The organism is Pseudomonas sp. NFPP04, from assembly GCF_900113815.1.
In the GTDB taxonomy this organism is placed as follows: domain Bacteria; phylum Pseudomonadota; class Gammaproteobacteria; order Pseudomonadales; family Pseudomonadaceae; genus Aquipseudomonas; species Aquipseudomonas extremorientalis.
Genome location: NZ_FOQS01000002.1, coordinates 690,923 through 747,642 on the forward strand (window position 1 = coordinate 690,923; position 56,720 = coordinate 747,642).

The 56,720-nt window shown below is 61.0% G+C and carries 52 protein-coding genes and 1 tRNA gene (1 of these 53 cut by a window edge); 23 read left to right on the top strand and 30 right to left on the bottom strand.

Features of this window, described 5'->3' with window-relative positions; all coding sequences use genetic code 11:
• The 5 genes from pqqF to BM017_RS07075 all read right to left on the bottom strand — a co-directional run.
• On the bottom strand, positions 1 to 1,020 hold the 5' portion of the coding sequence (gene pqqF, locus BM017_RS07055; protein WP_092242269.1) for a pyrroloquinoline quinone biosynthesis protein PqqF. 1,329 nt of this gene lie to the left of the window's left edge; the window shows 1,020 of its 2,349 coding nt (coding positions 1-1,020); the start codon lies at positions 1,018 to 1,020; its stop codon lies beyond the left edge, outside the window.
• Positions 1,021 to 1,068: 48 nt separating this feature from the next.
• Positions 1,069 to 1,863, bottom strand: coding sequence for a carbon-nitrogen hydrolase family protein (locus BM017_RS07060; RefSeq protein ID WP_092242271.1), 795 nt, complete (start codon positions 1,861 to 1,863; stop codon positions 1,069 to 1,071).
• Between the two features lie 10 nt (positions 1,864 to 1,873).
• The gene (locus BM017_RS07065) at positions 1,874 to 3,565 is read right to left on the bottom strand and encodes a flavin monoamine oxidase family protein (protein WP_092242276.1); all 1,692 of its coding nucleotides are present in this window, start codon (positions 3,563 to 3,565) and stop codon (positions 1,874 to 1,876) included.
• Positions 3,566 to 3,711: 146 nt separating this feature from the next.
• Entirely contained in the window at positions 3,712 to 4,158 is a 447-nt protein-coding gene (locus BM017_RS07070) for an Lrp/AsnC family transcriptional regulator (RefSeq protein WP_010206997.1), read from the bottom strand.
• Between the two features lie 37 nt (positions 4,159 to 4,195).
• Positions 4,196 to 5,065, bottom strand: a complete 870-nt coding sequence (locus BM017_RS07075) for a LysR family transcriptional regulator (protein WP_092242279.1) — start codon at positions 5,063 to 5,065, stop codon at positions 4,196 to 4,198.
• Positions 5,066 to 5,178: 113 nt separating this feature from the next.
• Between BM017_RS07075 and BM017_RS07080 the strand changes: the two genes are divergently transcribed.
• The gene (locus BM017_RS07080) at positions 5,179 to 5,604 is read left to right on the top strand and encodes a VOC family protein (protein WP_092242282.1); all 426 of its coding nucleotides are present in this window, start codon (positions 5,179 to 5,181) and stop codon (positions 5,602 to 5,604) included.
• 45 nt (positions 5,605 to 5,649) lie between these two features.
• On the opposite strand, the gene BM017_RS07085 is transcribed toward BM017_RS07080, so the two are convergent.
• The 5 genes from BM017_RS07085 to rpsU all read right to left on the bottom strand — a co-directional run bounded on the left by BM017_RS07085 (position 5,650) and on the right by rpsU (position 14,160).
• Positions 5,650 to 5,726 (bottom strand) — tRNA-Ile (locus BM017_RS07085).
• 16 nt (positions 5,727 to 5,742) lie between these two features.
• Entirely contained in the window at positions 5,743 to 9,486 is a 3,744-nt protein-coding gene (locus BM017_RS07090; protein ID WP_092242285.1) for an EAL domain-containing protein, read from the bottom strand.
• 121 nt (positions 9,487 to 9,607) lie between these two features.
• Positions 9,608 to 11,458: an RNA polymerase sigma factor RpoD gene (gene rpoD, locus BM017_RS07095; protein ID WP_071490246.1), complete on the bottom strand. Its 1,851-nt coding sequence runs from the start codon at positions 11,456 to 11,458 to the stop codon at positions 9,608 to 9,610.
• A 67-nt stretch (positions 11,459 to 11,525) separates the two neighbouring features.
• Entirely contained in the window at positions 11,526 to 13,499 is a 1,974-nt protein-coding gene (gene dnaG, locus BM017_RS07100; RefSeq protein WP_092242288.1) for a DNA primase, read from the bottom strand.
• Between the two features lie 445 nt (positions 13,500 to 13,944).
• The gene (rpsU, locus tag BM017_RS07105; RefSeq protein ID WP_002551877.1) at positions 13,945 to 14,160 is read right to left on the bottom strand and encodes a 30S ribosomal protein S21; all 216 of its coding nucleotides are present in this window, start codon (positions 14,158 to 14,160) and stop codon (positions 13,945 to 13,947) included.
• 202 nt (positions 14,161 to 14,362) lie between these two features.
• Between rpsU and tsaD the strand changes: the two genes are divergently transcribed.
• Complete coding sequence (gene tsaD, locus BM017_RS07110; protein WP_092242291.1) at positions 14,363 to 15,388, top strand: tRNA (adenosine(37)-N6)-threonylcarbamoyltransferase complex transferase subunit TsaD; 1,026 nt, start codon at positions 14,363 to 14,365, stop codon at positions 15,386 to 15,388.
• A gap of 24 nt (positions 15,389 to 15,412) precedes the next feature.
• Here tsaD and plsY read toward each other — a convergent pair whose 3' ends face one another.
• On the bottom strand, positions 15,413 to 15,982 hold the full coding sequence (plsY, locus tag BM017_RS07115) for a glycerol-3-phosphate 1-O-acyltransferase PlsY (RefSeq protein WP_092242293.1): 570 nt from the start codon (positions 15,980 to 15,982) through the stop codon (positions 15,413 to 15,415).
• Between the two features lie 74 nt (positions 15,983 to 16,056).
• Here plsY and folB point away from each other — a divergent pair, with 74 nt between their 5' ends.
• Complete coding sequence (gene folB, locus BM017_RS07120) at positions 16,057 to 16,410, top strand: dihydroneopterin aldolase (RefSeq protein WP_071490243.1); 354 nt, start codon at positions 16,057 to 16,059, stop codon at positions 16,408 to 16,410.
• Complete coding sequence (folK, locus tag BM017_RS07125; RefSeq protein ID WP_071490242.1) at positions 16,401 to 16,919, top strand: 2-amino-4-hydroxy-6-hydroxymethyldihydropteridine diphosphokinase; 519 nt, start codon at positions 16,401 to 16,403, stop codon at positions 16,917 to 16,919. The genes folB and folK overlap by 10 nt, the downstream gene beginning before the upstream one ends.
• 72 nt (positions 16,920 to 16,991) lie before the next feature.
• Here folK and BM017_RS07130 read toward each other — a convergent pair whose 3' ends face one another.
• The 11 genes from BM017_RS07130 to BM017_RS07180 all read right to left on the bottom strand — a co-directional run bounded on the left by BM017_RS07130 (position 16,992) and on the right by BM017_RS07180 (position 31,034).
• A complete protein-coding gene (locus BM017_RS07130; protein WP_092242295.1) occupies positions 16,992 to 18,224 on the bottom strand; it encodes a multifunctional CCA addition/repair protein in 1,233 nt (410 codons plus the stop codon).
• 63 nt (positions 18,225 to 18,287) lie between these two features.
• Positions 18,288 to 19,853: a SpoVR family protein gene (locus tag BM017_RS07135; RefSeq protein ID WP_092242300.1), complete on the bottom strand. Its 1,566-nt coding sequence runs from the start codon at positions 19,851 to 19,853 to the stop codon at positions 18,288 to 18,290.
• Positions 19,850 to 21,121, bottom strand: coding sequence for a YeaH/YhbH family protein (locus BM017_RS07140; protein ID WP_017138057.1), 1,272 nt, complete (start codon positions 21,119 to 21,121; stop codon positions 19,850 to 19,852). The genes BM017_RS07135 and BM017_RS07140 overlap by 4 nt, the downstream gene beginning before the upstream one ends.
• Before the next feature lie 113 nt (positions 21,122 to 21,234).
• Positions 21,235 to 23,157, bottom strand: a complete 1,923-nt coding sequence (locus BM017_RS07145) for a PrkA family serine protein kinase (RefSeq protein ID WP_071490239.1) — start codon at positions 23,155 to 23,157, stop codon at positions 21,235 to 21,237.
• Between the two features lie 285 nt (positions 23,158 to 23,442).
• Positions 23,443 to 23,772: a thiosulfate sulfurtransferase GlpE gene (gene glpE / locus BM017_RS07150; protein ID WP_092242303.1), complete on the bottom strand. Its 330-nt coding sequence runs from the start codon at positions 23,770 to 23,772 to the stop codon at positions 23,443 to 23,445.
• A gap of 9 nt (positions 23,773 to 23,781) precedes the next feature.
• The gene (locus tag BM017_RS07155) at positions 23,782 to 24,633 is read right to left on the bottom strand and encodes a symmetrical bis(5'-nucleosyl)-tetraphosphatase (RefSeq protein WP_092242306.1); all 852 of its coding nucleotides are present in this window, start codon (positions 24,631 to 24,633) and stop codon (positions 23,782 to 23,784) included.
• On the bottom strand, positions 24,633 to 25,013 hold the full coding sequence (gene apaG / locus BM017_RS07160; RefSeq protein ID WP_010206973.1) for a Co2+/Mg2+ efflux protein ApaG: 381 nt from the start codon (positions 25,011 to 25,013) through the stop codon (positions 24,633 to 24,635). Before apaG ends, BM017_RS07155 begins: the two co-directional genes overlap by 1 nt.
• Positions 25,014 to 25,113: 100 nt before the next feature.
• Complete coding sequence (rsmA, locus tag BM017_RS07165; RefSeq protein WP_071490236.1) at positions 25,114 to 25,926, bottom strand: 16S rRNA (adenine(1518)-N(6)/adenine(1519)-N(6))-dimethyltransferase RsmA; 813 nt, start codon at positions 25,924 to 25,926, stop codon at positions 25,114 to 25,116.
• A complete protein-coding gene (gene pdxA, locus BM017_RS07170; protein ID WP_092242309.1) occupies positions 25,923 to 26,912 on the bottom strand; it encodes a 4-hydroxythreonine-4-phosphate dehydrogenase PdxA in 990 nt (329 codons plus the stop codon). Before pdxA ends, rsmA begins: the two co-directional genes overlap by 4 nt.
• Positions 26,909 to 28,246, bottom strand: coding sequence for a peptidylprolyl isomerase (locus tag BM017_RS07175; RefSeq protein ID WP_092242312.1), 1,338 nt, complete (start codon positions 28,244 to 28,246; stop codon positions 26,909 to 26,911). Before BM017_RS07175 ends, pdxA begins: the two co-directional genes overlap by 4 nt.
• Positions 28,221 to 31,034: an LPS-assembly protein LptD gene (locus tag BM017_RS07180; protein WP_092242315.1), complete on the bottom strand. Its 2,814-nt coding sequence runs from the start codon at positions 31,032 to 31,034 to the stop codon at positions 28,221 to 28,223. Before BM017_RS07180 ends, BM017_RS07175 begins: the two co-directional genes overlap by 26 nt.
• Before the next feature lie 130 nt (positions 31,035 to 31,164).
• On the opposite strand from BM017_RS07180, the gene BM017_RS07185 reads away from it, so the two are divergent.
• From BM017_RS07185 to BM017_RS07195, 3 genes are read left to right on the top strand one after another with little or no spacing between them, the layout of a single operon-like run.
• A complete protein-coding gene (locus BM017_RS07185) occupies positions 31,165 to 32,190 on the top strand; it encodes an aminoglycoside phosphotransferase family protein (RefSeq protein WP_092242318.1) in 1,026 nt (341 codons plus the stop codon).
• Positions 32,187 to 32,861, top strand: a complete 675-nt coding sequence (gene murU, locus BM017_RS07190) for an N-acetylmuramate alpha-1-phosphate uridylyltransferase MurU (RefSeq protein ID WP_071490231.1) — start codon at positions 32,187 to 32,189, stop codon at positions 32,859 to 32,861. Before BM017_RS07185 ends, murU begins: the two co-directional genes overlap by 4 nt.
• Position 32,862: 1 nt before the next feature.
• Positions 32,863 to 33,630 (top strand): TerB family tellurite resistance protein, encoded by a 768-nt coding sequence (locus BM017_RS07195; protein ID WP_092242321.1) that lies wholly within the window; start codon positions 32,863 to 32,865, stop codon positions 33,628 to 33,630.
• Positions 33,631 to 33,633: 3 nt separating this feature from the next.
• On the opposite strand, the gene BM017_RS07200 is transcribed toward BM017_RS07195, so the two are convergent.
• Positions 33,634 to 34,608, bottom strand: a complete 975-nt coding sequence (locus BM017_RS07200) for an alpha/beta hydrolase family protein (protein ID WP_092242323.1) — start codon at positions 34,606 to 34,608, stop codon at positions 33,634 to 33,636.
• Positions 34,609 to 34,685: 77 nt separating this feature from the next.
• Here BM017_RS07200 and BM017_RS07205 point away from each other — a divergent pair, with 77 nt between their 5' ends.
• The 14 genes from BM017_RS07205 to BM017_RS07270 all read left to right on the top strand — a co-directional run bounded on the left by BM017_RS07205 (position 34,686) and on the right by BM017_RS07270 (position 49,678).
• The gene (locus BM017_RS07205; protein WP_092242326.1) at positions 34,686 to 36,680 is read left to right on the top strand and encodes a PAS domain-containing sensor histidine kinase; all 1,995 of its coding nucleotides are present in this window, start codon (positions 34,686 to 34,688) and stop codon (positions 36,678 to 36,680) included.
• 18 nt (positions 36,681 to 36,698) lie between these two features.
• A complete protein-coding gene (locus BM017_RS07210) occupies positions 36,699 to 37,328 on the top strand; it encodes a response regulator (protein WP_071490227.1) in 630 nt (209 codons plus the stop codon).
• Between the two features lie 225 nt (positions 37,329 to 37,553).
• Positions 37,554 to 38,666, top strand: coding sequence for an ABC transporter ATP-binding protein (locus BM017_RS07215; protein WP_058424775.1), 1,113 nt, complete (start codon positions 37,554 to 37,556; stop codon positions 38,664 to 38,666).
• 43 nt (positions 38,667 to 38,709) lie between these two features.
• Entirely contained in the window at positions 38,710 to 39,750 is a 1,041-nt protein-coding gene (locus tag BM017_RS07220; RefSeq protein WP_071490226.1) for an ABC transporter substrate-binding protein, read from the top strand.
• Positions 39,751 to 39,970: 220 nt separating this feature from the next.
• Positions 39,971 to 41,218, top strand: coding sequence for an ABC transporter permease (locus BM017_RS07225; RefSeq protein WP_071490225.1), 1,248 nt, complete (start codon positions 39,971 to 39,973; stop codon positions 41,216 to 41,218).
• A gap of 12 nt (positions 41,219 to 41,230) precedes the next feature.
• A complete protein-coding gene (locus BM017_RS07230) occupies positions 41,231 to 42,055 on the top strand; it encodes an ABC transporter permease (RefSeq protein ID WP_015886162.1) in 825 nt (274 codons plus the stop codon).
• Between the two features lie 155 nt (positions 42,056 to 42,210).
• The gene (locus BM017_RS07235; protein ID WP_092242329.1) at positions 42,211 to 43,359 is read left to right on the top strand and encodes an iron-containing alcohol dehydrogenase; all 1,149 of its coding nucleotides are present in this window, start codon (positions 42,211 to 42,213) and stop codon (positions 43,357 to 43,359) included.
• 84 nt (positions 43,360 to 43,443) lie between these two features.
• Positions 43,444 to 44,118, top strand: coding sequence for a ribulose-phosphate 3-epimerase (rpe, locus tag BM017_RS07240; RefSeq protein WP_071490223.1), 675 nt, complete (start codon positions 43,444 to 43,446; stop codon positions 44,116 to 44,118).
• Complete coding sequence (locus BM017_RS07245; RefSeq protein WP_071490222.1) at positions 44,115 to 44,933, top strand: phosphoglycolate phosphatase; 819 nt, start codon at positions 44,115 to 44,117, stop codon at positions 44,931 to 44,933. Before rpe ends, BM017_RS07245 begins: the two co-directional genes overlap by 4 nt.
• Before the next feature lie 70 nt (positions 44,934 to 45,003).
• Complete coding sequence (gene trpE / locus BM017_RS07250; protein ID WP_092242334.1) at positions 45,004 to 46,485, top strand: anthranilate synthase component I; 1,482 nt, start codon at positions 45,004 to 45,006, stop codon at positions 46,483 to 46,485.
• Positions 46,486 to 46,494: 9 nt separating this feature from the next.
• Positions 46,495 to 47,088: an aminodeoxychorismate/anthranilate synthase component II gene (locus tag BM017_RS07255; protein ID WP_092242337.1), complete on the top strand. Its 594-nt coding sequence runs from the start codon at positions 46,495 to 46,497 to the stop codon at positions 47,086 to 47,088.
• A 9-nt stretch (positions 47,089 to 47,097) separates the two neighbouring features.
• On the top strand, positions 47,098 to 48,147 hold the full coding sequence (trpD, locus tag BM017_RS07260; protein ID WP_071490219.1) for an anthranilate phosphoribosyltransferase: 1,050 nt from the start codon (positions 47,098 to 47,100) through the stop codon (positions 48,145 to 48,147).
• On the top strand, positions 48,144 to 48,980 hold the full coding sequence (gene trpC, locus BM017_RS07265; RefSeq protein ID WP_071490218.1) for an indole-3-glycerol phosphate synthase TrpC: 837 nt from the start codon (positions 48,144 to 48,146) through the stop codon (positions 48,978 to 48,980). Before trpD ends, trpC begins: the two co-directional genes overlap by 4 nt.
• Complete coding sequence (locus BM017_RS07270) at positions 48,980 to 49,678, top strand: lipoate--protein ligase family protein (protein WP_170856046.1); 699 nt, start codon at positions 48,980 to 48,982, stop codon at positions 49,676 to 49,678. The genes trpC and BM017_RS07270 overlap by 1 nt, the downstream gene beginning before the upstream one ends.
• Here the strand turns inward: BM017_RS07270 and crp are convergent.
• Positions 49,675 to 50,319 carry a cAMP-activated global transcriptional regulator CRP gene (gene crp, locus BM017_RS07275; RefSeq protein WP_071490216.1) on the bottom strand — a complete coding sequence of 215 codons (645 nt, stop codon included), beginning with the start codon at positions 50,317 to 50,319 and terminating at the stop codon, positions 49,675 to 49,677. The genes BM017_RS07270 and crp overlap by 4 nt on opposite strands.
• 247 nt (positions 50,320 to 50,566) lie before the next feature.
• Between crp and BM017_RS07280 the strand changes: the two genes are divergently transcribed.
• Positions 50,567 to 50,989, top strand: coding sequence for an OsmC family protein (locus BM017_RS07280; RefSeq protein WP_005792019.1), 423 nt, complete (start codon positions 50,567 to 50,569; stop codon positions 50,987 to 50,989).
• A gap of 55 nt (positions 50,990 to 51,044) precedes the next feature.
• Here BM017_RS07280 and coq7 read toward each other — a convergent pair whose 3' ends face one another.
• The 6 genes from coq7 to hemJ form a co-directional block, all read right to left on the bottom strand.
• Positions 51,045 to 51,692, bottom strand: a complete 648-nt coding sequence (gene coq7, locus BM017_RS07285) for a 2-polyprenyl-3-methyl-6-methoxy-1,4-benzoquinone monooxygenase (RefSeq protein WP_015886151.1) — start codon at positions 51,690 to 51,692, stop codon at positions 51,045 to 51,047.
• A gap of 116 nt (positions 51,693 to 51,808) precedes the next feature.
• Positions 51,809 to 52,147 (bottom strand): histidine triad nucleotide-binding protein, encoded by a 339-nt coding sequence (locus BM017_RS07290; protein ID WP_071490214.1) that lies wholly within the window; start codon positions 52,145 to 52,147, stop codon positions 51,809 to 51,811.
• A 46-nt stretch (positions 52,148 to 52,193) separates the two neighbouring features.
• Entirely contained in the window at positions 52,194 to 52,982 is a 789-nt protein-coding gene (locus tag BM017_RS07295; protein ID WP_092242344.1) for an SDR family NAD(P)-dependent oxidoreductase, read from the bottom strand.
• Between the two features lie 63 nt (positions 52,983 to 53,045).
• Positions 53,046 to 54,008, bottom strand: a complete 963-nt coding sequence (locus tag BM017_RS07300; protein WP_092242347.1) for a DUF805 domain-containing protein — start codon at positions 54,006 to 54,008, stop codon at positions 53,046 to 53,048.
• Positions 54,009 to 54,077: 69 nt separating this feature from the next.
• Entirely contained in the window at positions 54,078 to 55,040 is a 963-nt protein-coding gene (locus BM017_RS07305) for an NAD(P)H-dependent flavin oxidoreductase (RefSeq protein ID WP_092242350.1), read from the bottom strand.
• A gap of 24 nt (positions 55,041 to 55,064) precedes the next feature.
• Positions 55,065 to 55,493, bottom strand: coding sequence for a protoporphyrinogen oxidase HemJ (hemJ, locus tag BM017_RS07310; protein ID WP_092242353.1), 429 nt, complete (start codon positions 55,491 to 55,493; stop codon positions 55,065 to 55,067).
• Positions 55,494 to 55,629: 136 nt separating this feature from the next.
• On the opposite strand from hemJ, the gene argC reads away from it, so the two are divergent.
• Complete coding sequence (gene argC, locus BM017_RS07315) at positions 55,630 to 56,664, top strand: N-acetyl-gamma-glutamyl-phosphate reductase (RefSeq protein WP_092242356.1); 1,035 nt, start codon at positions 55,630 to 55,632, stop codon at positions 56,662 to 56,664.
• Positions 56,665 to 56,720 lie beyond the last annotated feature (56 nt).

A 56,720-nucleotide genomic window follows, 5' to 3' on the forward strand; every position in this document is an offset into this window, starting at 1 on the left:
GCGCAACGCCGTCCAGTCGCTATGTGCGAAAAAGGCCAGCCAGTCGTACAGCAACGCCTCGACGTGTGTCGCCGATTCAGCGGGACCACTGAGTGTAAAGTCGATAGCCAGCACCGCTTGCCCAGCGAAGTGATACAGCACCGACGCCTGCAGTGCGCTCGCCAGTTGCTGCGCTTTCAGCTCCGCCAGCAAGCCACCGGGTGCCGAAGCGTTAAGCCAGGTGCAGAGGAATGCCAGTGCTTCCCGGGGTGCATTGCACGTGATGACCTGATGCAGGTGATCATTGGCGATGTGCCGATAGCGCTGGGCTTGCCCCTGCATCAAGGCCGGTGGCGCGGATTGCACACGCAGAGGTCCTGGGATCAGGTGCTCACTGAACCGCTGTGCCAAGCCTTCCAGTGCCTCCAGCGATTGTGGGCCGGCCAGGCTCAAGGTCATCTGCCCACTCTGATATAACTGCGTATGAAATTCCCGCAAGGCTTGCTGAAATGTCTCATGCTCTACTGGCAGGCTGTCGCGGTTGCCCGCATGGAAACCCCGCAGCGGATGATCCGACGCCAGGCCTTCCAGTAGTGCCACTTGCTGTTGTGCCGTTGCATCCTGGGACCAGGCGATAAACTCCGCGTGCAGCACCTCGCGCTCACGCAGTTGGTCCTCCAGCGCCAGGCGCGGATGGGTCAGCATGTCGGCCAAGCGCTCCAGGCCCCCGGCAAACGTGGCCGCCGGCAGTTCAAAGAAAAAGTCCGTAGTGCGCTCACGGGTGCTGGCATTGACCTGGCCTCCATGGCGTTGCACGTAGGCCATCAACCCTTCGCTTGTGGGAAAACGCTCGGTCCCGAGGAACAGCAAATGCTCCAGGAAATGCGCCAGTCCCGGCCATGCCAGTGGCACGTCGTGGCTGCCGGCCGCCACCCTCAGCACGGCCGCGCAACGCTTTAACCGTGGGGCGTGATGCAAGGAAACCCGCAAGCCATTGGCCAGGGTCAGGTGAAGGTAATGAGGGTGGGCCGGCGCAGGCATGGGCACTTCCGAAACAGAGAATGTGCCTATGCTAGCAAACCGGCTGGATCAGGGCTTGTGCAGCGCGCCGTACAACTCGGGGCGGCGATCTTGCAGGTAGTGATTGGCACTGCGGGCGTCGAGGAGCGATTGGCGCTCCAACTCCCCGACGATCAGCGCTTCGTCCAGGCCGGCCTGGGCAATACGCTGGCCATTCGGCGCGGCAATGCTGCTCTGCCCGCAGTACTGGATCTCGCCTTCATGCCCGCAGTAATTGGCGTAGGCCACATAACACTGGTTTTCAAAGGCCCGCGCCCGCACGGTGACATCGGCGACAAAATCGAACGGCACCATGTTGGCAGTGGGCACCAGGATCAGCTCAGCGCCAGCCAGGGCCAGGCGCCGGGTGTTTTCCGGGAACTCCAGGTCATAGCAGATCAGGAAACCGAGCTTCCAGCCGTTGAGTTCTACCAGTGGGAAATCATCCTCACCGGCGCTGAACATCGAATGGTCCAGATCACCAAACAGATGGGTCTTGCGGTAGTTGCACAGGCGCTGGCCATGGGCGTCGATCAACTGCACGGCGTTGTAGATCTGTCCATCTGCGGCCCGCTCAGGGTAGCCGTACAGAATCGCCAGCCCGGCGCTTTTGGCCAGTTCGGCAATGGCCTGCGCCGACGGCCCGTCCTGCGTCTCGGCCAAGGCGCCAACGGCCTCGGCACCGATGTTGTAGCCGCTCAGGAACATCTCCGGCAGCACCAGCACATCGGCACCTGACGCCTCGTGCGCCAGTTGGTGCAAGCGCTTGAGGTTGCCGGCCACATCCAGCGGCAGCGGCGGGCATTGGTACAGGGCGACGCGCATGTTCAACTCCTTAATCCGCCAGGGCAATCGGCCCGATTTCATCGAACACATCACCCGGCCCCGGGTTCTCGGGGTGAGTGCTGCCGCCGAAGTGGGTCATGATGCCCCACACCGCGTTCAGTGAGGTTTGCACCGCGCCCTCCACCCAGGCCGGCGTCCAGGACACATCATCACCGGCGATAAAAATCCCACGTTGTTCGGCGGGCATGTCCTTCTGCATGAAGTGTGCATACATGCGCTGGTTATAGCGATAGTGACCCGGCAACGCGCCCTTGAAGGCCCCGAGGAAGTGCGGGTCGGCTTCCCAGGACACGGTGATTGGATCGCCGATAATGCGTGCCTTGATATCGACTTTCGGGTAGATCTTTTTCAGCGCGTCGAGGGCAAGTTTCACCCGCTTGTCGATGGGCTGCGGCAGCATTTTCAGGGCGTCGCTCATCCACGAGTACGACAGGCAGATCACCCCCGGCTTGTCGTCGCCGTTATCGAACAGGTAGGTGCCACGGGTCAGGCGGTCGGTGAGGGTCATGCTCATCAGGTCACGGCCGGTTTCCGGGTCTTTGTCCTTCCAGAACGGGCGGTCGACCATCACAAAGGTTTTCGATGATTGCATGTAGCGTGTGCGGTCCAGGGCCATCCACATTTTTTGCGAGAACAGGCTCTCGTCGCATTCGATCTGGGTGGTCAGCAGCCAGCTCTGGCAGGTGGTCAGCACGGCGGCGTACTCGCGGGTGTCGCCATAGTTGTCGGTGACGGCAAAACGGCCATCGGCGGCATGGGCGATACGTTTGACGCCCGCGCGTGGCGCGCCGCGATGCAGTGAACTCAGGCTGGTGCCGGCCGGCCAATGGGCGCAGCGCTCCGGTACATGGCGCCAGATGCCCATCGGCACCTGGGCTACGCCGCCGACCACCAGGTGTTGGTGGTCGTCGCAGTTGGTCATCACCACGCGGAAGATTTCCAGCATCGAATTGGGGAAGTCAGAGTCCCAGCCGCCGGTGCCGAAACCCACCTGGCCGAAGACTTCACGGTGCAGGAACGACAACTTGGCGAACGCCTTGGAGGTGGCGACGAAGTCGTAGAAGGTGCGGTCGTCCCACAGCGGCACCAGCTTGTTCCACAGCTCCTTGAGGCGCGGCACGTCGCGGTCGCGGATGGCCTGCTGGATATCACCGAACTGCGAACCGGCTTCCAGCGCATCGGCCCAGGCGTCCGCGACTTCCTGGAACAGTACCGGCAAGTCGGAGAGCTTTTGCGCGTAGTGGGTCTGGCCTTCAAGGTCGATGACCGTGCTGCCGGAGGCCGGGGTCAGCGGGTTGGGGAAAGGTTTGGTTTCCAGGCCGAGCTTGTCCACATAGTGGTAGAACGCCGTCGACGACACCGGAAAGCGCATGCCGCCCAACTCGGCGATGATACCTTCGGCGCCTTCAAAGGCCTGGGAGCGCAGGCGGCCGCCCATTTTCGAGGCTTCGTACACCACCGGCTTGAGGCCCAGCTTCATCAGTTCGTAGGCGGCCACCAGACCCGCGATGCCGGCGCCGACGATCGCCACTTCGGCGCCGTGGTGGGCGGCGGGGATGCTGCCCAGGCCTGCCGGGTGTTCGATCCAGTCATCAAAGGCAAACGGGAAGTCCGGGCCAAAGATGGTGATGGGCTTTTTACCGTCTGCAGGGTGGCGATTGTTTTTGTTGAAGGTGTTCATGGCTGACCTGGCTGATGACCCGACGGGGCACGACCCGCTGAGTATAGGAAAAGATGGCAGCCAGTTTAGGGAGCGCGGCGTTCGTTAATAAGACGTAAAGTGTCGTCGGATTGAACTTTTTTTAGTCAGAATGACGAAACTGTTGATCAGATTGGCTGACCGCGATCCAATTTGTTACTCAGGATGATCGACGTAGTGGTTTTCTCCACCCCGTCCACACTGCCGATCTGGTCCAGCAATTGGTCCAACTGTTCGGGCGAATCCGTGCGCAGCCAAGCCACGTAATCAAACTCGCCACTCACCGCGCACAACTGCTGCACCTGGGCCATGGCACTCAACCGGCGCAACACTTCTTTGCCCGAGCGTGCCTGTACGGTGATGCCCACATAAGCCTGCAAACCACCATCGACCACCCGCTGCCCGAGGCGCACGCCATAACCGGTGATCACCTGGGTTTTCTCCAGGCGTGCCAGGCGTGACGTCACTGTGGTGCGCGCGATGCCCAACTGCCGGGCGAGCATGGCCACGCTTTCGCGGGCGTTGATCTGCAGGGCGGCGATCAGTTGGCGGTCGATTTCATCTAGGGCAGGCAAGGCGAGGGCTCCGGTACGGGGGCAATGGGTTGGCATCTTACAGGTTGGCGCTGGCGAGCAGGCAGCGGGTAAACAGTTGCGGCACGGGCAGCTGGCGTTGACTGTAGCGGCTCAGCAGGATGATTTCGCGGTAAAAGGTCCGGCTGCCCAATGGGATGACTCGCACGTTGGGCGAGCGTTCCAGCCACAACCCGGCCTGAGGAATCAGCGATACGCCCAGGCCGCATTCGACCATCTTGACGATGGCCTCCAGCTCATCCAGCTCCAATGCTACCTGCACGTCAAGTTTATGTTCCTTCAGGAATCGGCTGACCAGGCGACCGCCAAATGAAGTGCGGTCATAGCGCACATGGGGCTGCGTCGCCAGCAACTGCAACGGGTTATCACCCGCCAACGTGTGAGGCACGATCAGCGCGAACGGCTCCTTGCGCAGCACCTGCACGTGCAGTTCCTTGGGCAGGTCGAAGGGCGGGCGGATGATGATCGCCGAGTCCAGCTCACCGGCGTCCACCTGGCTCAACAACTCCAGGGACACGCCCGGTATCAACTTGCACTCCACCGTCGGTGCCGCCTGACGCAAACGCACCAGCGCCTGGGGTAGCAGGCCGGTCTGCGCGGTGGTGATGGCACCCACTTTCAGTTCGCCCCGGTACTCGTTGGCATCCACGGGTACGGCCATGCGGTTGAAGGTTTCCAGTATCTCCCTGGCCAACGGCAAGGCACGCAAACCGGCTGCATTCAACGTGGCCTGGCGCCCGGTACGATCGAACAACTGCACGCCAAGCGCCTGCTCCAATTGACGAATCTGCGCACTGACCGCCGACTGCGTCAGCCCGATATGCATGCCCGCCGCCGCAAACGTGCCGTGACGGGTTACCGCAATAAAGGTCTTCAATTCGCGCAGCATGGGCGTCTCGATTGATCGAAATAATTTGAGCTCGGCGCAAAAACTATCGTCTTTTCATCGTCAGGAGCAAGGCTAAACTCGGGGGGACTTAATGCCCACAGAGGTTTGACCTGATGACACTCGCACCTTTTCACCTGGCAATTCCGGTATACGACCTGGCCGCTGCGCGGCATTTCTACGGTGAAGTCTTTGGCCTTGAAGAGGGGCGTTCCAGCGAACACTGGGTAGATTTCAACTTCTTCGGTCATCAGTTGGTCATTCACGAACACCCGAAAACCGCCTCCCAGGAGTCAGCCCACACCAACGCAGTCGACGGCCACAACGTACCCGTGCCGCATTTTGGCGTGGTGCTGGGCTGGGAAGATTGGCACGCCTTGGCGCAGCGGCTGCAGGCCAGGGAAACTCGGTTTGTGCTGGAACCACATATTCGGTTCAAGGGGCAGGTGGGGGAGCAGGCGACGTTGTTTCTGTTTGATCCGTGTGGGAACGCGCTGGAGTTCAAGGCGTTCAAGGATATGGGGCAGTTGTTTGCGAAGTGAGGCGGCCAGACACACGAAAGCCGCGCAATGCGCGGCTTTCTTGTTTGGTGGGCCCACACGGACTTGAACCGTGGACCAAAGGATTATGAGTCCTCTGCTCTGACCAACTGAGCTATAGGCCCTGTAACAGGTCGCGGATTATAACGATGGTTTCCCCGCTGTGCCATCCGAAAAATCCTCAATGCTTATACGAAGAAACGTAGCAGCAAAAAGCTCCGGCGGTAGCGGCAGGCTGACGATGTAGCCTTGCATCTGTTCGCAGCCTTCCGCAGCGAGGAAGGCCTGCTGTGCGGGGTTCTCCACGCCTTCGGCGATGATGGTGAATTGCATGCTGTGGCCCAGGGCGATGATGGCGCGCACAATGGCGGCGTCGTGGGGGTCGTCGGGCAGGCCGCGGACGAAGGATTGGTCGATCTTCAGGTAATCCAGGGGCAGGCGCTTGAGGTAGCTGAGGGAGGAGTAGCCGGTACCGAAGTCATCGATTGCCAGTTGTACGCCGAGGTCTTTGAGTTGGTGCAGCACCTCCAGCGCTTCTTCGGCCTGGCTCATGATGAAGTTTTCGGTGATCTCCAGTTGCAGGCAGCCCGGGTCGAGTCGGTAGTCGCGCAATAGCTGTTCGATGCGCGCCAGCAAGCCGGGGTGACGCAGTTGGGCGCCGGCCAGGTTCACCGACAGTGGGCCGAACTCGTCGAAGGTGCCTTGCCAGGTGTGCAGTTGTCGGCAGGCCTGTTCCAGCACCCAATCACCGATCTGCAGGATCATGCCGTTCTCTTCGGCGAGGGCGATGAAGTGTTCGGGCGGTACGTCGCCAAACGTGGGGTGATGCCAGCGGATCAATGCTTCGGCACCGATCAGTTCCTGGGTGATCAGGCTCCGTTTCGGCTGGTAGTACAGGGTCAGTTCGTTGCGCTCGATGGCGCGGCGCAGTTCATGTTCCAGCGCCACGCGCTCGTTGGCCTGGGCGGTGAGGTCGCGGGTGTAGCTTTCGACCCGGTTGCGCCCCTTGGCCTTGGAGCGATACATCGCGGCGTCGGCATTCTTGACCAGGGTGGCGACGTCGGTGCCGTCCTGCGGGTATAGGCTGGTGCCGATGCTGGCGCTGATAAAGAACTCGTGCTCGCCGGCCTGGAACGGCGGTGTAAAGCAGGCCAACAGCTTATTCGCCAGGTATTCGGCGTCACTCGCGTGTTGCAGGCCTGGGAGCAGGATGATGAATTCGTCGCCGCCCAAGCGTGCCACGGTGTCGATGTCGCGCAGTTGCTCCTTGAGGCGGACGGCGATGTCTTTGAGCAGCAGGTCGCCGATCGGGTGGCCGAGGCTGTCGTTGATGTGTTTGAAGCGGTCCAGGTCAAGAAACAGCACGGCGCCCTGTTTGCCGGTTTCCTGGTGACCGTTGAGGGCGGCCTGCAGTCGGCTTTCGAACAGCGTGCGGTTGGGCAGGCCGGTCAATGGGTCGTGATGCGCCTGGTAGTCGAGACGGGCCTGGGCCAGTTTGAGGCTGGAGATGTCGGCGAACACCGCGACGAAGTGCGTGATCAACTGGTCGCGGTTGCGCACGGCACTGATGGTCAGCCAACTGGGGTACAACTCGCCGTTCTTGCGACGGTTGGAAATCTCGCCTTGCCAATGCCCCTGGGCGGTCAATTGATGCCACATCGCCGCATAAAACGCGCTGTCATGCAGCCCGGAAGCGAGTAAGCGCGGGGTATTGCCGAGGGCTTCGGCCTCGCTGTAGCCGGTGATTTCACTGAAGGCACGGTTGACGGCGCTGATGTTCTGCCGGGTGTCGGTGATCAACACCCCTTCGGCTGTGCTCTCGAACACGGTGGCAGCTTGTTGCAGTTTTTCCTGCATCAGTTGGCGTTCGGTGATGTCTCGGGCGATGGTCAGCATGCAGTCGTCATCGCCAATCGGCAGTGGGCGGCTGGATAGCTCGCACAGGCGAATCTGACCATCGCTGCGGCGTATGTGGCAGATGAAGTCGCGCACAAAGCCATCGCGCTGCATCAGTTCGAGCATGTGTTTGCGTTCGTTGAGGTCGACCCAGATGCCCAGGTCCAAGGTGGACTGATCGACGGAGGCGGCGCTGTTGAAACCTGTGATCCGGCTGAAACCATCGTTCACTTCTATCAGCAGGCCATCGCGCTGGCGGCTCAACAGCAAGCCGTCGGGGGAGGCGTGGAAGGCCTTGGCGAATTTCTCCTCGGAGGTTTGCAGCTGTTGCTGGGTTTCCTTGAGTTGGGTGATGTCGCGCACCACCACCACGATGGCCTCTGTAGTGTCGAGTTGAAACGGCTCGGCGGAAATCAGCCCGGTGAAGGCTTGGCCATTGCTGCGCAGAAAGGGCATTTCCAGGTTGCGGATGCTGGTGGTCTGCAACCGCTGCAGCAGATCGGGGCCTGCGCCCTGGATGCCCCAGATGTTCAGCTCGGTAGCGGTTTTACCCACGACCTGTTCGGCTGTCAGCCCGACCTGGTCCTCGAACGCTTTGTTCACCTCCAGCAGGCAGCCGTCGGACAGCCGTGCAATCACCAGGATGTCCGGGCATTGCTGGAACACCGAGGCGAACTTCTGCTCAGACAGTTGCAGGGCCTCTTCGGTGCGCTTTGCCTCACTGATGTCGATCATCAAGCCGCGCAGCACGGGCTCATGGCCGTGCTCGATCAGGCTGACGATGTCACGCACCCACAAGCAACGGTTGTCGGCGGTGATGACCCGGTAATCAACGCTGTGGTCACGGTTGGCGCGGGTTTCGCGTTGGCAGTAGGATTCGGTGCGAATCAGGTCGGCGGGGTGAATGATGTTGCGCCAGAAGCCCGGAATCAGCCAGTGGGCCCGTGGGTAACCCAACAGTTCCTCAGCGTGGGGTGATACATAGCTGTAGGTGAAGTCGGTGACGCTGGCTTCCCAGGCAATCGCGGACAAGCTCTCCACCAGGCCGCGATAGTGGTACTCGCTGCTGCGCAGTTCCTGTTCGAGGGCTACGCGGCGGGAGATTTCCGAACTGAGCCGGCGATTGATCCGGATTACCACGGCCAGTACGGTGCTCAGCAGCAACACGGCGGGCAGGCCGTAAGTCAGCAAGTCGGTCCAGAAGGTGCGATGGTCGGTAAAGCTGCCGACCCAATGTTGCTGGATCGCGTCGGTTTCCTGCGTGCTAAGGTCGGCCAGTACCTTGTCGAGGATGCCCACCAGCATTTTGTTGTCGCGTGGTACGCCCATCGCCAACTGATAGCGGTAAGGCGTTTCGCCGCTGACGTACAAACCGTCGAGCTTGAGTTGGCGCAGGCTCCAGACGCTTGAGGCGAGGTCGCCGACGACCGCATCCACTTCGTCCGTGGCCAAGGCTTGCAGCGTCGAACTCACATTCGGCATGGCCACCAGGTTGAGGTCGGGATGGTGCGTGCGTAGCAGTTCATGGGGCGCGTAGTTTTCCACCACGGCAATCTTCAGCCCGTAGAGATCCTTCAGATTGCGCGGTTTGGCCCCGCCTTCGTGGGCCAGGATGACGATGGGGAAGTCGAGGTACGGGCGAGTGAACGCCATGTAGCCTTGGCGTTCGGGTGTGGACATGATGCCGGGCAGCAGGTCGAGCTGGTTGCTGCGGGCCAGCTCCAGCACCGCGCTCCAGTTCACCGGTTCGATCAGCTTGACCCGTATGCCCAGGCGATCCTGGATCAGGCGCACGTAATCCGCCGCCAAACCTTGGTAGCGACCTTCTTCGTCACGGTACTCAAAGGGTGGCCATGACGCGTCCACCCCCAGGCGCAGCTCCTGATGGTCCGCCAACCAGCCACGCTCATCATCAGTGAGAGTCAACGCGCCAGCCGTTGCGGTCCAGGTCAGCAGCGACAGCAGTAACACAGTCGGCAATCTGGGCATAACGGTCTCGTTATGGCACGGGGAATGTTTCGAGTGTAGACGGGCATTGCGGGGGAGGGGCGTTGCGAGGGATTTTATCTATACAAAACAAAACCCCCGGCCTGGGCCGGGGGTTCTGGTGTCACTCGTCGAGGAAGGAGCGCAGATGCTCGCTTCGCGTCGGGTGGCGCAACTTGCGCAGCGCCTTGGCTTCGATCTGACGGATCCGCTCGCGGGTCACGTCAAACTGCTTACCGACTTCCTCAAGGGTGTGGTCGGTATTCATGTCGATGCCGAAACGCATGCGCAGTACCTTGGCTTCACGGGCAGTGAGGCCGGACAGCACGTCGCGAGTCGCTTCTTTAAGACTCTCAACGGTGGCGACATCGATCGGCGACTGCATGGTCGAGTCTTCGATGAAGTCACCCAAGTGGGAGTCTTCGTCATCACCGATCGGGGTTTCCATGGAGATCGGCTCTTTAGCGATCTTCAATACCTTGCGGATTTTATCCTCAGGCATTTCCATGCGTTCGCCCAGCTCTTCCGGGGTCGGTTCGCGACCCATTTCCTGCAACATTTGCCGGGAAATACGGTTGAGCTTGTTGATCGTCTCGATCATGTGCACCGGAATACGGATGGTGCGGGCCTGGTCGGCAATCGAGCGAGTGATCGCCTGACGGATCCACCAGGTGGCATAAGTCGAGAACTTGTAGCCGCGACGGTATTCGAACTTGTCCACAGCCTTCATCAAGCCGATGTTGCCTTCCTGGATCAGGTCGAGGAATTGCAGGCCACGGTTGGTGTACTTCTTGGCGATGGAGATCACCAGACGCAGGTTGGCTTCAACCATCTCTTTCTTCGCGCGGCGGGCCTTGGCCTCGCCGATCGACATGCGACGGTTGATGTCCTTGATCTCGGCGATCGTCAGACCGGTTTCGGTCTCAAGCGCAGTCAGCTTCTGCTGGCAACGGATGATGTCCGGCTGCAGGCGACCAATGGCTTCAGCGTATTTCGCCTTGCCTTTGGCCAGTGCGTCGGTCCAGCTTTCGTCTACTTCGTTGCCCGGGAACTGGCGCAGGAAGTCGGCACGCGGCATGCGGGCATCACGCACGCACAGTTGCATGATTGCGCGCTCTTGGGCACGCAGACGCTCCAGGGCACTGCGAACCCGCTCAACCAGGCCTTCGAATTGCTTCGGCACCAGCTTGATCGGCATGAACAGCTCTGCCAGGGCCACCAGCTCGGCAATTGCCTGCTTGTTGGCGCGACCGTGCTTTTTCAGTGCCTTGCGGGTGATTTCCATTTGATCGGAAACCGCACCGAAACGCTGGGCAGCGATGATCGGATCCGGACCGCTTTCGACTTCGTCTTCATCGTCGCCGCTGGCTTCAGCGTCGTCGTCTTCGGAGTCGTCGTCCGCTTTCGCAGCCTTGGCATCGACAGGCGGCGGTACTTCGGCGGCAGGCGGCGCAATGCCGTCATCCGGGTCGATATAGCCGCTCAGGACGTCGGACAGGCGACCACCTTCGGTGGTGACGCGGGTGTACTCGGAGAGAATGTGGTCAACCGTGCCTGGGAAGTGCGCGATTGCGCCCATCACTTCACGGATACCCTCTTCGATACGCTTGGCGATTTCGATTTCGCCTTCGCGTGTCAGCAGCTCGACGGTACCCATTTCACGCATATACATGCGCACAGGGTCGGTGGTACGACCGATATCGGTCTCCACAGCAGCCAGCGCGGCGGCCGCTTCTTCTGCGGCAGCCTCGTCGGTATCGGCGTCCGCCAGCATAAGGGAATCCTTATCTGGCGCAGCTTCGAATACGTTGATCCCCATGTCGTTAATCATGCGGATGATGTCTTCCACCTGCTCTGGATCTGAAATATCCTCAGGCAGGTGGTCGTTGACCTCCGCGTAAGTCAGGTAACCCTGCTCACGACCGAGAACGATCAACTCTTTGATACGTGACTGCTGTTGCGCTTTTCCGGACATAACACCCTATCCACTGAAGGTCTTGGCGGGCAAAAAACAAGCCGAGGATTATACCCGAGCTATGACCTCACACGCCAGCTGAGGTCGGGTTTGATGCGGAAACATTCTGTTTTAAGAGGTCGCGCATCTGTTTTGCTATCTGAATTTGCTCTTCAGCCGACAATCCCGGCTGCCTTGCTCTCTTGATGAGTTCATCGAGGGTCTGCGTGTGCTGACCCGTAGATAACCTAGTAATGGTGTCTAAAAACTGTTGTTCAAGGTTGTCACCGTCAATTAGCCACTCCTTTTCCGCGAGCGCTTTGAGCAAGCGGCCTTGTTCGGTGCCATGCCAGCGAGCCATCAATTGAATTGAGTTTAGCTTAGGATTTTTCTGTACCGCCTCGATCAGGGCGATCAGTACCTGGGCGTAGGTGTTGCTCTCGTTGGCAAAGTGATCGGCGCTCTCGACCTTCTCCGCCAGATGCGGGTGGTGGATGAGCGTGCGCAGGGCAATCAACGTCGGCGCTTCCACGGCAACCGGGGTACGCGGGGCGTAGGCCTCATCGCCGTCACCGCGCTTGCCGTTCTTGCTCCAGGGTTTCTTGTCCCATTTCTTGCCGCCGGCACCGGGTTTCTTCGGCGTCCATTCCTGTTGGGGCGCGTAGGCCTCCTGGGGTTGGTGGAAGTCGGAGTAGTCCGGCATGGCGTCGTAATCCATGCCTGGGTCGTAGGCCGGTGGCGCTGCGTCATGCGGTGCGTTATGCACCAGCTGGCTGACGGCTTCGCCACTGAGCCCAGTGATTTCCAGCAGGCGCATGCGCATCAGGGACTTCAGGTTGGCGCCTGGGACCTTATCAATCAACGGTGCCGCGAGGGTAGCCATGTGGGCCTTGCCTTCGAGGGAGCGTGGATCTGCTTCTTCGGTCAGTTGCTGGAAGAAGTAGTCGGCCAACGGCTGCGCATGTTGATTGATGCGCGCGCGAAATGCGTCGGTGCCTTCGGAGCGCACCAGGGTGTCCGGGTCTTCGCCTTCGGGCAGGAACAGGAAGCGCGCACGGCGTCCATCCTGCAGGCTCGACAGCGTGGCTTCGAGCGCGCGCCATGCGGCATTGCGGCCAGCCTGGTCGCCGTCGAAGCAGAACAGCACGCTGGGCACCACGCGAAACAGGCGTTTCATGTGTTCTTCGCTGGTGGCGGTGCCCAGGGTGGCGACCGCGTTGCGCAAGCCTTGTTGGGCGAGCGCAATCACGTCCATATAGCCTTCAACCACGATGATCTCGTCGAGGTTGCGGTTGTTCTTGCGCGCCTCGAACAGGCCGTAGAGTTCCTGGCCTTTGTGGAACACCGGGGTTTCCGGGGAGTTCAGGTACTTGGGCTTGTCGTCTCCCAGCACCCGGCCACCAAAGGCGATGATGCGGCCGCGGCTGTCGCGGATCGGGAACATCACGCGGTCGCGGAAGCGGTCATAGCGCTTGCCGGTCTCGGCGTTCTCCACCAGCAGGCCGGCGTCGATCATGGTTTTTTGCTGGAGGGTGTCACTGCTCAGGTGCTTGTACAGGTTGTCCCAGCCGGGCGGGGCGAACCCCAGGCCGAAGTCGCGGGCGATTTCGCCGGTGAGGCCGCGTCCCTTGAGGTAGTCGACGGCGGCCTTGCGCTGCGGATGGCTTTTAAGCGCCTGACGGTAGAAGTCGGCAGCGGCGGTCAGCAGCGGGTACAGCGGCGAATCGGTGGGTTGCCGCGGTTTGTGCGGGCGGCCGCTTTCTTCGCGAGGGATTTCCATGCCGGCGGCTTTTGCCAGTTCCTCGACGGCCTGGGGGAAGTCCAGGTTGTCGTGGTCCATGATGAAGCCGAGGGCATTGCCGCCCGCGCCGCAGCCAAAGCAGTAGTAGAACTGCTTGTCCGGGCTGACGCTGAACGACGGAGTCTTTTCCTTATGGAACGGGCAGCAAGCGGTGTAGTTCTTGCCGGCCTTCTTCATTTGCACGCGCGAGCTGACCACATCGACGATGTCGGTGCGGTTCAGAAGGTCGTCAATAAAGCTCTGGGGAATCAGCCCGGCCATGGCGTTCTCGTCATCACTGCGTGTAAATGAGGGCCCGTGAGGTGTTCAAGCGCGCGTATCGAGTGCTCGAGCATCCAGCGACTGCATGGGGTGTACGGAAGTGTATCTGCCGAATATTCACTGACGTTAGTTTCTGATCAGTCTTCGGTGTGGAAATGTTGCCCCGGCGCCCGGTCTTGGCCGGTGACGGGCCTCGGAAACGCCTCGTTGGGCGCAGTCGACACGGTTGGTCGGCTGTTTACAGAATGAGTGTGCTCGTCAGTAGCCTTGATAGGCTCGTCAGAAGAGACGTGCACCGCTGGCAAAAGAGCCAGTCCTGACGTGTGAAGCAGTTGTCTCGGTCGCATGTGCGGCGTCAACGGTGAAGCATCAAGCGATATCCGCAAATGCCATTAGCCCGGCTGAGGGCCGGGCTTGGCAGAAGCTTGCTACGAACGTCTGTGTATTAGTACAGACGAACGGCGCGGCGCTGTTCGCGCTGAACTTTCTTGGCGTGACGCTTAACAGCGGCTGCTGCTTTACGCTTACGCTCAGAAGTTGGCTTCTCGTAAAATTCGCGGCTACGAACTTCAGCCAGTACACCGGCTTTTTCGCAGGAGCGCTTGAAACGACGCAGAGCTACGTCGAAGGGTTCGTTCTCTTTAACTTTGACGGCTGGCATCCAGAGCTACCTTCTTTCATTACCGGGATCAACGTTCTCGTCGCAAAAAATTCGCGGCTGAGGTCGTCGGTTTTTAAGGGTTGCGGATGTTAACCCCTCATTGCCCGGAATGCAAAGCCTCTGATCGAAAACCGCTAGTCGGGAGGGGGAGTGGCGACTATTATGCGCGCCTTCGAATTCAGCCTCTACAAGGCGCAAACCCATGCTAGTACTGGGACTTGAAACCTCCTGCGACGAAACCGGTGTCGCACTTTACGACAGTGAACGCGGGCTCCTGGCCGATGCGCTGTTCAGCCAGATCGACCTGCACCGTGCCTATGGCGGCGTGGTGCCGGAGCTGGCCAGCCGTGATCACGTCAAGCGCATGCTGCCCCTGATCCGCCAGGTGCTGGACGAGGCCGGCTGCGTGCCGACCGAGATCGACGCTATCGCCTACACGGCCGGCCCCGGATTGGTCGGGGCCCTGCTGGTTGGGGCCTCTTGCGCTCAGGCGCTGGCGTTTGCCTGGGGCATTCCGGCGCTCGGCGTGCACCATATGGAAGGCCATTTGTTGGCTCCGATGCTGGAGAAAACCCCGCCACAGTTCCCGTTCGTCGCTTTGTTGGTTTCGGGCGGCCATACGCAGTTGGTTCAGGTGGATGGCATCGGCCAATACACCCTTCTGGGTGAATCCCTGGATGACGCCGCCGGTGAAGCGTTCGACAAGACCGCGAAGATGATGGGCCTCAATTATCCGGGTGGCCCGGAAATCGCACGCCTCGCTGAAAAAGGCGTGGCCGGCCGCTACACCTTCCCGCGTCCGATGTGTGATCGCCCAGGCCTGATGTTCAGCTTCAGCGGCTTGAAAACCTCCGCGCTGAACACCTGGCAGCAGAGCGTCAGCGCCGGGGACGACAGTGAGCAAGCCCGTTGCGACATCGCGCTGGCGTTCCAGCAGGCCGTGGTGGAGACTTTGACCATCAAGTGCAAGCGCGCCCTGAAACAGGCGGGCATGAAGCGCCTGGTGATCGCCGGCGGCGTCAGTGCCAACAAGGCTTTGCGCACTTCGCTGGAAAAAATGCTCAGCGATATGAAGGGCGATGTGTTCTACGCACGTCCGGAGTTCTGCACCGACAACGGCGCGATGATCGCCTACGCCGGTTGCCAGCGCCTGCAGGCCGGGCAGCATGAAAGCTTGGCGATCAGCGTGCAGGCGCGCTGGCCGATGGAGCAGTTGTCGCCGCTGTAACACCGCAACCCGAATTGACGGTATTTAAAAATGCCGTTCGCGCCCGGCAAACAGGTCGCGTAAATTGCCACGGTGGCGCCAGACGATCAGCAGTGTCAGCACGCTCATCGGCAGCAGCGCCGCCGGTTCTTGCCAGGCCAGTAGCGGCAGGGTGAGCGGGGTGGCGATCAGTGCGGCGAGTGAGCTGGTGCGGGTCAGGTAGAACGTCAACAGCCAGGCGAGTACAGCCAGTAACGCTGCGGGTGGGTAGATCCCCAGCAACATGCCGGCCGCCGTGGCGACGCCTTTGCCGCCACGAAAGCGGAAGTACAGGGGAAACAGATGGCCCAGGACCGCGCAGACGCCGATCCAGGCCTGTTGTTGCAGGGGCAGGCCGGCTAGGCTGGCGATCAGCACGGGCAACAAGCCCTTGCACAGGTCGCCCAGTAGCGTCAGTACGGCGAGTTTCTTGCCGGCCAGGCGCAACATATTGGTGGCGCCGGCATTGCCTGAGCCACTCATTCGCGGATCGGGGGTTCCCGTCAGGCGGCTGAGCAAAATGGCGAAGGACAGCGAGCCGAGCAGGTAGGCGAAGATCGCCAGTGACCAAAACATGCTAACTATTCCGGGCGAGGACGCCCTGATTCTAACGGGGCATCGCGCCCTTGTCGTGCTGCGGAGAAGAGTGCTTGGACAGAGTGTTTATCGAAGGCCTGGAAGTCGATACCGTCATCGGGGCCTACGACTGGGAGCGCGGAATCCGCCAATGCCTGCGCCTGGACCTGAGCTTTGCCTGGGACAACCGCCCGGCCGCGGCCGGTGACGACCTGACCCTTGCGCTGGATTACGCCAGCGTGTCCGCGCGCATCCAGGCCTTTGCCGAGCAATCCCAGTACCAACTGGTGGAAACCTTTGCCGAACGCCTCGCGCAAGTGTTGATGAATGAATTCCAGATTCCCTGGCTGCACCTCAAGCTGACCAAGCCTGGTGCCGTGCCGGCTGCCAAAGGCGTGGGCGTGGAGATCGAGCGCGGATGTCGCTAACTCAGGTTTACCTTGGCCTAGGCAGCAATATCGAGCGCGAGTCTCACCTGTGCGCCGGCTTGGATGCGCTGGCGAGTTTCTTGACCGATATGCGTTGCTCTGCGGTGTTCGAAAGCCAGCCGGTGGGCATCAAGAGTGGGCCGTTCTTCAATCTGGTGGTGTCGGCGTATACCGATCTGCCGTTGATGGAACTGGACCGCCGGTTGAAATTCATCGAGGCCGACAACGGTCGTTATGCGCCGGACCGCAAAGGGCTGCCGTTGGATATCGACGTGTTGTTGTATGGCGATCTGGTGGGCAATTTCGATGGTTTGGTTTTGCCGCGTGCGGAAATCCTGAAAAACGCCTTTGTGTTGTGGCCGCTATCGCTGATGGCGCCGGAACGCGTGCATCCTGAGGTGGGCAAGACGCTGGCCGATTTGTGGCGCGATACGCAGATCGACCAAGTGCTGGCGCCTGTCGCGTTTGAATGGCAGGGCCGACAACTGACGCCGGGCGCTCTCCTGTAGGAGCCGGGCTTGCTCGCGAAAAACCGGAGAGCGCTGCGTTATCGTTGACGTTCTTCGCGAGCAAGCTCACTCCTAAATGAGGGCGTGTTGTTCCTTGTAGGTTTTTAGTGCCTTGAGCCGTTCGCGCTTGAGCGCCTCACCCAGCTCCGGGCCTTTGAAGCCTTTCTCCAGCAGGGGGGCCACCGCAACCTCGCGAGCTGCTTTTGCCGCTCCGCGCAAATAATCCGCCTGTGGATAACTTCTTTGCTCCAGGCCCTTGCGGCCTCGGGCGTCCATCTCGCAGGCGACCACGAACTCTTCAAAGCGCTGTGGCCGCCGGTACACGTCGAAGCTTTGCAGCAACTCCAGCAATGTCGAGGCCTTCAGCTCCAGAGCGCGATGGCCGTGGGTGTGATATTGGCCCACCAGCAGTGCTAATTCCTGGCAATCCCTCGGCACCTTGAAGCGTTCGTTGACCGCCTTGATCAGCTTCAAGCCCCGGTGTTCGTGGGCGATGTGCTGCGGCAACTTATCCACAGGCGTCGTACCCTTGCCCAGGTCGTGGAGCAGGCAGGCCCAGCGCACAGTCAGTGGCTGTTGATGCAAAGCGGCTTGTTCTAGCACGCTGAGGGTGTGCACGCCGGTGTCGATTTCCGGGTGATGGGCTTCGGGTTGTGGCACGCCGAACAGTGCATCGACTTCGGGCATCAAGGTTTTCAGGGCCTGGCAGTCACGCAGCACCTGAATAAACACCTGAGGTTGATCTTCCATCAGCGCCCGGGAGATTTCTTTCCAGCTGCGCTCCGGCGTCAGGGCTTCCAGTTCGCCGGATTCGCTGAGTTGGCGCATCAGCTCCAGTGTTTCCGGCGCGACGGTGAACCCCAGGGGCGCATAACGTGCAGCAAATCGTGCCACTCGCAGTACGCGCAGGGGATCTTCGGCGAACGCCGGGGAAACGTGGCGCAGAATGCGCGCTTGAAGATCGCGTTGGCCGTGATAAGGGTCGATCAAGTTACCGTCATCGTCTTGCGCCATGGCGTTGATGGTCAGGTCGCGACGGATCAGGTCTTCTTCCAGCGTCACTTCGGGGCTCGCGTGAAACACAAAGCCGCCGTAACCCCGGCCACTCTTGCGTTCGGTGCGGGCGAGGGCGTACTCGTCGCCGTTCGTTGGATCGAGGAACACTGGGAAGTCTGCGCCCACCGGCTTATAGCCCTTGGCGAGCATCTCTTCGGCAGTCGCGCCCACCACGACGCGGTCAATATCGGTGACCGGGATGCCCAAGAGGCGATCCCGTACCGCACCGCCGACTTTATAGGTTTTCATGAAAAAGCCTCCGTTAGCGGCACAGGATACCGCCTGTGCCTGACCAATGGAGGCTTTGCTGTTTCAGAGATGAACGACAGCCAGGTCCAGGCGACCGTAGTCGTTGTCGTTGTGATCGCTGCGCGGTGGCACATGGTGGGTCTTCATCACCTGATCGCCTTGCAGGGTTTCCAGGTGAATATCGAAGCCCCACAGCCGATGCAGATGCTTGAGTACTTCCTCGGTGGATTCCCCCAAAGGTTTGCGATCGTGCTGCTGGTGCCGCAGGGTCAGCGAGCGGTCGCCGCGCACGTCGATACTGTAGATCTGCACGTTGGGCTCGCGGTTGCCCAAGTTGTACTGCGCCGCCAGGGTTTCACGGATGGTGCGATAGCCAGGCTCATCGTGGATGGCCGGCACCACCAGGTCATCCTTGAGGTCGTCGTCGAGGATGCTGAACAGCTTGAGGTCGCGGATCACCTGAGGTGACAGGTACTGCAGGATAAAACTCTCGTCCTTGAAGCTGCTCATGGCGAACTTGATGGTGGAGAGCCAGTCGCTGCCGGCGATTTCCGGGAACCAGCGGCGGTCTTCTTCGGTGGGGTGCTCGCACATGCGGCGGATATCGCGGTACATCGCAAAGCCCAGCGCATAAGGGTTGATGCCATTGTAGTAAGGGCTGTCGAAGCCGGGTTGGAAGACCACGCTGGTGTGGGAGGTGAGGAATTCCATCATGAAGCCGTCGGTGACCAGGCCTTCGTCGTACAGGTCATTCATCAGTGTGTAGTGCCAGAACGTGGCCCAGCCTTCGTTCATCACCTGGGTCTGGCGCTGTGGATAAAAATACTGCGCGATCTTGCGCACAATACGCACGATTTCCCGCTGCCAGGGCTCCAGCAACGGCGCGTGTTTTTCCAGGAAGTACAGGATGTTTTCCTGAGGTTCAGCGGGGAAGCGTACATTATCCTTGTCGCTGTTTTTTCCTGTCTTTTTGGGAATGGTGCGCCACAGGTCATTGATCTGCTTCTGCAGGTGTTCTTCGCGCTCCTTCTGGCGCAGGCGTTCTTCCTCGGCGGAAATCGGGTAGGGACGCTTGTAGCGGTCGACACCGTAGTTCATCAGCGCGTGGCAGGAGTCGAGCAGGTCCTCTACCGCATCGATGCCGTGGCGCTCCTCGCACTGCATGATGTACTGCTTGGCAAACACCAGGTAATCGATGATCGAACTGGCGTCGGTCCAGGTGCGGAACAGGTAGTTGCCCTTGAAGAAGCTGTTATGCCCGTAGCAGGCGTGGGCCACCACCAGTGCCTGCATGCAGATGGTGTTTTCTTCCATCAGGTAGGCGATGCACGGGTCGGAGTTGATCACGATCTCGTAGGCCAGGCCCATCTGGCCGCGGGTGTAGGACTTTTCGGTGCTGAGGAAGTGCTTGCCGTAGGACCAGTGGTGATAGCCCAGCGGCATGCCCACCGAGGCGTAGGCATCCATCATCTGTTCGGCGGTAATCACTTCGATCTGGTTGGGGTAGGTGTCCAGGGCATACCCCGCGGCGATACGGCTGATTTCCCGGTCATAAGCCTGGATCAGTTCAAAGGTCCACTCTGACCCCGTGGAGATGGGTTGGCGTTTTTGCTCTTTTTTGGCGGTCATGTCACTAACCTGCGCTGGAAGAGTTCACGGAAGACCGGGTAGATATCGCCGGCCGAGACCAGTTGCTGCTGGGCGAACGTGTCGGCGAAGGCTTCGCCGATGCGCTCGTATTCGAACCACAGCGCCTGGTGCTCACGGGGGGTAATTTCGACATACGTGTAGTACTGCACGAACGGCATGATCTGGTTGATCAGGATGTCGCGGCAGATGGGCGAATCGTCGTTCCAGTTGTCACCGTCCGAGGCTTGCGCGGCGTAGATGTTCCACTCATTGGCCGGGTAGCGCTCGGCCATGATCTCCTGCATCAACTTCAAGGCGCTGGAGACGATGGTGCCGCCGGTTTCCCGTGAGTAAAAGAACTCCTCTTCGTCGACTTCCCGGGCGCTGGTGTGATGGCGGATGAATACCACGTCGATCTTGTCGTAGTTCCGCTTGAGGAACAGATACAGCAGGATGAAGAAGCGCTTGGCGATGTCCTTGGTGGCCTGGGTCATGGAGCCGGACACGTCCATCAGGCAGAACATCACGGCCTTGGAGCTGGGGTTGGGTTGCTTGACCAGCAGGTTGTATTTCAAGTCAAAGGTATCGAGGAACGGCACGCGGTGAATACGCGCGCTGAGTTTCTCGATTTCTGCTTCTATTTGCTGGATATCGCCGAAGTTGTCCGGTTCTTCACGCTTCAAGCGCGCTAACTCTTCCTTGGCCTCCTTCAGTTTGGCGCGGCTGCTGCCCGACAGTGCGATACGCCGGGCATGGGCCGAGCGCAGGGTACGGATGATGTTGATGCGCGAGGGGTTGCCCTCGTTGCTGATACCCGCGCGTACGGTCTTGAAGGTGTCGGTACCGGTCAGGTTGCGCTTGACCAGGTTGGGCAGTTCCAGGTCCTCGAACATGAATTCGAGGAATTCTTCCTGGGTGATCTGGAACACGAACTCGTCCATGCCTTCGCCGGAGTTGCCCGCCTTGCCCGGACCTTTGCCGCCGCCACCCCCTTGGGGACGCTGGATATGCTCGCCGGTGGTGAACTCCTTGTTGCCGGGGTGCACGACGGTCTGTTTACCGCCCCGGCCGTGGTGCAGCACCGGTTCGTCAATGTCCCGTCCGGGAATGCTGATTTGTTCGCCATGCTCCATGTCCGTGATGGAGCGGCGACTGACGGCCTCTTCGACGGCCTTTTTGATGTGGTCACGGTAACGCCGCAGGAAACGCTGGCGGTTTACCGTGCTCTTGTTCTTGCCATTGAGGCGTCGGTCGATCACATAGCTCATGGGGAGCCCTCCGGGCAGCTTCACGTTACAAGCTTCAAGCGGCGAGCTGGAAGCTTAGAGACAAGCGGTCGGCTGCCAGGCCAGAAGCCCGGCAGCGCACGCCTGTCGCTGCCTTACTGCGATTTGCGCACCCGCAGGTACCACTCGGACAGCAGCCGTACCTGTTTGTCGGTGTAGCCGCGCTCGACCATTCGTGTGACGAAGTCGTTGTGTTTTTGCTGATCCTCCTTGCTGGCCTTGGCGTTGAAACTGATGACCGGCAGCAAGTCCTCGGTGTTGGAGAACATCTTCTTCTCGATGACCACCCGCAGCTTCTCGTAGCTGAGCCAGGTCGGGTTCTTGCCATTGTTGTTGGCGCGGGCGCGCAGCACGAAGTTGACGATTTCGTTGCGGAAATCCTTCGGATTGCTGATGCCGGCGGGTTTTTCGATCTTTTCCAGTTCCTCGTTGAGGGCGACGCGGTTGAGGATCTCGCCGGTTTCCGGGTCGCGGTATTCCTGGTCCTGGATCCAGAAGTCGGCGTACAGCACGTAGCGGTCGAAGATGTTCTGGCCGTACTCGCTGTAGGACTCCAGGTACGCAGTCTGGATTTCCTTGCCGATGAACTCGATGTAGCGCGGCGCCAGGTATTCCTTGAGGAAGCGCAGGTAGCGTTCGCGGGTTTCCGCCTGGAATTGCTCCTGTTCGATCTGCTGTTCCAGCACATAGAGCAAGTGCACCGGGTTGGCGGCAATTTCGTGGGGGTCGAAGTTGAAGACCTTGGACAGGATCTTGAACGCAAAGCGCGTCGACAGGCCGTTCATGCCCTCATCCACACCGGCCGTGTCGCGATACTCCTGTATCGACTTGGCCTTGGGGTCGGTGTCCTTGAGGTTTTCGCCGTCGTACACGCGCATCTTCGAGTAAATATTCGAGTTTTCCGGCTCCTTGAGGCGTGACAGCACGGTGAACTGGGCAAGCATCTTCAAGGTGTCGGGTGCGCAATGCGCCTTGGACAGGGAACTGTTGAACAGCAGCTTGTCGTAGATCTTGATTTCATCGCTGACCCGCAGGCAGTAAGGCACCTTGACGATATAGATCCGGTCGATGAAGGCTTCGTTGTTCTTGTTGTTGCGGAAGGTGTGCCACTCCGATTCGTTGGAGTGGGCCAGCAGGATCCCGGTAAACGGAATCGCACCGAGGCCTTCGGTACTGTTGTAGTTGCCTTCCTGGGTGGCGGTAAGCAGTGGGTGCAGCACCTTGATCGGTGCCTTGAACATCTCCACGAACTCCATCAGGCCCTGGTTGGCCCGGCACAGTGCGCCGGAATAGCTGTAGGCGTCGGCGTCGTTCTGCGGGAATTCCTCGAGTTTGCGGATATCGACCTTACCCACGAGGGCCGAGATGTCCTGGTTGTTCTCATCGCCCGGTTCGGTCTTGGCCACGCCGATCTGGTTGAGGATGGACGGGTAGAGCTTGACCACGCGGAACTGGCTGATGTCACCGCCGAACTCGGCCAGCCGCTTGGTGGCCCAGGGCGACATGATGGTGTTGAGGTAGCGGCGCGGGATGCCGAAGTCTTCTTCGAGGATCGCGCCATCTTCCGTGGCGTTGAACAGGCCCAGGGGCGACTCGAAGACCGGCGAGCCCTTGATGGCGTAGAAGGGCACCTTCTCGATCAGTTGTTTGAGCTTCTCGGCCAGGGACGACTTGCCGCCGCCGACGGGGCCGAGCAGGTAGAGGATCTGTTTCTTCTCTTCCAGGCCTTGGGCGGCATGGCGGAAGTAGGAGACGATCTGGTCGATGCATTCTTCCATCCCATGGAAGTCTTCAAAGGCCGGGTAGCGACGGATCACCTTGTTGGAGAATATTCGCGACAGCCGCGAATTGTTCGAGGTGTCTATCAGTTGCGGCTCGCCTATCGCCAGCAGCAAACGTTCGGCGGCAGACGCATAGGTGCTGCGATCCTGTTTGCACAGCTCGAGATACTCTTGCAGCGTGAGTTCTTCCTGCTGTGTGGATTCGAAGCGGTTTTTGAAGTGGCTAAAAATACTCATGACGTCGTCACCTCGCTCGATACGTGGAGCCGACGCCGGATCAATCAGTCGATGCTGGCAGACATTGGCAGACGCCAATGGCTGTTTTCCCCCCAGAACACCCTGAAACGCTACCGATGACCCGCACGCCGGTGTACCGGCTCTCCCCTGATTCGGATGGCCTGCGCTTAAGGATAGTTCGGAATCGGAGAGGTCAAGGCGCGATGCGCAATTAGTTTGGCTGCGCCGTTCGTCAGAAACGGCGCAAGCCCAAGCGTCACGCGGGGTAGCGGGGTGTGAAAAAAATTATTGCGAATCGCCCGAGGAAATTTCCGCAGGATAGGTCGTACGCCACAGCTCAAAGCCGCCGTCCAGGCTGTAGACGTCGGAGAAGCCCTGGCTGATCAGGTAGGCCGCCGCGCTCTGGCTGGAGTTGCCGTGGTAGCAGGCCACGATTACCGGTGCGTCAAGGTCTGCGGCGCGGATGAAGTCGGCGATGTTGACGTTGTCCAGGTGCCTGGCACCGGTGATGTGCGCGGCGTTGTAGGTCGGCTGGTCGCGGATATCGACCACCACGGCACCTTGCTCGCGCAGGGCCTGGGCTTGTTCGGGAGGGATACGTTTGAATTCGCTCATGGATGGCTCCTAGGGCCTGGCGGTAGCCGGCAATGTAACGGGCGGGGGGGATTCGCACTGGCAGCTATAACGCTCGCCGGTGTCGACGTTCATCAGCGTCATGGCGCCGCCCCACACGCAACCGGTGTCGAGGGCGAATACGCCAGGCTCATCGCACTTGCCTTCAAGTGCAGCCCAGTGACCGAAAATGATCCTGGTGTCACGGGTCTTGCGTTCTTTGTGGGCGAACCAAGGCTTATAGCCGGGAAGCGCGGTGTCGGCGCCTTCCTTGCTCTTGAGGTCCAGCTTGCCCTCGGCGGTGCAGAAGCGCATGCGCGTGAAGTAGTTGGTGATAACTCGCAGGCGTGCGACGCCGGTCAGGTCGTTGTCCCACTTCACCGGCTCGTTGCCGTACATCCCGTCGAGGTAGGCGGTGTACAGATTGTCATCGGTCAGGGCGCTCTCGACTTCAGCGGCGCACTTGAGTGCTTTCTTCAATGACCATTGGGGCGGGATGCCTGCATGGACCAGGGCCACGTTACGGCCTTCGTCGTAATGCATGATTTTCTGGCGGCGCAACCAGTCGAGCAACGCGGCGCGATCGGGCGCTTCGAGGATTTCCCGCAAGGTATCGCCCTTTTTCAGGCGCTCGATGTTGTTGCCGGCCGCCAGCAGGTGCAGGTCGTGGTTGCCCAATACGCACACCAGGGAATCGCGCAGGCTATATAAGTAGCGCAGCGTCTCCAGGGACTGCGGGCCGCGATTGACCAGGTCACCGACCAACCACAGGCGGTCACTTGCCGTATCGAAGGCTACGCGCTCAAGCAGGCACTTGAGCGGCTCCAGGCAACCTTGCAGGTCGCCGACCGCATACGTCGTCATCAGTGCAGGGCTCCCGGCACGGCAAGACGGAACGGCGCGATGATGGCGTCGAACAGTTGGCCGTCGGTGGCCTTCATTTGATACGAGCCTTGCATGGTGCCGACCTTGGAGGTCATCACCGTGCCGCTGCTGTAGGTGTGGCTGGCGCCGCTGTCGATCAGCGGCTGCTGGCCGACCACGCCTGCGCCGCGCACTTCTTCGACCTGGCCGTCACCGTCGGTGATCACCCAGTGGCGTGACAGCAACTTGGCCGGTACCAGCCCGTTGTTTTTCACCGTGATGGTGTAGGCAAAGGCGAAGCGGTTCTGTTCAGGTTGCGATTGGTCCGCCAGGAAGCGGGTGACGACGCTGACGTCGATCTGGTAGCGAGGATCGGACATGCAAGAGGCCTTAAAAGCAGAGGACAGCAGATGCGGGTCAGTCTAGGCCAAGAGGTGGGCACTAGGCCAGACATGCTGTCTGGCCTATCCCCGGGATGCTCTATTGCGCTGCGGGCGCAGGCTGGATGGCCAACTGGTCGGCCAGGCGTACGAACGCGGCCAGGTCCAGTTGCTCGGGACGCAGGCTGCCATCGACGCCGGCAGCTTCGATCTCGGCGTTGCTCAGCAAGGCCTTGAGCGTGTTGCGCAGGGTCTTGCGGCGCTGGTTGAACGCTTCGCGTACGACGCGTTCCAGCAGGCGATGGTCTTTGGCCGGGTGCGGCAGTACCGCGTGGGGCACCAGGCGCACAATCGCCGAATCGACCTTCGGCGGCGGGTTGAAGGCACCCGGACCGACGTTGAACAGGTGTTCGACGCGGCAGTGGTACTGAACCATGATCGACAGGCGGCCCCAATCACCACCGCCAGGGCCTGCCGCGAGGCGTTCGACCACTTCCTTTTGCAGCATGAAGTGCATGTCGCGGATGATCCCGGCGTTGTTCAGCAGGTGGAAAATCAGCGGCGTAGAGATGTTATACGGCAGGTTACCCACCACGCGCAGGCTGTTGGGTGCGGCGTTGAGAGTGTTGAAGTCGAACTTCAGCGCATCGCCCTGATGCAGGTTGAAGTTGGGCTTGCCGGCGAACTGCTGGTTGAGAATCGGGATCAGGTCCTTGTCCAGCTCCACCACATCCAATTGGCCGCCGCTGGCCAGCAGGCCTTGAGTCAGCGCGCCCTGGCCCGGGCCGATTTCCAGCAGACGGTCTTCGGGCTTGGCATGGATGGAGCGCAGGATGCGGTCGATCACGCCAGCGTCGTGCAGGAAGTTTTGCCCGAAGCGCTTGCGCGCCCGGTGTTGGTAATGCTCAGTCATATACGGGTCTCGGCCATCTGATAGGCGGTTTCCAGGGCCACGTGCAGGCTACCGGTATCGATCCTGCCGCTGCCCGCCAGGTCCAGGGCGGTGCCATGGTCGACGGAGGTGCGGATGATCGGCAAGCCCAATGTCACGTTGACGGCGGCGCCGAAGCCTTTGTATTTAAGCACCGGCAGTCCCTGGTCGTGGTACATCGCCAGCACTGCATCGCAGTGCTCCAGATATTTGGGGGTAAACAGAGTGTCCGCAGGCAGCGGGCCGTGCAGGTCCATGCCTTCTTGGCGCAGACGCTCCAGGGTGGGTTCGATGATGTCGATTTCTTCGTGGCCCAAGTGGCCGCCTTCACCGGCGTGGGGGTTAAGCCCACAGACCAGGATGCGCGGTTGGGCGATGCCGAATTTCTGTTGCAGGTCGGCGTGCAGGATGCGTGTCACGCGCTCCAGTCGCTCGACGGTGATGGCATCGGCAATGTCGCGCAGTGGCAGGTGCGTGGTCACCAGGGCGACCCGCAGGCCGCGCGTGGCCAGCATCATCACCACTTGCTCAGTGTGGGTCAGTTCGGCAAGGAATTCGGTGTGGCCGGAAAAGGCGATGCCGGATTCGTTGATCACGCCCTTGTGCACGGGTGCGGTGATCATGCCGGCGAAGTCGCCGTCGATGCAGCCTTGCCCGGCGCGGGTCAGGGTTTCGAGCACGAACGCTGCGTTGGCCTTGTCCAGTTGCCCGGCGACGACTTTGGCCTGCAGTGGGGTGTCCCACACATACAGGCTGCCGGCGGGGGCGGGCAGTTCGGGCCAGTTGCCCGGCGCCACGTCCAGCAAAGTGACTGCCACACCCAGCTGCGCGGCCCGCTCAAGGAGCAGGTCACGGCTGGTAATGGCGATCAGGGGGTGTGGCTGGGGTTGCGAGGCGAGCAGCAGGCACAGGTCAGGACCAATGCCGGCCGGCTCGCCGGGTGTCACCGCGAAACGCTGGGGTTTCACTGCACTGCCTGGTCGGTGCCTGTCTGGGCGCCTGGTAGCTTGATTTCAACGTAGGCTTCGTCACGGATCTGACGCAGCCAGGTCTGCAGTTCTTCATCGTATTTGCGGTTACGCAGTACGTTCAGCGCTTGTTGCTCGCGGGCCTGGCTGGTGTTGTCGGTGGCGCGACGGCCAAGGACTTCCAGCACATGCCAGCCATATTGGGTCTTGAACGGCTTGGACAACACGCCCTGCGGCGTATCGGCCATCACCTGCTGGAACTCCGGCACCAGGGCTTTCGGGTCGATCCAGTTCAGGTCGCCGCCGTTGAGGGCAGAACCCGGGTCTTCCGAGAAACTCTTGGCCAGGGTGGCGAAGTCTTCACCGCTTTCGATGCGGTCGTAGATCTTCTGGGCCAGTTCCTTGGTTTGCGCTTCGGTGCGGATTTCGCTTGGTTTGACCAGGATATGACGAACATGCACTTCGTCTTTAAGCGAGGTCTCGCCACCGCGACGCTCCAGCAACTTCAGGATGATGAAACCACCTGGGGTGCGGGCTGGTTTGGTGATATCACCCACGGCCATGGCGCTCAGTTCACGGTCGAACGGAGGTGGCAACTGAGCGGCTTTACGCCAGCCCATGTCGCCGCCCTCGAGGGCGTTGTCGCTACCGGATTGGGCAATGGCCATCTGGGCGAAATCAGCACCGGCCTTGAGGCGATCATAGATAGCCTGGGTCTTGGCGGCGGCGGCATTGAGCTGCTCGGAGTTGGCGCTGTCCGGTGTCGGGATCAGGATATTGGCCAGGTGCAGTTCTTCGGAGAGTTGCATCTTGCCGAGGTCCGATGCCAGGAAGTTCTTCACTTCCTGTTCGGATACCTGGACCCGCTCGGCAACACGGCGCTGACGCACACGGCTGATGATCATTTCACGGCGGATCTGGTCACGGGCGTCGTCATACGAAAGGCCATCGTGGGCCAGGGCCGCGCGGAATTGATCGATGCTCATGTTGTTGCGCTGGGCAATGGTGCCGACTGCCTGGTTCAGTTCTTCGTCTGAAATACGGATGCCGGAACGATCGCCGATCTGCAGTTGCAGGTTCTCGACGATCAGGCGTTCCAGTACCTGCTGGTCCAGGACACTGGTCGGCGGCACGCCACCGCCACGCTTGGCGATGGTTTGCTGGACTTCCTTGACGCGCTGGTCCAGTTGGCTCTGCATGATCACGTCGTTATCGACGATGGCCACGACCTTATCCAGTTCTTGAACCGCAGCGTGCACCGATGCGGCACCCAGGAACAGCGCGCCCAGCACTAGCGGGCGCAGACAATCAGAAAGCTTGGTCTTCACGTTCACGATAACCTTCAATGCCTTTGTCGAGGAAGCTCTCTACCTTGGCGCCGGTCAGGCCGCCGAGTCCTTTGAGGACGATCTGGAAGAAGAGCCCGTGGTCACCCTTTTCGTTAAGCGGGGCGATCTGGCTGTATTCGTCGTTGGAAACCCAGTAACGGTTGATGACGCGCAGTTTCCAGCAGCAGTTGTCGTACTCGAAACCACCGAAGGCTTCCAGGGTACGGTTGCGGGCGTAGTCGTACTGCCAGCGAGTGATCAGGTTCCATTGTGGAATGATCGGCCACATCATCGAGAAGTCGTGTTGCTGGATCTTGTAGTAATCCTTCACGAAGTTCGGATCACCTGGTTGCCCGTAGTCACCACCGAACTGCCATTTGCCGGTCAGCTGGTTGTAGACGACTTGGTCATTGCGATAGCGATAACCGACGTTGATGATCTTGTTCGGGTTGTCTTCCGGCTGGTAGTGCAGCATCGCGCTACCGGAACGAGGGCTGTGTTCCTCGGTGTCCCAGTTGTAGTCGGCAGTGGCGCGCCAGTCACGGTTGAAGCGGAACTCGTAGTCCAGGGCAACCGGCGAAACGTCGGACTGTGCGTCGGCACGGTCCGCCGCCAGGATACCTGGAAGTTGAACTTCACGGTCCTTGAAGTACACGGCCTGGCCGACGGATACGCGCTGACGCTCGAAGCCGTTCTCTTCGATCCAGCGGCTGGTCAAGCCCAGGGACAGCTTGTTTTCGTCGCCGATGCGGTCGGTGCCGCTGAAGCGGTTATCGCGGAACAGCGACGCGTAGCTGAACGAGTACTCGCTGGTGTCGAAGACCGGGATATCAGCCTGGTCCTTGTTCGGTACGTACAGGTAGAACGCACGCGGCTCAAGGGTCTGGCGATACTCTTTGCCGAACCAGTTGGTGTTGCGGTCGAAATACAGGCCGCTGTCGACGCTAGCAATCGGAACCGCACGGTCCTGGGAGCTTTTGAACGTACCACCGGCGTACTGGGTACCGTTCCTGGCTGCTGCGGCCTGGTCGGCAACGATCTGGTTCTTGCCGATGTTGTCTAGGTCCAAGTCATACTTGGTGTACACGTACTTGAGCTTCGGCGTGATGAAGCCGTAGGTCCAGTTCATCGGGTATTCGACGGCTGGGGCTACGTTCAGGCGCGTGCCGTTGGCACGGGTCAGGCCGCGGACGTAGGTGTCCAGGCGGGCTTCTGAGTCACCGTTCTCATTGATAAAGTTGCCGTTCTCCAGATCGCGATCGAAACGCACGGCTTCGGTCTCGTAGCTGAAGTTAAGGCCACCTGGATGGTACGGCAGCGTGCCGTTGAAGGTGATCTGCGGCAGGCGGTCATACGGAGTGACCTGGGAAATCGTTGCCAACTGGTAGGCCTGCAGGTTCAAGCGAGCCTGGAAGCTGTCGCCGCGATAAGTCACCGAACCCTGCTGGTTGATGTAGTCGCGGCTCTCGACGCCTTCCTGATAGGACTTGAGGTCCTGGAAGTAGTAAGGATCGCTGATCTTGGTGTAGTCGACCTGGGTCAGTACACGCGAGTCCAGCCCGCCCTTGTGTTGCCAGTTGAGCATGTAGCGGGTTTTTTCGTAATCGGTCTGCTTTTTCCGCTCGTCGCTGTCGTCGTTCAGGTACGCGCCGCCGAACTGGCCTTCGCTGGACTTGGTGAGGTAGCGGAATTCGCCTTCCATCAACAAGCCACGCTTGGTCATGTACTGCGGGTACAACGTGGCGTCGTAGTTCGGCGCCAGGTTGAAGTAGTACGGCGTGACCAAGGTAAAGCCGGTTTCGCTGCCGGTGCTGAAGCTCGGTGGCAGGAAGCCGGACTGACGACGGTCGTCGATCGGGAAATAGATGTAGGGGGTGTACAGGATCGGAATGTTCTTGACCCGCAACGTCGCGTTGGTGGCCGTACCGAAACCGGTGGCCGGGTTCAACGTGATGTTGTTGCCCTTGAGCTGCCAGGCGTTGCTGTCTGGCTCGCAGGTGGTGTACGTACCGTCCTTGAGACGGATGATCGCGTTCTCGGCACGCTTGGCGTACAGCGCGTTACCGCGGATACGCGACTTGTGCAGCACGTATTCGGCGTTGTCGATCTGCGCCGCACCGGTGTCGAGTTGCACTTCGGCATGGTCGCCCACGATCAGTGCACCGTTGTCGCGCAGACGGACCTTGCCGTTCAGCTCGCCACGGTTCTCGGCCTGGTACAGGCTGGCTTCCTCGGATTCCAGTTGCATGCTGCCCTGGCGCATGACGACGTCACCGGCCAGGGTTGCCACCTGTTGTTCCTGCTCGTAACGAGAAGCCTTGGCACCGATGAAGGTGGGCGCATCGCTCTTGTTCGTCTTGTCGTTCATGCCAGGACGAGTCGGCTCGATGTACGCACCGCCGCAGTAAGGGCCGGTTTCGGCCAACTGTGCTGCGGTCAGCTTGTCGCGGGGCACCCAGTCCAGGTGGCTGTAGTCGGCGCTGCGCGAACGCAGGCCACGGCCCTTGGCTTCGGTGACCAGGGCGGTCTTGGGCTCGGCCTCGGCGTTGCCGCCAGCATCGGCCTGCGCCGTGCTGTTGGCGGAGCTGACGGCTGCGCCGTCATGCACCGGGCGTGGTGGTAGTGGGGCTGCGGCGGTTTTTGGCGCGCAATCCCAGGCACCCGAAGCAGAGACTGAGCAGTCATACTGTTCCGCGGCGACCACGAATGAGGTGGCGAAGGGTTGCAGGGCCAGCAGACTGCCGGTTACCAGCAACGGAAATTTTCTACGAAACGCGGGGGATTTCAATGCCATCTTATTAGTCCGGGCTTCCTGCGTGCCATCTGCCCGCGGTTTGGGCCGCACGCCTCTCGATGGTCTGAAAAAGATGCGTGATAATAAAGCATGCCCCGCTTGACGGCTAGCGCCGTCGGAGACCCTTGTAATGCCCGAGCAAGATCTACGTTTACAACAGCTGGAAGCCTGGCTGGAAGAGCAGTTGCCGATCCTTTTCAACACTCAAGGCTGGGGCGCCGTCCCCCCGGCCACATTGACCGCGGCCAGCAGCGACGCGAGTTTCAGGCGCTACTTCCGTTGGGAAGGGGGGGGCCGGACCTTTGTCGTAATGGACGCTCCACCCCCCCAGGAAAACTGCAAACCTTTCGTCGATATCGCTCATTTGCTGGCGAAGTCGGGCATAAATGTTCCAAAAATTTATGCAGAAGATTTGCCCCGAGGCTTTCTTTTGCTCAATGATCTGGGCAGAAAAACCTACCTGGACGTGATTGACGACAAAAACGCCGATCATTTGTTTGCCGATGCCATCGACGCCTTGCTGGCTTTCCAGCAGTTGCCGATGGACGCGCCGCTGCCCAGCTATGACGTCGCCTTGCTGCGCCGCGAGCTGGAATTGTTTCCCGAGTGGTACGTCCGCCGGCACCTGGGTATCGAGTTGGATACACAGCAACAAGCGCTTTGGCAGCGCGTCAGTGACCACCTGATCGACAGCGCCCTCGCGCAGCCGAACGTGCTGGTGCACCGCGACTATATGCCGCGCAACCTGATGATCAGCGAGCCGAACCCGGGCGTGCTGGATTTCCAGGATGCGGTCTACGGGCCGGTCACCTATGACATCACGTGCCTGTTCAAGGACGCGTTCCTCAGTTGGCCCAAGGCCCGCGTGCGGGACTGGCAGCGCGGCTATTGGGAGCGTGCCGCGAAACTGGGCATCCCGGTGCAGGCGGACTTCGAAGACTTCCTGCGTGCCAGCGACCTGATGGGCGTGCAGCGCCACCTCAAGGTCATCGGCATCTTCGCGCGGATCTGCCATCGCGACGGCAAGCCACGTTACCTGGCCGATGTGCCGCGCTTCTTTGCGTATATAGAAGCGGTGCTCGCCGACCGCCCTGAGCTGAGCGAACTGGGTGAATTGCTCGCCAGCTTGCGCCAGCCCACCGAGGCAAGCGTATGAAGGCGATGATCCTGGCGGCCGGCAAAGGTGAGCGGATGCGGCCACTCACCTTGCATACGCCCAAGCCGCTGGTGCAGGCCGGTGGCAAGCGCCTGATCGAGTATCACCTGGAGGCTCTGGCCAAGGCGGGCTTCACCGATATCGTGATCAATCACGCCTGGCTCGGCCAACAGATCGAGAGTTACCTGGGGGATGGTGCACAGTTTGGCGTGCGCATCCGTTACTCAGCCGAAGGCGAACCGCTGGAAACCGGCGGCGGGATTTTCCAGGCGCTGCCGTTGCTGGGCGACGAACCGTTCCTGGTGGTCAACGGCGACATCTGGACCGATTACGACTTCACCCGGCTCAAGCAACCGCTCAAGGGCCTGGCCCATCTGGTGATGGTCGATAACCCGGCGCATCACCCTTCGGGTGGCGATTTCTACCTGGATCAGGGTTTGCTTCATGATGCGGCGGCCGGTGCCGATAACCTGACCTTCAGTGGCATTTCCGTGCTCGACCCCAGGCTGTTCGCGGGGTGCAGCGCGGGTGCCTTCAAGCTGGCGCCGCTGTTGCGGGCAGCCATGGCCAAAGGTCTGGTAACGGGGGAACACATGGCGGGACGCTGGATTGATGTCGGCACGCTGGAGCGCCTGGCGCAGGTCGAAACCCTGCTGGCAGCGGGGCAGTAGCATGCTGTGGCCAGGGACGCTGATCGGCGCGGGGGCTGGCTTTGCCATTGCCAGTATTCCGGGGGCCATGTTGGGCGCACTGTTGGGGCAGGCGCTGGACCGCCGCCTGCAACTGCGCAGTTGGGCCCAATTGCGCGAGCGCCTGGGCGGGCGCCCGGCGTTGCGCAATGACGAGCTGTTGTTTGTGTTGTTGGGGCGCCTGGCCAAGAGCAATGGGCGCGTGGTGGATGGGCATATCCAGCAGGCGCGTCAGGAGATGCGTTCGCTGGACATGACCGAGTCGGCCCAGCGCCGTGCGATAGCGGCGTTCAATCGCGGCAAGTCCGGCGCTGACCGGATGCGCAGCTACCTGCGTGCGCTCAAGGCCCAGCCCCACGCCGCCGAAGGTGTGTTGCGCGCGTGCTGGCGTATGGCGTGGGCCGATGGCAAGGCGGATGACGCCGAACGCGACCTGATCGACCTGTGGGGCAAATGGCTGGGCTGGACGCCACAACAGCTCCAGGCATTGGCCGCTGACTTCAAGCCTGAGCACAGGCCATTGGTCAGTCGCGGCGTCACTTATCAGGAGGCGTTGCGCTTGCTGGGGGTGACGGCCACCACCGAGCCATCGGCAATCAAGCGTGCTTATCGCCGCCTGCTCAGTCGCCATCACCCGGACAAGATTGCCGGCACGGGTGCCAGCGCCGCGCAGGTGCGTGAGGCGACCGAGCGTACCCGTGAATTGCACAACGCCTATACGTTGATTCGCGAGCGCCGGGATTTCCGCTAGGTTTCAGTCGACGCTGGCCTGCGGGCTCAACCAGCCGCGAACCCTGCGATACAACTGCTCCTGCCCGGCATCACTGTTGCCGGGCAAGGCTTTCAACGACACCTGCTTATAGCCATCATTCTTCAAACGCTTGGCCGCCTGGGCACGGGCCAGTGCGTTTTTGCGTGATTGAGCGCTGTCTTGATAGAACACATCGGCGGTCGGCAACTTCAGGCCGGGGGCCAGTTGTTGCATATCCGGGTGACGACCGGTGGGCGTCTGCGCCGCGACCATGACGAACTTCTGCACCTGGGACGGCTGCTTCTCGCTCAAATAACGTGCGGCCCACCAGGCGCCGGTGCCATGGCCGAGCAGCACCACGCTGCGTGCGCTCTGGGTCTGGGCGAAGGCCACTGCGGCGTCGATGCGCGCGAAAATGCGCGAAGCGTCGGTCTTGTCCTGTTCATCGGCGCCAGGCACCACGGCCGGGTCGGTGCCTTCGGCTTCGGCGCTGGCGGCTTGTTCGATAGGTTTGTCGGCGGTGCTCGCTTCCTTGCTGCTGGTGTCGACGGTAGCCTTGGGCGCTTCCATCACACGTGGTGGCAGCGTGTCCACGCTCACATCCGGCAGCGACAGGCTGAGGGAGCCCCAATTGGCATCCGGCAATTTGTGCCGCAACGGGCTGATTGCTTGCGGCCAGTCAGCACTTTCGCCGGCGCCCGGTACGATAATCACCACACCTTCGGGCTCGGCGCTGTTGGCCGGTTTCCACAGGGCCAGGAATGAATCGCTGCCGGCCTGCAATTGTTGCTGTTCCTGTTGCGGGATTTTGCGCTCCAGTGCACTGGCTTCCTCCTGGCTACGCTCGGGTAAAGGCTGGCGCTCGACCGGTTTTTCGGCGGCCGGTGCGGGGGCGTCAGCGGCCTGCACGGAAAAGGCACTGGTAATAAGTAGCGACAGGCACAATGCTGGCAGTGCCGAACGGTGAACAAAGGGCATCGTAAATTCCCGGCCAGAAGTGATTCCGGCAGCCTAATGGGTTGGTCAGTATTTGTCAGTGATGTGAGACGTCAATCATGGTTTTTCGCTGTCTGCTGGTTATCGGCTGTTGCTGCCTTGCCTTGATCGCAAATGCCGCCCCTGCGCCCGCCACTCCCCAGGCGCAGCTCAATGTGCAGCAACGCGAGTGGCTGGCCCAGCACCCGGAACTGCGGGTGGGCCTGGTATTGCAGGCGCCGTATGCGCAATACGACCGGCGTTTGCAGCGATTGTCCGGGGCGAACGTCGAGTTGATGCAGTGGTTGGCCAAGGCACTGAACATCGAGCTGACCTGGCGCAACTTCCCCAACCAGGAGCAACTGGAAGCCGCTGTGCGCGAGGGCGAAGTGGACATCGCCCCCGGCCTGCAACAAACCCCGGCCGGTTTACGCCTGTGGTTGTTCACCGACCCTTACATGCGTGTGCCGCAGCACATTGTCGGCATACGCGAGGGCGGCGGCGCTGTGGAGTTGGAGAAACTCGATGAGCAATCCCGCGTTGCCGTGCGCATGCCCAGCGCCGTGGCGGACTACCTGCGCAGCACCTATCCCGGCCTCAACCTGCAAGGCGTGCCGATGGAGCGCCAGGCCCTGCAGCTACTGGTGAGCCAGCAGGCACGCTATGCGGTGGTGGACGAGGCGCAATTGAGTCGCTTGTCCGGCGAGGCGGAGTTCGCCGGGTTGGCGGTAGTGGGGGATATCGGCCTGCCACAGTTGTTGCGGGTGGCCACGCGCCGGGAGTGGCCGGAGCTGGCCGGCATCATGGAGAGCGCCTTGCGCGCCATCCCCGCCCGCGACCTGGACCAATTGCATAGCCGCTGGCTGCAACCCAAGTACCCACGCCTGACGGAAACCCCAGGCCTGTGGCAAAACCTCAGCCTGTTGCTGGGCCTGTTTTTGCTCGCCAGCCTGGTTGTCGTGTTCTGGCAGCGCCGCCAGCAACGGGTGCTCGAGCATGGGTTATTGGCCGCCCGCGAAGAAAGCGCCGCCCGCGCCGCCGGGGCCGAAGCCTTGCGCCTGACGCAGTTTTCCATCGATCAGAGCACCGTGGGCATCTTGTGGGTCAACTGGGACAGCCATGTGCGCTACGCCAACCGTGCCGCCGAAAGCATGCTCGGCTATAGCCCCGGTGCACTGATCGAGCGGCCATTGGCTGACCTGGATCCAAGCCTGGATATGGACCGCTGGCTCAACCTGTGGAAACGCGCGCGGGCCAGCGAAGACGGCCCGCAGAACTTTGCCACCGATTGCCGACGTGCCGATGGCAGCATCCTGCCGACCAATGTGTCCTTGAGTTTTCTGCGGTTTGCCGAGGCCGAGTACCTGGTGGTCTACCTCAACGACGTCACCGAATTGCGCCGGACGTTGGCCGCGTTGCTGCAAAGTGAAGCGCAGCTGCGCGAACTCTCTGCCCACCTGGAAACCGTGCGCGAGGAAGAAAAGGCCCGTATCGCCCGTGAAGTGCACGACGAACTCGGGCAGATGCTTACGGTGCTCAAGCTCGAAACCTCGATGTGCGAGCTGGCCTATGCGCAACTCGACCCCGGTTTGCACGAGCGCTTGAACAGCATGAAGCGCCTGATCGCCCAGTTATTCCAATTGGTACGCGATGTGGCGACCGCGCTGCGCCCGCCGATTCTGGATGCCGGCATTGCCTCAGCCATCGAATGGCAGGCGCGGCGTTTTGAGGCGCGCACGCACATCCCTTGCCTGGTCCAGGTGCCGGATAACCTGCCGACCTTGAGCGATGCCAAGGCCATCGGCCTGTTCCGCATCCTGCAGGAGGCGCTGACCAATGTGATGCGCCATGCCCAGGCGCATACTGTCGAACTGACCCTGGCAGTGGAAGGCACGCATCTGCGGCTGACCATCAGTGATGACGGCGTCGGTTTCGTCCAGGCCCAGGGCCGTCCGGTATCATTCGGTCTGGTAGGCATGCGCGAGCGAGTGCTGATCATGGGCGGGCAATTGAGTCTGGACAGCGAGTTGGGGGAGGGCACCACCCTGAGCGTCACGGTGCCGTTGGATGCATAACACCAAGAGGAAGCGCCTGTGATCCGTGTACTGGTAGCCGAAGACCACACCATTGTTCGTGAAGGCATCAAGCAGTTGATCGGCCTGGCCAAGGACCTGCTGGTGGTGGGTGAGGCCGGCAATGGCGAGCAGTTGCTGGAGACCTTGCGTCACGTGCCGTGCGAGGTGGTGTTGCTGGACATCTCGATGCCCGGCGTCAACGGCCTGGAAGCGATTGCGCGCATCCGTGCGCTGAACAATCCGCCGGCCATCCTGGTGTTGTCGATGCACGACGAAGCGCAAATGGCCGCCCGCGCCTTGAAGGTTGGCGCCGCCGGGTATGCCACCAAGGACAGTGACCCGGCGCTGTTGCTCACGGCGATCCGCAAGGTGGCGGCCGGCGGGCGCTACATCGACCCGGACCTGGCCGACCGCATGGTCTTCGAAGTCGGCCTCACCGATACCCGACCGCTGCATTCGTTGCTTTCCGAGCGCGAATTCTCGGTGTTCGAACGCCTGGCCCAGGGTGCCAACGTCAACGACATCGCCCAGCAGCTGGCGCTGAGCAGCAAGACCATCAGCACGCACAAGGCGCGGTTGATGCAAAAGCTCAATATCACCTCACTGGCTGAACTGGTGAAGTACGCCATGGAGCACAAGCTCCTCTAGCGACGTATCTAATAACGACACTCCCAAAACACCGTCAAACCCATTCTTGCCGCTTGCAGCTCGCCCCTTGCGGCTGTGCTGTCCCGTACGCGCCATCCCTGTAGGGCAATCCCTACCCCCAACCTTCCACCCGACCGATGCAATTCTCTCCTGGCCCCCGATTTCCGGGGGCTGGCGCCTGGACTACGCTTGTTCCACAGCAGTCCAAAACAAAAAGGTGCGGGTATGAGCGAGGTGGATTCAAATGATGTGCTGGTCAGCTTTCGTGGCGTGCAGAAGAGCTACGACGGCGAGAACCTGATCGTCAAAGACCTCAACCTGGAGATTCGCAAGGGCGAGTTCCTCACCCTGCTCGGGCCTTCCGGTTCGGGCAAGACCACCAGCCTGATGATGCTCGCCGGCTTCGAGACGCCGACCGCCGGCGAAATCCAGCTGGCCGGGCGGTCCATCAACAACGTGCCACCGCACAAGCGCGACATCGGCATGGTGTTCCAGAACTACGCCTTGTTCCCGCACATGACCGTCGCCGAGAACTTGGCGTTCCCGCTGTCGGTGCGGGGCTTGAGCAAGACCGATATCAGCGAGCGGGTCAAACGCGTGTTGAGCATGGTCCAGCTCGATGCCTTCGCCCAACGTTACCCGGCACAACTCTCCGGCGGCCAGCAGCAGCGCGTGGCGCTGGCCCGGGCGCTGGTGTTCGAACCGCAATTGGTGCTGATGGACGAACCCCTCGGCGCCCTCGACAAGCAACTGCGCGAACACATGCAGATGGAGATCAAGCACCTGCACCAGCGCCTCGGCGTGACTGTGGTGTACGTGACCCATGACCAGGGCGAAGCGCTGACCATGTCTGACCGCGTGGCGGTATTCCATCAAGGCGAGATCCAGCAGATCGCCGCGCCGCGCACCTTGTACGAAGAACCGAAGAACACCTTTGTCGCCAACTTCATCGGTGAGAACAACCGCCTCAATGGTCGCCTGCACAGCCACACCGGCGAGCGCTGCGTGGTGGAGCTGGCACGGGGCGAGAAGGTCGAGGCACTGGCGGTGAATGTCGGCCAGGTCGGTGGCCCGGTGACCCTGTCGGTGCGCCCGGAGCGCGTCAGCCTCAATGGTTCCAGCGAGAGCTGCGTCAACCGTTTCTCGGGGCGGGTGGCGGAATTCATCTACCTGGGCGACCACGTGCGCGTGCGCCTGGAAGTCTGCGGCAAGACCGATTTTTTTGTGAAACAACCGATTGCCGAGCTGGACCCAGCCCTGGCGGTCGGCGACGTGGTACCGATTGGCTGGCAAGTCGAGCACGTTCGCGCACTCGACCCACTTCTAGAGGCGAATTGATCGCCCCCTGGCTTCACCAACCCTGCACGTGGAGAGAACAACAATGTTGAGATCCCTTAAGTATTCGGCGCTGGCCATTGGCTTGATCGGCGCAACCCAGGCCATGGCAGGCCCGGACCTGACGGTCGTGTCCTTCGGTGGCGCGAACAAGGCGGCCCAGGTCAAGGCGTTCTACGCACCTTGGGAAAGCGCGGGCAATGGCAAGATCGTCGCCGGCGAGTACAACGGTGAAATGGCCAAGGTGAAAGCCATGGTCGACACCAAGAGCGTGTCCTGGGACCTGGTGGAAGTGGAATCGCCGGAACTCTCCCGTGGCTGTGACGAAGACATGTTCGAGCCGCTGGACCCGAAACTGTTCGGCAACACCGCCGACTACGTGAAGGGCGCGATCCAGCCATGTGGCGTGGGCTTCTTCGTGTGGTCGACCGTGCTCGCCTACAACGCCGACAAACTCACCTCCGCCCCCACCAGTTGGGCAGATTTCTGGGACACCAAGAAATTCCCGGGCAAGCGCGGCCTGCGTAAAGGCGCCAAGTACACCCTGGAGTTCGCCTTGATGGCCGACGGTGTGGCGCCGAAAGACGTGTACAAAGTGCTGGCCGGCAAAGATGGCCAGGACCGTGCATTCAAGAAACTCGATGAACTCAAGCCGTCGATCCAGTGGTGGGAAGCCGGCGCACAGCCGCCGCAGTACCTCGCTTCCGGTGACGTCGTGATGAGTTCGGCCTACAACGGCCGCATCGCCGCCGTACAGAAAGAAAGCAACCTCAAAGTGGTGTGGAACGGCGGCATCTACGACTTCGACGCCTGGGCCATCCCTAAAGGCCTGGCCAAGGACCGTGCCGAAGCGGCGAAGAAATTCATCGCTTTCTCAGTACAGCCTCAGCAGCAGAAGACCTACTCGGAAAACATCGCCTACGGCCCGGCCAACACCCAAGCCGTGCCGTTGCTGGCCAAGGACATCCTCAAGGACATGCCGACCACCCCGGAAAACATCGCCAACCAGGTGCAGATCGATGTGAGCTTCTGGGCGGATAACGGCGAGCAGCTGGAGCAGCGCTTCAATTCCTGGGCGGCCAAGTAACCCAACAGTGTTGTTGTGTGTTTGCTGATTGTGGCGAGCGGGCTTGCCCCGCGTTGGGCTGCGTAGCGGCCCTAAAACCAGGCGCCGCGCTCGATCAGGCAGAGCGCGGTGGGTTTAATGGGGCTGCTGCGCAGCCCAACGCGGGGCAAGCCCGCTCGCCACAGGGTCTGTTGTACATCGCACGAAACTGTCGTCATTTTCAGTCTTACCGGAGTCAGCCATGGCCATCGCCGTTCCCTCGAACGAGGTCAACAGCCCCACCCTCAAGCAGCGCCTGGCGCGTGCCGAGCGGCTCAATCGCTGGAAGGCCCAGGCCTTGATTGCGCCGCTGGTGCTGTTCTTGCTGCTGGTGTTTCTGGTGCCGATCGTTGCTTTGCTGTTCAAGAGCGTCGGCAATCCGGAAGTGGTGGGCGGCTTGCCGCGTACCGTGGTCGCGGTGACGGCCTGGGACGGCCGTGGCTTGCCGGGTGAACCGGTGTACCAGGCCCTCAGCGAGGACCTGGGCGAAGCGCGCAAAAACCAGACCCTGGGCGATCTGTCCAAACGCTTGAACATGGAACTGGCCGGCTACCGTAGCCTGCTGACCAAAACCGCGCGGGCGCTGCCGTTCAGTGAAGCGCCCGGCTCTTATAAAGAAGCGTTGGAAAACCTCGACGAACGCTGGGGCGACCCGGCGTACTGGCAGGCGATCCGGCGCAATACCAGCAGCCTGACACCGTTCTACCTCCTGGCGGCCGTCGATCATCGCATCGACGACCTCGGCGAAATCGCGCCGGCCACACCTGACCAGGCAATCTACCTGGACATCTTCGCCCGTACCTTCTGGATGGGCCTGGTAATCACTGCCATCTGCTTGCTGCTGGCCTATCCCCTGGCCTATCTGCTGGCCAACCTGCCGGCACGCAAGAGTAACTTGCTGATGATTCTGGTGTTGCTGCCGTTCTGGACCTCGATCCTGGTGCGGGTGGCGGCGTGGATCGTGTTGCTGCAGTCCGGCGGCCTGATCAACAGCGCCTTGATGGGCATGGGCTTGATCGATAAACCCTTGGAGCTGGTGTTCAACCGCACCGGGGTCTACATCTCGATGGTGCACATCCTGCTGCCATTCATGATCCTGCCGATCTACAGCGTGATGAAGGGCATTTCGCCCACCTACATGCGTGCGGCGATTTCCCTGGGTTGCCACCCGTTCACCAGCTTCTGGCGCGTGTACTTCCCGCAGACCTATGCCGGCGTCGGCGCCGGTTGCCTGCTGGTGTTCATCCTGGCGATTGGTTACTACATCACCCCGGCGCTGCTGGGCAGCCCGAACGACCAGATGGTCAGCTACTTCGTGGCGTTCTACACCAACACCAGTATCAACTGGGGCATGGCGACGGCACTGGGTGGCTTGCTGCTGCTGGCCACCGTGGTGCTGTACCTGATCTACAACCGGCTGGTGGGCGCCAGTCGCCTGCGCCTGAGCTGAGGAGACCTTGCGATGCTGAGCCCTTACATGTCGCCCGTTGAACGGGTCTGGTTCTACAGCTTGCGGATCCTCTGCGGCTTGATCCTGTTGTTCTTGATCCTGCCGGTGCTGGTGATCATTCCGCTGTCGTTCAACAGCGGCAGTTTCCTGGTGTACCCGCTGCAAGGCTTTTCGCTGCACTGGTACCAGGACTTCTTTGCCTCGGCCGAGTGGATGCGTGCACTCAAGAACAGCATCATCGTCGCCCCGGCGGCCACGGTGCTGGCGATGGTGTTCGGCACCCTGGCGGCCATCGGCCTGACCCGTGGCAACTTCCCCGGCAAGGCGCTGGTGATGGCACTGGTGATTTCACCGATGGTGGTGCCGGTGGTGATTATCGGTGTGGCCAGTTACCTGTTCTTTGCACCGCTGGGACTGGGTAACAGCTTCTTCTCGTTGATCGTGGTGCATGCGGTGCTGGGCGTGCCGTTTGTGATCATCACGGTGTCGGCCACGTTGCAGGGGTTCAACCACAACCTGGTGCGGGCGGCGGCGAGCCTCGGGGCTTCGCCGTTGACGGCGTTTCGCCGAGTGACCTTGCCATTGATTGCGCCGGGGGTGATTTCCGGGGCGCTGTTTGCTTTCGCCACGTCGTTCGATGAAGTGGTGGTGACGCTGTTCCTCGCCGGCCCTGAGCAAGCGACGCTGCCGCGTCAGATGTTCAGCGGCATCCGCGAGAACCTCAGCCCGACGATTGCGGCGGCGGCAACCTTGTTGATTGCCTTCTCGGTATTGCTGTTGCTGACCCTGGAATGGCTGCGCGGGCGTAGCGAGAAACTGCGCACCGCGGCAGTCTAACGGCCTGCTGGAGATTCTAGTGTGGGAGGGGGCAAGCCCTCTCCCACATGGTTTGGTGTTGTGTTGGAAATCACCATTCAGCCTCTGAATGCTAGGCAACCCGAGTTTCCGAGCTACTCTTGTGCCAGCCCATCACTTAATAAGAGGCCGCGCACATGAGTACTTCCTCATTCAAGATCGCCCACAAACTGCTGACCGGCGCTGGCGCCATCGAACAACTGGCCTTTGAACTCACCCGCCTGGATGTGGACAACCCGCTGATCGTCACCGACGCCGCGCTGGTCAAGTCCGGCACCGTGGCGCTGGCCCTCGAACACTTGGGCGAGCGCACCTACGAGATTTTCGACCGCGTACTGCCCGACCCGGAAATCGCCATCGTCGAGGACTGCATGCGCGTTTACTGCGAGGGCGGGCATGACGGCCTGATCGGCCTGGGCGGCGGCAGCGCCATCGATATCGCCAAAAGCGTAGCCGCCTATGCCGGTTACCACGGTGCGCTGGCGGACCTCTTTGGCGTCGACCAGGTGCCGCGCAAGGGCCCGCCGTTGATCGCCATCCCGACCACGGCCGGCACCGGTTCGGAGGTGACCAATGTGGCGATCCTCTCCGACAAGGCCGCACAGCTGAAAAAAGGCATCGTCAGCGACTACCTTCTGCCGGATGTGGCCTTGATCAGCCCGCAAATGACCCTCACCTGCCCGCGCAGCGTTACCGCCGCCAGTGGTGTGGATGCGCTGGTGCATGCCATCGAGTCCTACTTGTCGCTGAATGCCTCGCCGATCACTGATGCGCTGGCCATCGGCGCGATCAAGTTGATTGCCAAGGCGCTGCCCAAGGCCTACGCCAACCCGGCCAACCTGCAGGCTCGTGACGACATGGCCACCGCCAGCCTGATGGCCGGCATGGCGTTCGGTAACGCCGGGGTCGGCGCGGTGCATGCGTTGGCGTACCCGTTGGGTGGGCGTTTCAACATTGCCCATGGGGTGAGCAACGCGCTGTTGCTGCCCTATGTGATGCACTGGAACAAATTGGCCTGTGTGGAGCGCATGCAGGAGATTGCACAGGCCATGGGCGTGAATGTCACCGGCTTGAGCGTCAACGATGCGGCCGATCAGGCAGTGGACGCGATGACGCGACTGTGTGCCGCCGTCGAGATTCCGGCAGGCCTGCGCAGTTTCGGCGTGCCCGAGGACGCGATCCCGGCGATGGCGGTTGAGGCGGCAGGCATTGAGCGGCTGATGCGTAACAATCCGCGCAAGCTCAGCGCCGCCGATATCGAGAAAATCTACCGGGCGGCGTACTAGCCGTTGAGCCAGGTCACGGTGCGCGCGGCAAAGCATGAGGTATACAATGCGCGCCATCGTGATTTAGCTCAAAAAAGGTGCGTCATGCAGCCCTTCGTTATTGCTCCATCGATTCTCTCCGCCGATTTCGCCCGCCTGGGTGAGGAAGTGGACAAGGTGTTGGCCGCCGGTGCCGATTTCGTGCACTTCGACGTCATGGACAACCACTACGTGCCCAACCTGACCATCGGCCCGATGGTGTGTGCGGCGCTGCGCAAGTACGGCATCACCGCGCCGATCGATGCGCACCTGATGGTCAGCCCGGTGGATCGCATCATCGGCGACTTCGTGGAAGCCGGCGCGACCTACATCACCTTCCACCCGGAAGCCTCGCTGCACGTCGACCGCACCCTGCAACTGATCCGCGAAGGCGGCTGCAAGGCGGGCCTGGTGTTCAACCCGGCCACGCCGTTGAGTGTGCTTGAGTACGTGATGGACAAGGTCGACATGGTCCTGCTGATGAGCGTCAACCCAGGCTTCGGCGGCCAGAAGTTCATCCCGGGCACCCTGAACAAGCTGCGTGAAGCTCGCGCGCTGATCGATGCTTCCGGTCGCGACATCCGCCTGGAGATCGACGGCGGGGTCAACGTCAACAACATCCGCGAAATCGCCGCCGCGGGCGCCGACACCTTCGTGGCCGGCTCTGCGATCTTCAACGCGCCGGACTATCAGGAAGTCATCGACAAGATGCGTGCCGAACTGGCGCTGGCACGTCCATGAGCGGCTTTGAGCAGCTGTTCCCCGGCAAACTGCCACGGCTGGTGATGTTCGATCTGGACGGTACCTTGATCGACTCGGTACCCGACCTGGCGGCGGCGGTGGACGAGATGCTGCTCAAGCTGGGGCGCAAGCCGGCCGGGATCGAGTCGGTGCGTGAGTGGGTCGGCAACGGTGCGCAGATGCTGGTGCGCCGCGCCCTGGCTAATAATATCGATGCCGAAGGCGTGGATGACGTCGAGGCTGAACACGCCCTGGAGCTGTTCAACGCCGCCTATGAAGACGGCCATGAACTGACCGTGGTCTACCCCGGCGTACGTGACACCCTCAAATGGCTGAGCAAGCAGGGCGTGGAAATGGCCCTGATCACCAACAAGCCGGAACGCTTCGTCGCGCCGCTGCTGGACCAGATGAAAATCGGTCGGTATTTCCGCTGGATCATCGGTGGCGACACCCTGCCGCAGAAAAAACCCGATCCGGCGGCGCTGTTTTTCGTGATGAAAATGGCCAATATCCCGGCCTCGCAATCGTTGTTTGTCGGCGATTCACGCAGTGATGTGCAGGCGGCGAAGGCTGCGGGTGTGCAGTGCGTGGCCCTCAGCTACGGCTATAACCATGGTCGGCCGATCGCCGAAGAGTCGCCGTCGATGGTGATTGATGACCTGCGCCTGTTAATCCCCGGTTGCTTGGGAGCGGGCGCTGAGATAACGTTGCCCGACACCGATCCGTCCCCTTCTGGAAATTCCATCGTGGTGGTCACTCGCAAACTCTGGATGAAAGTCATCAAGGCCCTGGCCCGCTGGCGTTGGCGCGCCTGACTGTTCCTGGCCGCGCCCTGCGGCACGTTTGCATACCTGACTGTTAGACCCTCAAGCCACGAGGCATATCATGACCCGCGAAGAATTCCTGCGTTTGGCCGCTGCCGGCTACAACCGCATTCCCCTGGCCTGCGAAACCCTGGCCGACTTCGACACGCCGCTGTCGATCTACCTGAAACTGGCCGATGAGCCTAACTCCTACCTGCTCGAGTCCGTACAGGGCGGCGAGAAGTGGGGGCGTTACTCGATCATCGGCCTGCCGTGCCGTACGGTGCTGCGGGTACATGACCATCATGTGAGCATTACCCATGATGGCGTCGAGATCGAAAACCATGATGTCGAAGATCCGTTGGCGTTCGTCGAAGCCTTCAAGGCGCGCTACAACGTGCCGACCATTGCCGGCCTGCCGCGCTTCAACGGCGGCCTGGTGGGTTACTTCGGTTATGACTGCGTGCGTTATGTGGAAAAACGTCTGGGCCAATGCCCGAATCCGGACCCGTTGGGCGTGCCGGACATCCTGCTGATGGTCTCCGACGCGGTCGTGGTGTTCGACAACCTCGCCGGCAAGATGCACGCGATCGTGCTGGCCGACCCGTCCCGGGCCGATGCGTTCGAGCAAGGCCGGGCCAGCCTCGAAGCCCTGCTGGAAAAACTGCGCCAGCCGATCACCCCGCGTCGCGGCCTGGACCTCAGCCGTCCGCCGGCGGCCGACCCGATCTTTCGTTCAAGCTTTACCCAGGATGACTACGAGCGGGCCGTCGATACCATCAAGGAATACATCCTCGCCGGCGACTGCATGCAGGTGGTGCCGTCGCAGCGTATGTCCATCGACTTCAAGGCCGCGCCGATCGATCTGTACCGGGCGCTGCGTTGCTTCAACCCGACGCCGTACATGTACTTCTTCAACTTTGGTGACTTCCACGTGGTGGGCAGTTCGCCGGAAGTGCTGGTGCGCGTCGAAGACAACCTGATCACCGTGCGCCCGATCGCCGGCACACGCCCACGGGGTGCAACCGAAGAAGCTGATCTGGCGCTGGAAGAAGACCTGCTGAGCGACGACAAGGAAATCGCCGAGCACTTGATGCTCATCGACCTGGGTCGTAATGACACCGGGCGTGTCTCGGAAATCGGTTCGGTGAAGCTCACCGAGAAGATGGTGATCGAGCGTTATTCCAACGTGATGCATATCGTGTCCAACGTTACCGGCGAGCTGAAGGCTGGCCTGACGGCGATGGATGCGTTGCGCGCGATTCTGCCGGCGGGCACCTTGTCGGGTGCGCCGAAGATCCGCGCGATGGAAATCATCGACGAGCTGGAGCCGGTCAAGCGTGGGGTCTACGGCGGTGCCGTGGGTTATTTCGCCTGGAACGGCAACATGGACACGGCCATTGCGATCCGCACCGCCGTGATCAAGGACGGGGAGCTGCACGTGCAGGCCGGTGGCGGGATTGTCGCCGACTCGGTGCCGGCCCTCGAATGGGAAGAAACCCTGAACAAGCGCCGCGCGATGTTCCGCGCCGTTGCGCTGGCTGAACAGACCCCCAATTCCTGAGGTTCCCCCATGTTGCTGATGATTGATAACTACGATTCCTTTACCTACAACGTTGTGCAGTACCTGGGCGAGTTGGGTGCCGAGGTCAAGGTAGTGCGCAATGACGAACTGACCGTCGCCGAGATCGCCGCCCTGAACCCGGAGCGCATCGTGGTTTCGCCAGGCCCGTGCACGCCGACCGAGGCGGGTATTTCCCTAGAGGCGATCCAGTATTTCGCCGGCAAGCTGCCGATCCTGGGCGTATGCCTGGGCCACCAGTCCATCGGCCAGGCCTTTGGCGGTGACGTGGTGCGTGCACGCCAGGTGATGCACGGCAAGACCAGTCCGGTATTCCATCATGATCAGGGCGTGTTCCATGGGCTTAACTTGCCGGTGACCGTGACCCGCTACCATTCGTTGGTGGTCAAGCGCAAAACCCTTCCGGATTGCCTGGAACTGACCGCCTGGACCCAACTGGAGGACGGCTCGGTCGACGAGATCATGGGCCTGCGCCACAAGACACTGAATATCGAAGGGGTGCAATTCCACCCCGAATCGATCCTGACCGAGCAGGGCTACGAGCTGTTCGCCAATTTTCTCAAGCAGAGCGGCGGCACGCGCTAAGGACTTTCCATGGATATCAAGACTGCCCTGAGCCGTATCGTCGGCCACCTGGACCTGAGCACCGCTGAAATGAGCGATGTGATGCGCGAGATCATGACCGGTCAATGCACCGACGCGCAGATCGGCGCGTTCATGATGGCCATGCGCATGAAAAGCGAAAGCATCGACGAAATCGTCGGCGCCGTGTCGGTTATGCGCGAGCTGGCGGACAAGGTCGAGCTCAAGACCCTCGATGGTGTGGTCGACGTGGTCGGCACCGGCGGTGACGGTGCGAACATCTTCAACGTGTCGACGGCTTCTTCGTTTGTGGTGGCGGCGGCGGGTTGCACCGTGGCCAAGCACGGTAACCGCGCGGTCTCCGGCAAGAGTGGCAGCGCCGACTTGCTGGAAGCGGCGGGGATCTACCTGAACCTGACCCCTATCCAAGTGGCGCGCTGTATCGACAACGTCGGTATTGGGTTCATGTTTGCCCAATCCCACCACGGTGCGATGAAGCATGCTGCCGGCCCACGCAAGGATCTCGGCCTTCGTACCCTGTTCAACATGCTCGGCCCGCTTACGAATCCGGCCGGTGTGAAACACCAGGTGGTGGGTGTGTTCAGCCAGGCGCTGTGCCGGCCATTGGCCGAAGTACTGCAACGCCTGGGCAGCAAGCATGTGCTGGTGGTGCATTCCAAGGACGGCCTGGACGAATTCAGCCTGGCGGCACCGACCTTCGTGGCGGAGCTGAAAAATGACCAGGTCACTGAGTATTGGGTCGAGCCGGAAGACCTGGGCATGAAGAGCCAGAGCCTGCACGGCCTGGCGGTGGAAAGCCCGGCGGCCTCCCTGGAACTGATTCGTGATGCCTTGGGCCGTCGCAAGACCGAGAACGGTCAGAAAGCCGCCGAAATGATTGTTTTGAATGCTGGCGCGGCACTTTATGCAGCCGACCACGCCTATAGTCTTAAGGAGGGTGTTGCCTTGGCCCACGATGCGCTGCACACCGGTCTGGCTCGTGAGAAGCTCGAAGAGCTGGGAGCATTCACCGCAGTATTCAAGATGGAGAATGAAGGATGAGTGTGCCGACCGTTCTGGAAAAAATCCTGGCCCGCAAGGCTGAAGAAGTTGCCGAGCGGCGCGCCCGCGTGAGCCTGGCCGAGCTGGAAGCCCAGGCAAAGATCGCCGATGCACCGCGCGGTTTCGCCAATGCACTGATCGCCCAGGCCAAGCAGAAGCAACCGGCCGTGATCGCCGAGGTCAAGAAAGCCTCGCCGAGCAAAGGCGTGATCCGCGAACACTTTGTGCCATCGGAAATCGCCGTCAGCTATGAGAAGGGAGGGGCGACTTGCCTGTCCGTGCTGACCGATATCGACTACTTCCAGGGTTCCGACCTGTTCCTGCAGCAGGCCCGCGCCGCGTGCAAGTTGCCGGTGATCCGCAAGGACTTCATGGTCGACCCGTACCAGATCGTCGAAGCCCGTGCCCTGGGCGCCGACTGCGTGCTGCTGATCGTTTCCGCGCTGGATGACGTGAAGATGGCCGAGTTGGCTGCCGTCGCCAAAAGCGTCGGCCTCGACGTGCTGGTGGAAGTGCATGACGGCGATGAGCTGGAACGCGCCTTGAAAACCCTCGACACACCGCTGGTGGGGGTCAACAACCGTAACCTGCACACCTTCGAAGTCAGCCTGGAAAACACTCTCGACCTGTTGCCGCGGATTCCGCGCGACCGTCTGGTGATCACCGAGAGTGGCATCGTCAACCGTGCCGACGTGGAGTTGATGGAGATCAGTGGCGTGTACTCGTTCCTGGTGGGCGAGACCTTCATGCGTGCCGAGAACCCGGGGGCTGAATTGCAGCGCCTGTTCTTCCCGGAGCGGGGCATGGCGGTCAGCGGTTCGACGCTGGATTGATGATGACGCAGCCGGTGGCGATGACCGTCGAAGCAGGACTTGCCGCCGAGCAAGACCTGCTGGCGGCTGTTTGCGCAGGTGAGCGGGAGTATGGGTTGTTGTTCTGGCAACCCAGCGATCAGGCTTTGGTCATGCCGCGTCGGTTGAGCCGCTTGCCGGCCTTTGAAACCGCCAGCCAGGTTTCAGCCGATGCGGGTTGGCCGGTGCTGCTGCGTGAAACCGGCGGTGAGCCGGTGCCGCAGTCGAGTGCCACAGTCAACATCGCCCTGGTCTACGCCCCGCCGCGCAGTGAGGGCGACCAGAATCGTATCGAAACCGGTTACCTGCGTTTATGTCAGCCGATCTGCGACTTGCTGATCGAGTTGGGCGGCGATGCGTCTGTCGGCGAGATCGACGGCGCATTTTGCGACGGTCGCTACAACGTCAATCTCAATGGCCGGAAAATGGTTGGCACTGCCCAGCGCTGGCGTCAAAGCGGGGGGCGCCCGGTGGGCCTGGTGCACGGTGCGCTGTTGCTGGAAAACGATCGCGAAGACCTGATCGCGGCGGTCAACCGCTTCAATGAAGCCTGCGGTCTTGAACAGCGGGTGCGTGCCGACAGCCATATCGCCCTGCACGAAGCCTTCCCGGCGCCCGATGCGATCAGCCGGCTGGACACCTTGTACCGCCAGATGTTGGCCAGCTTCCTGCCGGTTTAACGGGTACCGAACACCACCATCGTCTTGCCTTTAACGTGCACCAGGTTGCGTTCTTCCAGGTCTTTGAGCACGCGTCCGACCATCTCCCGTGAACAGCCGACAATGCGCCCGATTTCCTGGCGCGTGACCTTGATCTGCATGCCATCGGGGTGGGTCATGGCGTCCGGTTGCTTGCACAGGTCAAGCAGGCAGCGCGCAACACGGCCGGTGACGTCGAAGAATGCCAGGTCGCCGACTTTGCGCGTGGTGTCCCGCAGGCGTTGCGCAATCTGGCCGCTGAGGACATAAAGGATGTCGGGATCTTGTTGGGCCAGTTCGCGGAATTTGGCGTAGCTGATCTCGGCCACTTCGCACTCGACCTTGGCACGCACCCAGGCGCTGCGTTCCTGTTCCTTGCCGGCTTGTTCGAACAACCCCAACTCCCCAAAAAAATCCCCGGTGTTCAGGTAGGCGATGATCATTTCGCGGCCGTCTTCATCCTCGATCAGGATGGTGACCGAGCCTTTGATAATGAAGAACAGGGTTTCGGAGCGTTCGCCGGCGCAGATGATGTTGTGCTTGGCCGGGTAGCGGCGGCGCTGGCAATGCATCAACAGTTTGTCGAGATTCTTGATTTTGGGTATGGGAGTAAGGGCAACCATGGTTGTATCCCGAAAAGACTGCGCTAAATAGTTGGAGTTGTTGTATTCATCGGGTATCGGCATTGATACGCGCTGCATAAAGGGTGGCATTACGCCATCGATTTGGCGTCAGCTTAACAGACACATTCTGACTCGATTAGCCAATTTTCCGCGCAAAGCCTGCTTTTGATCGCTTTTGTTGCAAACGCTGACGCAGGTGGGCCCTGTGCTAAGCTGGCGACCCTTTTTTAGCAGTGGAGTCTGGGCGATGAAGGCACGCATCCAATGGGCGGGCGAAGCCATGTTCCTCGGTGAGTCGGGCAGTGGCCATGTGGTGGTCATGGATGGCCCGCCGGAAGCCGGTGGCCGTAACCTGGGCGTACGCCCGATGGAAATGCTCCTGCTGGGCGTAGGCGGTTGCAGCAATTTCGACGTGGTCAGCATCCTGAAGAAATCCCGCCAGGCCGTGGAAAGCTGCGAAGCCTTCCTGGAGGCCGAGCGTGCCACCGAAGACCCCAAGGTATTCACCAAAATCCACATGCATTTCGTGGTAAAGGGCAGGGCGCTGAAAGAGGCGCAGGTGAAGCGCGCTATCGAACTGTCGGCGGAGAAGTATTGCTCGGCGTCGATCATGCTGGGCGCGGCCGGGGTGGCCATTACCCATGATTACGAGATAATTGAGTTGGGTTGATCGCTCAATCGGCGGACAAAAAGAAAGGGCGCTGTGATAGCGCCCTTCTTTTGGCTCAGATTCGGTACGTGCTTTTAGTCATGACCTTGGCCAATAGGCTCATGCCAAACCGCACTGGCGCCGGGAAGCGAAAACCACCGGCATCCAGCGCGCTTTCTGCGTGATGTTCTTCATCAATGCGCATCTGCTCAAGAATGGCACGGGACTTTTCGTCTTCGGCCGGCAGTTGTTCCAAATGTTCGTCCAGATGTTTGCACACCTGATGTTCAGTCGCTGCGACAAAACCCAGGCTGACCTTGTCGCTGATCAGGCCGGCCGCGGCGCCGATCCCAAACGATAAACCGTAGAACAGCGGGTTCAACACGCTCGGGTGACTGCCCAGTTGGCGGATGCGTTGCTCGCACCAGGCCAGGTGATCGATTTCTTCCTCGGCGGCATGCTCCATGGCTGCGCGCACCTGCGGCAGCTTGGCGGTCAGCGCCTGGCCCTGGTACAGCGCCTGGGCGCAGACTTCGCCGGTATGGTTGATGCGCATCAAGCCGGCGACGTGGCGGGTCTCGGTCTCGCTCATCTGCGCGTCGGGCTGCACGATGGCGGGCGAGGGGCGATACGGCTGGCCGCTGAAGGGCAGCAGCGTACGCATGGCCATGTCGGCTTGCAGCAACAGACGGTCAATCGGCGAGTAGTGACGTTGGGTAGTCATGCTGACCTCCGGGAAGAATCTCGGCGGCCAGTTTACCGCAAGAGAGGGGCAAGCGTTTGCGTTGCGTCAAGGGCATGGAGTCGCAGCCTGGGCGGCGACCTTTGCTGAAAGGCTGATCAGCCCGGCGGCCAGTTCATCTGGCGCTGGCCCAGCACGTGCATATGGATGTGATAAACGGTCTGCCCGCCTTTCGGGTTGCAGTTCATCACCACCCGGAAACCTTCTTCACACCCTTGTTCTACAGCCAGGCGCTGGGCGGTGAACAGGATATGACCGGCCAGGGCTTTATCTTCTTCAGTCAGGTCATTGAGCGTGGGGATGTGTTTCTTGGGAATGACCAGGAAATGCACGGGCGCCGCCGGATAGATGTCCTTGAACGCCAGGACTTGATCATCTTCGTAGATGATATCCGCGGGTATTTCTCTGTTGATGATCTTGGTGAACAGAGTATCCACAGCTGTTTCTCCATTATGAAAGTGCAGGATGAGTGTACCCAGCCCGTCAGCGTGGGCAATAGGCCTTGTTGATGGCGCCGGCGATCTTGCGGGTCAGCCAGCGTGGGCTGAAACGCGGGCTGAAGGCGATCCAGCGGTTGCGACGGCCGGGGATGATGATGGCTTTGTTCTTTTCCAGTGCGCGTACGGTGTAGAGCGCCACTTCTTCGGGGCTCATCAGCTGTTGGCTGCGGTCGAGCCTGGCGGTGTCCATCTGCGCGGTGCCGAAGAACGCGGTGCGTGTCGGGCCGGGGCAGAGCACCGAGACCTTGATGCCGCAGGTTTTCAGTTCTTCGCGCAAGCCTTCGGAGAAATGCAGCACATAGGCCTTGCTGGCGTAATAAGTGCTCATCCACGGGCCGGGCTGGAATGCCGCGATGGACGCCACATTGAGAATCTGCCCGCCGCCGTGCAGCGCCATGGCATTGCCGAGCGCATGGCACATACGGGTCAGGGCCAGGATGTTGACCTCCATCAGGTCCTGTTCGGTCATCCAGTCCTGGGCCAGGAACGGCCCGCTGGTGCCGATGCCGGCGCAGTTCACCAGCAGGTCGATCTGCCGCTCGCCTTCTTCAAGCTCCAGCAGGAACCCGGACAAGCGCAGTGGCTCGCCAAGGTCGCAGGCCCGGAACAGCACTTCGACGCCAAAGCGTTGGGTCAATTCGATTGCAATGCTTTCCAACTGATCACGCTGGCGGGCCACCAGAATCAAGCTGCGGCCGCGACGGGCGAGTGCTTCGGCCAGGGCCAGGCCGATTCCGCTGGAGGCGCCGGTGATCAGAGCGTAACGGGTCATGCCTTTCTCCATCGCAACGCCGCCGCGCCTGTGACAGAGGCATCACAGGCCGGGGGCGTTTCTTCACTGTTCTGGAGAGTCTACAGGTTCGCCCGCTTCGTCAGCACTCTGCGCTTCGTCTTCTTCGACGGTTGCCGCCTGGTCGGCGTCTTCGTCGGAGGTGATGGAGCTGCTTTCGTAGCTGCTGTCCACGTTGGCTTCGAGCTGGTCCAGGTAACCGTTCATGCCCAAGGTCACCACGATGGCAAGCATGACTGGAATAAACGCCAACCACAGCGTGGCCAGGACTTTTACCGCGGTGGAGTTACGTGGCGGTGGCGCACCATACTGGTTGGCGCCTGCATTGCCCGGCAGTACCAGCAACAGGATCGGGAAGACACTGTTCACCAATGGCACCAGGTTGAGTAGGTACAACCAGCCCGACCAGCCCAGGTCATGCAGGCGCTGCACGCCGATTTGTACACTGACCCATACCAGCGCCACAAACAGCGCGAGACCCAGCAGTACTCCGATGATGGTGCCCGCAATCGGTGAGGCGGTAGCCACGGCAAAGCTGACGGTGCTGATGATGCCACCCGCAACCAGCATCGCCAGGGTCAACACCAGGGTCCATGCCAGGTAGCGCAGGCGGCCGATCCGCCCATGGATAGTGAAGACTTTGAGGGTGGCGTACTCGGGCAAGTCATCACCCACCGCCGCGCGGGGAGGCGCATAAGGCGAGGCATCCGGACGCGCGAAACCAGAAGGGCCGGAATCCGTCTCGTGAGTTTCAGCGAGGCTGAAGGCCACAGGCTGTTCGGGCTCAATGCGCGCGTCGACACCGGCGTTTTTCAGCGCGGTGAGGTAGGTTTCCGCATCCGGGCGAGACAGGTCGCGCTTGAGCGCAACCGGGCGGCCGGTAAAGAGCTTTTCGATGGCTTCGACTTCGCTCTTGAACAGCTCGGCCAGGTTCAGTTTGGCCGTGGTGCTTTCGACACCCGGGAGCAAGGCTCCATCAAACACAATCTTGAAACGGTTGTCGCTCATGCGGGCTTCCTTGTCACTTGTTCAGGGAGGTAGTGCAGGCCCGTCTAATCAGCAGGCCTGGCAGTTGGGTCAACGTGGCCAGCGCAGTTGTGCCGCCTGTTCGCGTGCCTTGCGGTATTCGGCATCCAGGCGCGCAACGAGTTCATCGACGCTGGGCAAATCATCAATCTCACCGACGCCTTGGCCAGCAGACCATACAGTCTTCCAGGCTTTGGCCTCGTCGCTCAACGGCTTGAGCTTGGAGCCGAAGTTGACCTCGCCTTTGCCTTGCAGGGCGGCGAGGTCGAAACCGGCGTTTTCCAGGCTCTGGCGCATAAAGCTGGCGGGCACGCCGGAGACAGCGGGAGTGTGCACGATGTCGGCGGCGCGCGATGTGAGCAGCATCTCTTTATACGCATCCGGTGCCTGGCTTTCGGTAGTGCCGATAAAGCGCGTGCCGAAATAGGCCAGGTCTGCACCGAGCAGTTGGGCAGCGAGAATCTCGTGCCCGTGATTGAGGCAGCCGGCCAGCAGCAGGGTTTTGTCGAAGAACTGGCGGATCTCGGCAATCAGCGAGAATGGGCTCCAGGTGCCGGCATGGCCACCGGCGCCGGCGGCTACGGCGATCAGGCCGTCCACACCGGCCTCGGCAGCCTTCTCGGCATGGCGGCGGGTGGTGACGTCGTGGAACACCAGGCCACCGTAGCTGTGTACCGCGTCCACCAGCTCTTTGACGGCACCCAGGCTGGTAATGACGATGGGCACTTTATGCTCAACGCAGATCGCCAGGTCTGCCTCCAGGCGGGGATTGCTGTTGTGCACGATCAGGTTGACGGCATAGGGCGCGGGGTTGTACAGCAGCGCCAGGCCCGCTTCGATTTCCTCCAGCCAGGCCTTGAACCCGCTGCTTTCGCGTTGGTTAAGCGCCGGGAAACTCCCGACCACCCCATTGCGGCAGCACGCCAGGACCAGTTGCGGGTTGGAAATCAGGAACATCGGCGCCGCCACGAGGGGCAGGCGCAGACGTTGTTCAAGCAGAGCGGGCAGCGACATTGGAGGTACCCCAAGTAATTGAAGTTAGAACGGTTTGACCACGACCAAAATTACGATAGCCAGCAATATCAGAACGGGCACTTCATTGAACCAGCGATAAAAGACATGGCTGCGGGTGTTTTCGCCACGGGCAAAGCGTTTTACCTGCGCGCCGCACATATGGTGGTAGCCAATGAGCAGTACGACGAGGGTCAGCTTGGCGTGAATCCACCCGCCCGAATGAAAGATGCCTGGGTTCAGATAGATCAGCCAGCCGCCGAAAATCAACGTGGCGATCATCGCCGGCCCCATGATGCCGCGATACAACTTGCGCTCCATGACGCTGAAACGCTCTTTGCTGACGGTGTCCTCGCTTTGGACGTGGTAGACGAACAGGCGTGGCAGGTAGAACAGCCCGGCAAACCAGCAGACGACGCTGACGATGTGGAAGGCTTTGATCCATAGATAGAGCATTTCTAGTTATTCCCAGGTTCACGGTAACTGAGGATAGTAGTGGCTCATGCGCCCATACGTCACGTTGGCGGTTGTCGCAGGACGATACGACCCCTATTATCGACGGCTTTCCAGTGGGTTCGTTGAGGGCAGGTTTATGGTCAAGGTCGGTATCGTCGGCGGCACGGGTTACACCGGTGTCGAATTGCTGCGTCTGTTGGCTCAGCATCCGCAAGCTGAGGTGGTGGTCATCACTTCCCGATCCGAGGCCGGGCTGGCCGTGGCCGATATGTACCCGAACCTGCGCGGTCATTACGACGGCCTGGCGTTCAGTGTTCCGGACATCAAGACCCTGGGCGGCTGCGACGTGGTGTTCTTCGCCACCCCGCACGGTGTTGCCCACGCCCTGGCAGGCGAGTTGTTGGCCGCCGGCACCAAGGTGATCGACTTGTCGGCGGACTTCCGTCTGCAGGACGCTGATGAGTGGGCCAAGTGGTATGGCCAGCCGCACGGCGCGCCGCAGTTGTTGGAAGAGGCGGTGTACGGCCTGCCGGAAGTGAATCGTGAACAGATCAAGCAAGCGCGCCTGATTGCTGTACCGGGCTGCTATCCGACGGCTACACAGTTGGGCTTCCTGCCTTTGCTGGAAGCGGGGCTGGCAGACGCTTCGCGCTTGATCGCGGACTGCAAGTCAGGCGTCAGCGGTGCCGGTCGTGGTGCGGCGGTTGGTTCGCTGTACTCCGAGACGTCGGAAAGCATGAAGGCCTATGCGGTGAAAGGTCACCGTCACTTGCCAGAAATTCGTCAGGGGCTGCGCCGCGCGGCTGGGAAGGACGTGGGCCTGACCTTCGTCCCGCACTTGACCCCAATGATCCGCGGTATTCACTCCACGTTGTACGCCACCGTGGTCGATCGCTCGGTCGACCTGCAGGCGCTGTTTGAAAAGCGTTATGCCAACGAACCGTTCGTCGATGTGATGCCGGCCGGCAGCCACCCGGAAACCCGCAGCGTGCGCGGTGCCAATGTGTGCCGGATTGCTGTGCATCGCCCGCAGGACGGTGACCTGGTCGTGGTGTTGTCGGTGATCGATAACCTGGTTAAGGGCGCGTCCGGCCAGGCGGTGCAGAACATGAACATCCTGTTTGGCCTGGATGAGAAGTTGGGGCTGTCCCACGCGGGCATGCTGCCTTGAGGCGGTTGAGTCGCTAAGCAAAAGGCCCGTTGATCGGGCCTTTTGTGTTTTTAATG

Excerpts from the sequence above, each read along its gene's own strand:
- BM017_RS07145 (WP_071490239.1), bottom strand. The coding sequence starts at position 23,157 with ATGAGTATTTTTAGCCACTTCAAAAACCGCTTCGAATCCACACAGCAG.
- rpoD (WP_071490246.1), bottom strand. The coding sequence starts at position 11,458 with ATGTCCGGAAAAGCGCAACAGCAGTCACGTATCAAAGAGTTGATCGTT.
- BM017_RS07065 (WP_092242276.1), bottom strand. The coding sequence starts at position 3,565 with ATGAACACCTTCAACAAAAACAATCGCCACCCTGCAGACGGTAAAAAG.
- BM017_RS07090 (WP_092242285.1), bottom strand. The coding sequence starts at position 9,486 with ATGCCCAGATTGCCGACTGTGTTACTGCTGTCGCTGCTGACCTGGACC.
- BM017_RS07280 (WP_005792019.1), top strand. The coding sequence starts at position 50,567 with ATGAAGGCACGCATCCAATGGGCGGGCGAAGCCATGTTCCTCGGTGAG.
- BM017_RS07130 (WP_092242295.1), bottom strand. The coding sequence starts at position 18,224 with ATGAAAACCTATAAAGTCGGCGGTGCGGTACGGGATCGCCTCTTGGGC.
- BM017_RS07200 (WP_092242323.1), bottom strand. The coding sequence starts at position 34,608 with ATGCCCTTTGTTCACCGTTCGGCACTGCCAGCATTGTGCCTGTCGCTA.
- rpe (WP_071490223.1), top strand. The coding sequence starts at position 43,444 with ATGCAGCCCTTCGTTATTGCTCCATCGATTCTCTCCGCCGATTTCGCC.
- folK (WP_071490242.1), top strand. The coding sequence starts at position 16,401 with ATGTCGCTAACTCAGGTTTACCTTGGCCTAGGCAGCAATATCGAGCGC.
- glpE (WP_092242303.1), bottom strand. The coding sequence starts at position 23,772 with ATGAGCGAATTCAAACGTATCCCTCCCGAACAAGCCCAGGCCCTGCGC.
- trpD (WP_071490219.1), top strand. The coding sequence starts at position 47,098 with ATGGATATCAAGACTGCCCTGAGCCGTATCGTCGGCCACCTGGACCTG.
- BM017_RS07060 (WP_092242271.1), bottom strand. The coding sequence starts at position 1,863 with ATGCGCGTCGCCCTGTACCAATGCCCGCCGCTGCCGCTGGATGTGGCC.
- BM017_RS07075 (WP_092242279.1), bottom strand. The coding sequence starts at position 5,065 with ATGCTGCGCGAATTGAAGACCTTTATTGCGGTAACCCGTCACGGCACG.
- BM017_RS07300 (WP_092242347.1), bottom strand. The coding sequence starts at position 54,008 with ATGAGCGACAACCGTTTCAAGATTGTGTTTGATGGAGCCTTGCTCCCG.
- BM017_RS07295 (WP_092242344.1), bottom strand. The coding sequence starts at position 52,982 with ATGACCCGTTACGCTCTGATCACCGGCGCCTCCAGCGGAATCGGCCTG.
- crp (WP_071490216.1), bottom strand. The coding sequence starts at position 50,319 with ATGGTTGCCCTTACTCCCATACCCAAAATCAAGAATCTCGACAAACTG.
- BM017_RS07185 (WP_092242318.1), top strand. The coding sequence starts at position 31,165 with ATGCCCGAGCAAGATCTACGTTTACAACAGCTGGAAGCCTGGCTGGAA.
- rsmA (WP_071490236.1), bottom strand. The coding sequence starts at position 25,926 with ATGACTGAGCATTACCAACACCGGGCGCGCAAGCGCTTCGGGCAAAAC.
- coq7 (WP_015886151.1), bottom strand. The coding sequence starts at position 51,692 with ATGACTACCCAACGTCACTACTCGCCGATTGACCGTCTGTTGCTGCAA.
- BM017_RS07220 (WP_071490226.1), top strand. The coding sequence starts at position 38,710 with ATGTTGAGATCCCTTAAGTATTCGGCGCTGGCCATTGGCTTGATCGGC.
- BM017_RS07305 (WP_092242350.1), bottom strand. The coding sequence starts at position 55,040 with ATGTCGCTGCCCGCTCTGCTTGAACAACGTCTGCGCCTGCCCCTCGTG.
- rpsU (WP_002551877.1), bottom strand. The coding sequence starts at position 14,160 with ATGCCAGCCGTCAAAGTTAAAGAGAACGAACCCTTCGACGTAGCTCTG.
- BM017_RS07225 (WP_071490225.1), top strand. The coding sequence starts at position 39,971 with ATGGCCATCGCCGTTCCCTCGAACGAGGTCAACAGCCCCACCCTCAAG.
- BM017_RS07205 (WP_092242326.1), top strand. The coding sequence starts at position 34,686 with ATGGTTTTTCGCTGTCTGCTGGTTATCGGCTGTTGCTGCCTTGCCTTG.
- murU (WP_071490231.1), top strand. The coding sequence starts at position 32,187 with ATGAAGGCGATGATCCTGGCGGCCGGCAAAGGTGAGCGGATGCGGCCA.
- dnaG (WP_092242288.1), bottom strand. The coding sequence starts at position 13,499 with ATGGCCGGGCTGATTCCCCAGAGCTTTATTGACGACCTTCTGAACCGC.
- trpC (WP_071490218.1), top strand. The coding sequence starts at position 48,144 with ATGAGTGTGCCGACCGTTCTGGAAAAAATCCTGGCCCGCAAGGCTGAA.
- BM017_RS07245 (WP_071490222.1), top strand. The coding sequence starts at position 44,115 with ATGAGCGGCTTTGAGCAGCTGTTCCCCGGCAAACTGCCACGGCTGGTG.
- BM017_RS07180 (WP_092242315.1), bottom strand. The coding sequence starts at position 31,034 with ATGGCATTGAAATCCCCCGCGTTTCGTAGAAAATTTCCGTTGCTGGTA.
- BM017_RS07195 (WP_092242321.1), top strand. The coding sequence starts at position 32,863 with ATGCTGTGGCCAGGGACGCTGATCGGCGCGGGGGCTGGCTTTGCCATT.
- BM017_RS07140 (WP_017138057.1), bottom strand. The coding sequence starts at position 21,121 with ATGAGCTATGTGATCGACCGACGCCTCAATGGCAAGAACAAGAGCACG.
- BM017_RS07155 (WP_092242306.1), bottom strand. The coding sequence starts at position 24,633 with ATGACGACGTATGCGGTCGGCGACCTGCAAGGTTGCCTGGAGCCGCTC.
- hemJ (WP_092242353.1), bottom strand. The coding sequence starts at position 55,493 with ATGCTCTATCTATGGATCAAAGCCTTCCACATCGTCAGCGTCGTCTGC.
- apaG (WP_010206973.1), bottom strand. The coding sequence starts at position 25,013 with ATGTCCGATCCTCGCTACCAGATCGACGTCAGCGTCGTCACCCGCTTC.
- BM017_RS07255 (WP_092242337.1), top strand. The coding sequence starts at position 46,495 with ATGTTGCTGATGATTGATAACTACGATTCCTTTACCTACAACGTTGTG.
- argC (WP_092242356.1), top strand. The coding sequence starts at position 55,630 with ATGGTCAAGGTCGGTATCGTCGGCGGCACGGGTTACACCGGTGTCGAA.
- BM017_RS07135 (WP_092242300.1), bottom strand. The coding sequence starts at position 19,853 with ATGACCGCCAAAAAAGAGCAAAAACGCCAACCCATCTCCACGGGGTCA.
- BM017_RS07215 (WP_058424775.1), top strand. The coding sequence starts at position 37,554 with ATGAGCGAGGTGGATTCAAATGATGTGCTGGTCAGCTTTCGTGGCGTG.
- plsY (WP_092242293.1), bottom strand. The coding sequence starts at position 15,982 with ATGTTTTGGTCACTGGCGATCTTCGCCTACCTGCTCGGCTCGCTGTCC.
- BM017_RS07080 (WP_092242282.1), top strand. The coding sequence starts at position 5,179 with ATGACACTCGCACCTTTTCACCTGGCAATTCCGGTATACGACCTGGCC.
- tsaD (WP_092242291.1), top strand. The coding sequence starts at position 14,363 with ATGCTAGTACTGGGACTTGAAACCTCCTGCGACGAAACCGGTGTCGCA.
- BM017_RS07270 (WP_170856046.1), top strand. The coding sequence starts at position 48,980 with ATGATGACGCAGCCGGTGGCGATGACCGTCGAAGCAGGACTTGCCGCC.
- BM017_RS07235 (WP_092242329.1), top strand. The coding sequence starts at position 42,211 with ATGAGTACTTCCTCATTCAAGATCGCCCACAAACTGCTGACCGGCGCT.
- trpE (WP_092242334.1), top strand. The coding sequence starts at position 45,004 with ATGACCCGCGAAGAATTCCTGCGTTTGGCCGCTGCCGGCTACAACCGC.
- BM017_RS07230 (WP_015886162.1), top strand. The coding sequence starts at position 41,231 with ATGCTGAGCCCTTACATGTCGCCCGTTGAACGGGTCTGGTTCTACAGC.